Source organism: Alteribacter salitolerans, assembly GCF_016901055.1.
Classification (GTDB): domain Bacteria; phylum Bacillota; class Bacilli; order Bacillales; family Salisediminibacteriaceae; genus Alteribacter; species Alteribacter keqinensis.
The window spans coordinates 1-55061 of sequence record NZ_JAFEUX010000013.1 but is presented as its reverse complement, the minus strand read 5'-3'; the positions used below and the strand labels follow the sequence as shown (position 1 = coordinate 55061).

At 47.4% G+C, this 55061-nt stretch carries 67 protein-coding genes (1 of these 67 running past the window's edge); 22 read left to right on the top strand and 45 right to left on the bottom strand.

Annotated elements, in window-relative coordinates:
* On the bottom strand, window positions 1–941 hold the 5' portion of the coding sequence (locus JSY36_RS18635) for an ABC transporter ATP-binding protein (protein ID WP_205167528.1). The gene continues 70 nt to the left of window position 1, outside the view; 941 of the gene's 1011 nt are visible here — the first part of the coding sequence; the start codon lies at window positions 939–941; its stop codon lies off the left edge, out of view.
* Window positions 942–1740: 799 nt separating this feature from the next.
* On the opposite strand from JSY36_RS18635, the gene JSY36_RS18630 reads away from it, so the two are divergent.
* Window positions 1741–3027 carry a glutamate-1-semialdehyde 2,1-aminomutase gene (locus JSY36_RS18630; RefSeq protein WP_205167527.1) on the top strand — a complete coding sequence of 429 codons (1287 nt, stop codon included), beginning with the start codon at window positions 1741–1743 and terminating at the stop codon, window positions 3025–3027.
* 228 nt (window positions 3028–3255) lie between these two features.
* Window positions 3256–4335: an FUSC family protein gene (locus tag JSY36_RS18625; RefSeq protein ID WP_122901322.1), complete on the top strand. Its 1080-nt coding sequence runs from the start codon at window positions 3256–3258 to the stop codon at window positions 4333–4335.
* A 52-nt stretch (window positions 4336–4387) separates the two neighbouring features.
* Here JSY36_RS18625 and JSY36_RS18620 read toward each other — a convergent pair whose 3' ends face one another.
* The 5 genes from JSY36_RS18620 to fabL all read right to left on the bottom strand — a co-directional run bounded on the left by JSY36_RS18620 (window position 4388) and on the right by fabL (window position 8901).
* A complete protein-coding gene (locus JSY36_RS18620) occupies window positions 4388–6130 on the bottom strand; it encodes an ABC transporter ATP-binding protein (protein ID WP_122901319.1) in 1743 nt (580 codons plus the stop codon).
* Window positions 6131–6358: 228 nt separating this feature from the next.
* Window positions 6359–6886: a nucleoside tri-diphosphate phosphatase gene (gene ntdP, locus JSY36_RS18615; RefSeq protein WP_122901317.1), complete on the bottom strand. Its 528-nt coding sequence runs from the start codon at window positions 6884–6886 to the stop codon at window positions 6359–6361.
* A gap of 76 nt (window positions 6887–6962) precedes the next feature.
* Window positions 6963–7421, bottom strand: a complete 459-nt coding sequence (locus JSY36_RS18610) for a DUF3939 domain-containing protein (protein WP_205167526.1) — start codon at window positions 7419–7421, stop codon at window positions 6963–6965.
* A 413-nt stretch (window positions 7422–7834) separates the two neighbouring features.
* Window positions 7835–8056: a gamma-type small acid-soluble spore protein gene (locus JSY36_RS18605; RefSeq protein ID WP_122901313.1), complete on the bottom strand. Its 222-nt coding sequence runs from the start codon at window positions 8054–8056 to the stop codon at window positions 7835–7837.
* 92 nt (window positions 8057–8148) lie between these two features.
* On the bottom strand, window positions 8149–8901 hold the full coding sequence (gene fabL, locus JSY36_RS18600; protein WP_205167525.1) for an enoyl-[acyl-carrier-protein] reductase FabL: 753 nt from the start codon (window positions 8899–8901) through the stop codon (window positions 8149–8151).
* Window positions 8902–9036: 135 nt separating this feature from the next.
* On the opposite strand from fabL, the gene JSY36_RS18595 reads away from it, so the two are divergent.
* Complete coding sequence (locus tag JSY36_RS18595) at window positions 9037–9258, top strand: cytosolic protein (protein WP_122901309.1); 222 nt, start codon at window positions 9037–9039, stop codon at window positions 9256–9258.
* A gap of 434 nt (window positions 9259–9692) precedes the next feature.
* Window positions 9693–10658, top strand: coding sequence for an NADPH:quinone reductase (locus tag JSY36_RS18590; protein ID WP_122901307.1), 966 nt, complete (start codon window positions 9693–9695; stop codon window positions 10656–10658).
* Between the two features lie 318 nt (window positions 10659–10976).
* Here the strand turns inward: JSY36_RS18590 and JSY36_RS18585 are convergent, their stop codons facing one another.
* From JSY36_RS18585 to JSY36_RS18575, 3 genes are read right to left on the bottom strand one after another with little or no spacing between them, the layout of a single operon-like run.
* The gene (locus JSY36_RS18585) at window positions 10977–11510 is read right to left on the bottom strand and encodes a chromate transporter (protein ID WP_122901305.1); all 534 of its coding nucleotides are present in this window, start codon (window positions 11508–11510) and stop codon (window positions 10977–10979) included.
* Window positions 11507–12049, bottom strand: a complete 543-nt coding sequence (locus JSY36_RS18580; RefSeq protein ID WP_122901303.1) for a chromate transporter — start codon at window positions 12047–12049, stop codon at window positions 11507–11509. Before JSY36_RS18580 ends, JSY36_RS18585 begins: the two co-directional genes overlap by 4 nt.
* 15 nt (window positions 12050–12064) lie before the next feature.
* Entirely contained in the window at window positions 12065–13678 is a 1614-nt protein-coding gene (locus tag JSY36_RS18575; RefSeq protein WP_205167524.1) for a gamma-glutamyltransferase family protein, read from the bottom strand.
* A 149-nt stretch (window positions 13679–13827) separates the two neighbouring features.
* On the opposite strand from JSY36_RS18575, the gene JSY36_RS18570 reads away from it, so the two are divergent.
* On the top strand, window positions 13828–13989 hold the full coding sequence (locus JSY36_RS18570; RefSeq protein ID WP_122901299.1) for a DUF1540 domain-containing protein: 162 nt from the start codon (window positions 13828–13830) through the stop codon (window positions 13987–13989).
* Window positions 13990–14277: 288 nt separating this feature from the next.
* Here the strand turns inward: JSY36_RS18570 and JSY36_RS18565 are convergent, their stop codons facing one another.
* Both JSY36_RS18565 and mutY read right to left on the bottom strand, forming a co-directional pair.
* Window positions 14278–15039, bottom strand: a complete 762-nt coding sequence (locus tag JSY36_RS18565) for an SDR family NAD(P)-dependent oxidoreductase (RefSeq protein WP_205167523.1) — start codon at window positions 15037–15039, stop codon at window positions 14278–14280.
* On the bottom strand, window positions 15040–16119 hold the full coding sequence (gene mutY / locus JSY36_RS18560) for an A/G-specific adenine glycosylase (protein ID WP_205167522.1): 1080 nt from the start codon (window positions 16117–16119) through the stop codon (window positions 15040–15042). It lies immediately after the preceding gene.
* A gap of 439 nt (window positions 16120–16558) precedes the next feature.
* Between mutY and JSY36_RS18555 the strand changes: the two genes are divergently transcribed.
* Window positions 16559–16852: a hypothetical protein gene (locus JSY36_RS18555; protein WP_205167521.1), complete on the top strand. Its 294-nt coding sequence runs from the start codon at window positions 16559–16561 to the stop codon at window positions 16850–16852.
* Between the two features lie 189 nt (window positions 16853–17041).
* Here the strand turns inward: JSY36_RS18555 and JSY36_RS18550 are convergent, their stop codons facing one another.
* Window positions 17042–17356, bottom strand: a complete 315-nt coding sequence (locus JSY36_RS18550) for a hypothetical protein (RefSeq protein WP_205167520.1) — start codon at window positions 17354–17356, stop codon at window positions 17042–17044.
* 161 nt (window positions 17357–17517) lie between these two features.
* Here JSY36_RS18550 and JSY36_RS18545 point away from each other — a divergent pair, with 161 nt between their 5' ends.
* On the top strand, window positions 17518–18501 hold the full coding sequence (locus JSY36_RS18545; protein WP_205167519.1) for a metal-dependent hydrolase: 984 nt from the start codon (window positions 17518–17520) through the stop codon (window positions 18499–18501).
* A gap of 198 nt (window positions 18502–18699) precedes the next feature.
* Here the strand turns inward: JSY36_RS18545 and JSY36_RS18540 are convergent, their stop codons facing one another.
* Window positions 18700–18981, bottom strand: coding sequence for a YfhJ family protein (locus JSY36_RS18540; RefSeq protein WP_122901444.1), 282 nt, complete (start codon window positions 18979–18981; stop codon window positions 18700–18702).
* Window positions 18982–19076: 95 nt separating this feature from the next.
* On the opposite strand from JSY36_RS18540, the gene sspK reads away from it, so the two are divergent.
* Entirely contained in the window at window positions 19077–19223 is a 147-nt protein-coding gene (gene sspK / locus JSY36_RS20555; protein WP_122901284.1) for a small acid-soluble spore protein K, read from the top strand.
* A gap of 63 nt (window positions 19224–19286) precedes the next feature.
* Complete coding sequence (locus tag JSY36_RS18530; protein ID WP_122901442.1) at window positions 19287–19427, top strand: YpzG family protein; 141 nt, start codon at window positions 19287–19289, stop codon at window positions 19425–19427.
* A 123-nt stretch (window positions 19428–19550) separates the two neighbouring features.
* On the opposite strand, the gene JSY36_RS18525 is transcribed toward JSY36_RS18530, so the two are convergent.
* The 3 genes from JSY36_RS18525 to recX form a co-directional block, all read right to left on the bottom strand.
* Window positions 19551–19862 (bottom strand): YfhH family protein, encoded by a 312-nt coding sequence (locus tag JSY36_RS18525; protein WP_205167517.1) that lies wholly within the window; start codon window positions 19860–19862, stop codon window positions 19551–19553.
* 108 nt (window positions 19863–19970) lie between these two features.
* Window positions 19971–21638, bottom strand: coding sequence for an L-lactate permease (locus tag JSY36_RS18520; RefSeq protein WP_205167516.1), 1668 nt, complete (start codon window positions 21636–21638; stop codon window positions 19971–19973).
* A 232-nt stretch (window positions 21639–21870) separates the two neighbouring features.
* Window positions 21871–22689: a recombination regulator RecX gene (gene recX, locus JSY36_RS18515; RefSeq protein WP_205167515.1), complete on the bottom strand. Its 819-nt coding sequence runs from the start codon at window positions 22687–22689 to the stop codon at window positions 21871–21873.
* Window positions 22690–22796: 107 nt separating this feature from the next.
* On the opposite strand from recX, the gene JSY36_RS18510 reads away from it, so the two are divergent.
* The 5 genes from JSY36_RS18510 to JSY36_RS18490 all read left to right on the top strand — a co-directional run bounded on the left by JSY36_RS18510 (window position 22797) and on the right by JSY36_RS18490 (window position 25427).
* Window positions 22797–23702 carry a TIGR01777 family oxidoreductase gene (locus tag JSY36_RS18510; protein WP_122901276.1) on the top strand — a complete coding sequence of 302 codons (906 nt, stop codon included), beginning with the start codon at window positions 22797–22799 and terminating at the stop codon, window positions 23700–23702.
* Window positions 23703–23781: 79 nt separating this feature from the next.
* A complete protein-coding gene (locus JSY36_RS18505; RefSeq protein ID WP_122901274.1) occupies window positions 23782–23907 on the top strand; it encodes a YfhE family protein in 126 nt (41 codons plus the stop codon).
* Between the two features lie 30 nt (window positions 23908–23937).
* Window positions 23938–24126, top strand: a complete 189-nt coding sequence (locus tag JSY36_RS18500) for a YfhD family protein (protein ID WP_122901272.1) — start codon at window positions 23938–23940, stop codon at window positions 24124–24126.
* A 163-nt stretch (window positions 24127–24289) separates the two neighbouring features.
* A complete protein-coding gene (locus JSY36_RS18495; RefSeq protein ID WP_419466052.1) occupies window positions 24290–24466 on the top strand; it encodes a PLDc N-terminal domain-containing protein in 177 nt (58 codons plus the stop codon).
* An 85-nt stretch (window positions 24467–24551) separates the two neighbouring features.
* A complete protein-coding gene (locus JSY36_RS18490) occupies window positions 24552–25427 on the top strand; it encodes a hypothetical protein (RefSeq protein ID WP_205167514.1) in 876 nt (291 codons plus the stop codon).
* 189 nt (window positions 25428–25616) lie between these two features.
* Here JSY36_RS18490 and treR read toward each other — a convergent pair whose 3' ends face one another.
* The 5 genes from treR to JSY36_RS18465 all read right to left on the bottom strand — a co-directional run bounded on the left by treR (window position 25617) and on the right by JSY36_RS18465 (window position 31528).
* On the bottom strand, window positions 25617–26333 hold the full coding sequence (gene treR / locus JSY36_RS18485; protein WP_205167513.1) for a trehalose operon repressor: 717 nt from the start codon (window positions 26331–26333) through the stop codon (window positions 25617–25619).
* Between the two features lie 79 nt (window positions 26334–26412).
* Window positions 26413–28095 (bottom strand): alpha,alpha-phosphotrehalase, encoded by a 1683-nt coding sequence (gene treC / locus JSY36_RS18480; protein WP_205167512.1) that lies wholly within the window; start codon window positions 28093–28095, stop codon window positions 26413–26415.
* A 242-nt stretch (window positions 28096–28337) separates the two neighbouring features.
* Window positions 28338–29096, bottom strand: coding sequence for a FixH family protein (locus JSY36_RS18475; RefSeq protein WP_122901264.1), 759 nt, complete (start codon window positions 29094–29096; stop codon window positions 28338–28340).
* 138 nt (window positions 29097–29234) lie between these two features.
* On the bottom strand, window positions 29235–30635 hold the full coding sequence (rlmD, locus tag JSY36_RS18470) for a 23S rRNA (uracil(1939)-C(5))-methyltransferase RlmD (protein WP_122901262.1): 1401 nt from the start codon (window positions 30633–30635) through the stop codon (window positions 29235–29237).
* A gap of 17 nt (window positions 30636–30652) precedes the next feature.
* Window positions 30653–31528 carry a DNA-3-methyladenine glycosylase family protein gene (locus JSY36_RS18465; RefSeq protein ID WP_205167511.1) on the bottom strand — a complete coding sequence of 292 codons (876 nt, stop codon included), beginning with the start codon at window positions 31526–31528 and terminating at the stop codon, window positions 30653–30655.
* A 129-nt stretch (window positions 31529–31657) separates the two neighbouring features.
* On the opposite strand from JSY36_RS18465, the gene JSY36_RS18460 reads away from it, so the two are divergent.
* Window positions 31658–32023 carry a GAF domain-containing protein gene (locus JSY36_RS18460; RefSeq protein WP_122901260.1) on the top strand — a complete coding sequence of 122 codons (366 nt, stop codon included), beginning with the start codon at window positions 31658–31660 and terminating at the stop codon, window positions 32021–32023.
* Window positions 32024–32199: 176 nt separating this feature from the next.
* Here JSY36_RS18460 and pdaA read toward each other — a convergent pair whose 3' ends face one another.
* Entirely contained in the window at window positions 32200–33003 is an 804-nt protein-coding gene (gene pdaA, locus JSY36_RS18455) for a delta-lactam-biosynthetic de-N-acetylase (protein WP_205167510.1), read from the bottom strand.
* Window positions 33004–33205: 202 nt separating this feature from the next.
* Window positions 33206–34726 carry a fumarate hydratase gene (locus JSY36_RS18450; RefSeq protein WP_236785162.1) on the bottom strand — a complete coding sequence of 507 codons (1521 nt, stop codon included), beginning with the start codon at window positions 34724–34726 and terminating at the stop codon, window positions 33206–33208.
* Window positions 34727–34908: 182 nt separating this feature from the next.
* On the opposite strand from JSY36_RS18450, the gene JSY36_RS18445 reads away from it, so the two are divergent.
* Together JSY36_RS18445 and fosB are read left to right on the top strand one after the other, a co-directional pair.
* On the top strand, window positions 34909–35457 hold the full coding sequence (locus JSY36_RS18445) for an AAA family ATPase (protein WP_205167508.1): 549 nt from the start codon (window positions 34909–34911) through the stop codon (window positions 35455–35457).
* Window positions 35454–35867 carry a metallothiol transferase FosB gene (gene fosB / locus JSY36_RS18440; RefSeq protein WP_205167507.1) on the top strand — a complete coding sequence of 138 codons (414 nt, stop codon included), beginning with the start codon at window positions 35454–35456 and terminating at the stop codon, window positions 35865–35867. Before JSY36_RS18445 ends, fosB begins: the two co-directional genes overlap by 4 nt.
* Window positions 35868–35910: 43 nt before the next feature.
* On the opposite strand, the gene JSY36_RS18435 is transcribed toward fosB, so the two are convergent.
* The 3 genes from JSY36_RS18435 to JSY36_RS18425 form a co-directional block, all read right to left on the bottom strand.
* The gene (locus JSY36_RS18435) at window positions 35911–36579 is read right to left on the bottom strand and encodes a ribonuclease H family protein (RefSeq protein ID WP_205167506.1); all 669 of its coding nucleotides are present in this window, start codon (window positions 36577–36579) and stop codon (window positions 35911–35913) included.
* 292 nt (window positions 36580–36871) lie between these two features.
* Window positions 36872–37336 (bottom strand): hypothetical protein, encoded by a 465-nt coding sequence (locus tag JSY36_RS18430; protein WP_205167505.1) that lies wholly within the window; start codon window positions 37334–37336, stop codon window positions 36872–36874.
* Window positions 37337–37361: 25 nt separating this feature from the next.
* Window positions 37362–37601, bottom strand: coding sequence for a hypothetical protein (locus tag JSY36_RS18425; protein ID WP_205167504.1), 240 nt, complete (start codon window positions 37599–37601; stop codon window positions 37362–37364).
* A 466-nt stretch (window positions 37602–38067) separates the two neighbouring features.
* On the opposite strand from JSY36_RS18425, the gene JSY36_RS18420 reads away from it, so the two are divergent.
* Complete coding sequence (locus JSY36_RS18420) at window positions 38068–38913, top strand: STAS domain-containing protein (protein ID WP_205167503.1); 846 nt, start codon at window positions 38068–38070, stop codon at window positions 38911–38913.
* A 290-nt stretch (window positions 38914–39203) separates the two neighbouring features.
* On the opposite strand, the gene JSY36_RS18415 is transcribed toward JSY36_RS18420, so the two are convergent.
* Window positions 39204–39644, bottom strand: a complete 441-nt coding sequence (locus JSY36_RS18415) for a hypothetical protein (protein ID WP_205167502.1) — start codon at window positions 39642–39644, stop codon at window positions 39204–39206.
* A gap of 195 nt (window positions 39645–39839) precedes the next feature.
* Here JSY36_RS18415 and JSY36_RS18410 point away from each other — a divergent pair, with 195 nt between their 5' ends.
* A complete protein-coding gene (locus JSY36_RS18410) occupies window positions 39840–40142 on the top strand; it encodes a YrhK family protein (protein WP_205167501.1) in 303 nt (100 codons plus the stop codon).
* Between the two features lie 208 nt (window positions 40143–40350).
* Here JSY36_RS18410 and JSY36_RS18405 read toward each other — a convergent pair whose 3' ends face one another.
* From JSY36_RS18405 to JSY36_RS18370, 8 genes are all read right to left on the bottom strand, one after another.
* Window positions 40351–41496, bottom strand: a complete 1146-nt coding sequence (locus JSY36_RS18405; RefSeq protein WP_205167500.1) for an ABC transporter permease subunit — start codon at window positions 41494–41496, stop codon at window positions 40351–40353.
* Window positions 41489–42367: an ABC transporter ATP-binding protein gene (locus JSY36_RS18400; RefSeq protein WP_205167499.1), complete on the bottom strand. Its 879-nt coding sequence runs from the start codon at window positions 42365–42367 to the stop codon at window positions 41489–41491. Before JSY36_RS18400 ends, JSY36_RS18405 begins: the two co-directional genes overlap by 8 nt.
* Window positions 42351–43169, bottom strand: coding sequence for a hypothetical protein (locus tag JSY36_RS18395; protein WP_205167498.1), 819 nt, complete (start codon window positions 43167–43169; stop codon window positions 42351–42353). Before JSY36_RS18395 ends, JSY36_RS18400 begins: the two co-directional genes overlap by 17 nt.
* On the bottom strand, window positions 43147–43716 hold the full coding sequence (locus tag JSY36_RS18390; protein WP_336511537.1) for an RNA polymerase sigma factor: 570 nt from the start codon (window positions 43714–43716) through the stop codon (window positions 43147–43149). Before JSY36_RS18390 ends, JSY36_RS18395 begins: the two co-directional genes overlap by 23 nt.
* Before the next feature lie 317 nt (window positions 43717–44033).
* Window positions 44034–44915, bottom strand: a complete 882-nt coding sequence (locus JSY36_RS18385) for an aminoglycoside 6-adenylyltransferase (RefSeq protein WP_205167497.1) — start codon at window positions 44913–44915, stop codon at window positions 44034–44036.
* 12 nt (window positions 44916–44927) lie between these two features.
* A complete protein-coding gene (locus tag JSY36_RS18380; protein ID WP_236785153.1) occupies window positions 44928–45740 on the bottom strand; it encodes a class I SAM-dependent methyltransferase in 813 nt (270 codons plus the stop codon).
* Between the two features lie 111 nt (window positions 45741–45851).
* Complete coding sequence (locus tag JSY36_RS18375) at window positions 45852–46007, bottom strand: hypothetical protein (RefSeq protein WP_205167495.1); 156 nt, start codon at window positions 46005–46007, stop codon at window positions 45852–45854.
* A gap of 115 nt (window positions 46008–46122) precedes the next feature.
* Window positions 46123–46500, bottom strand: coding sequence for a hypothetical protein (locus tag JSY36_RS18370; RefSeq protein WP_205167494.1), 378 nt, complete (start codon window positions 46498–46500; stop codon window positions 46123–46125).
* 184 nt (window positions 46501–46684) lie between these two features.
* Between JSY36_RS18370 and JSY36_RS18365 the strand changes: the two genes are divergently transcribed.
* The gene (locus JSY36_RS18365) at window positions 46685–47092 is read left to right on the top strand and encodes a DUF5391 family protein (protein WP_205167493.1); all 408 of its coding nucleotides are present in this window, start codon (window positions 46685–46687) and stop codon (window positions 47090–47092) included.
* A 239-nt stretch (window positions 47093–47331) separates the two neighbouring features.
* On the opposite strand, the gene JSY36_RS18360 is transcribed toward JSY36_RS18365, so the two are convergent.
* Window positions 47332–47832: a hypothetical protein gene (locus JSY36_RS18360; protein WP_205167492.1), complete on the bottom strand. Its 501-nt coding sequence runs from the start codon at window positions 47830–47832 to the stop codon at window positions 47332–47334.
* Window positions 47833–47947: 115 nt separating this feature from the next.
* Between JSY36_RS18360 and JSY36_RS18355 the strand changes: the two genes are divergently transcribed.
* Window positions 47948–48250, top strand: a complete 303-nt coding sequence (locus JSY36_RS18355) for a hypothetical protein (protein ID WP_205167491.1) — start codon at window positions 47948–47950, stop codon at window positions 48248–48250.
* 116 nt (window positions 48251–48366) lie between these two features.
* On the opposite strand, the gene JSY36_RS20950 is transcribed toward JSY36_RS18355, so the two are convergent.
* The 9 genes from JSY36_RS20950 to JSY36_RS18310 form a co-directional block, all read right to left on the bottom strand.
* Window positions 48367–48669, bottom strand: a complete 303-nt coding sequence (locus JSY36_RS20950; protein ID WP_205167490.1) for a DUF3267 domain-containing protein — start codon at window positions 48667–48669, stop codon at window positions 48367–48369.
* The gene (locus tag JSY36_RS18345; RefSeq protein WP_205167489.1) at window positions 48663–48929 is read right to left on the bottom strand and encodes a hypothetical protein; all 267 of its coding nucleotides are present in this window, start codon (window positions 48927–48929) and stop codon (window positions 48663–48665) included. Before JSY36_RS18345 ends, JSY36_RS20950 begins: the two co-directional genes overlap by 7 nt.
* A gap of 23 nt (window positions 48930–48952) precedes the next feature.
* Window positions 48953–49135: a hypothetical protein gene (locus JSY36_RS18340; RefSeq protein WP_205167488.1), complete on the bottom strand. Its 183-nt coding sequence runs from the start codon at window positions 49133–49135 to the stop codon at window positions 48953–48955.
* A 98-nt stretch (window positions 49136–49233) separates the two neighbouring features.
* Window positions 49234–50031, bottom strand: coding sequence for a serine hydrolase (locus JSY36_RS18335; RefSeq protein ID WP_205167487.1), 798 nt, complete (start codon window positions 50029–50031; stop codon window positions 49234–49236).
* A 92-nt stretch (window positions 50032–50123) separates the two neighbouring features.
* Window positions 50124–50528, bottom strand: coding sequence for a hypothetical protein (locus tag JSY36_RS18330; protein ID WP_205167486.1), 405 nt, complete (start codon window positions 50526–50528; stop codon window positions 50124–50126).
* Between the two features lie 120 nt (window positions 50529–50648).
* Complete coding sequence (locus JSY36_RS18325; RefSeq protein ID WP_205167485.1) at window positions 50649–51137, bottom strand: hypothetical protein; 489 nt, start codon at window positions 51135–51137, stop codon at window positions 50649–50651.
* A gap of 440 nt (window positions 51138–51577) precedes the next feature.
* On the bottom strand, window positions 51578–52996 hold the full coding sequence (gene hemG, locus JSY36_RS18320; RefSeq protein WP_205167484.1) for a protoporphyrinogen oxidase: 1419 nt from the start codon (window positions 52994–52996) through the stop codon (window positions 51578–51580).
* A gap of 189 nt (window positions 52997–53185) precedes the next feature.
* Window positions 53186–53824, bottom strand: coding sequence for a histidine phosphatase family protein (locus JSY36_RS18315; protein ID WP_205167483.1), 639 nt, complete (start codon window positions 53822–53824; stop codon window positions 53186–53188).
* Complete coding sequence (locus tag JSY36_RS18310; RefSeq protein WP_026690909.1) at window positions 53821–54012, bottom strand: SE1561 family protein; 192 nt, start codon at window positions 54010–54012, stop codon at window positions 53821–53823. Before JSY36_RS18310 ends, JSY36_RS18315 begins: the two co-directional genes overlap by 4 nt.
* A gap of 131 nt (window positions 54013–54143) precedes the next feature.
* Between JSY36_RS18310 and JSY36_RS18305 the strand changes: the two genes are divergently transcribed.
* The gene (locus tag JSY36_RS18305) at window positions 54144–54689 is read left to right on the top strand and encodes an MFS transporter (RefSeq protein WP_336511535.1); all 546 of its coding nucleotides are present in this window, start codon (window positions 54144–54146) and stop codon (window positions 54687–54689) included.
* Window positions 54690–55061: the final 372 nt, after the last annotated feature.

The following is a 55061-nucleotide window of genomic DNA, read 5'->3' as shown; positions in this document are numbered from 1 at the left end:
ACATCACTGATGGAATAGTGGCTCATGACGGTGGCCATCAGCTGGGAGACCATGTCATCGTCTCCGTCCACCGTTGCCTGCCAGCCCCTGATTTTATCCCCTGCCCGCCACTTGACCGGAAAATGTGCGGTTAATTCTTCAAGGGCCTCTTTTTCCACCGGCTTTTGAAACTCGAACTGAACCTGCTTGCCTTCGACCCAGTTCTGCTGCAGTTTATCCAGGGCTCCATCGTAGATGATCTTTCCTTCATCCAACAGAACAACACGGTCACAAAGAGCTTCTATGTCACTTAAATCGTGAGTCGTTAAAAGAATCGTCGTTTTGTATTTGCGGTTGATCTCTTTTAAGAACTCGCGAATCTTCATTTTTACCAGAACGTCCAGACCGATTGTGGGCTCATCCAGGAAAAGCAGAGGCGGATTGTGAATGAGTGCGGCTGCCAATTCACAGCGCATTCGCTGACCGAGACTGAGCTTTCGCACCGGCTTATCAAGAAGCGGTTCGATCTCGAGTGTTTCAATGACTTCTTTCATATGTGTATCGTAGTGCTCGTCAGACAGACGATATACTTTTTTCAGCAGGCGGAACGATTCCTGAACCGCGATATCCCACCAGAGCTGGGAGCGCTGGCCGAATACAACACCGATTGTGCGGACAAATGCCTCCCGCTGCTTGTGGGGATCCATTCCGTTTACCCTGACTGTTCCTGCGGTCGGGGTTAAAATGCCGGTGAGCATTTTGATCGTGGTGGATTTACCGGCTCCGTTTTCACCGATGTAGGCGACCATCTCACCCTGCTTTACATTCAGTGATATATCGTCAACGGCGTTTAAAATCGTATAGTTTCTCGTAAGCAAGTCGCGAAAAGCGCCTGCAAGGCCTTTTCTGCTTGAGTACGATTTAAATTGTTTTCGTAACCCGTGAACTTCAATGACGTTCATGAGGTTTCCTCCTCTCGTAACAACCTTACCAGTTTACCGAATGGGAGGTGTTCCTTCAAGATAGTTGCTTTAATAATGTTTTCAAATCAACTGTTTTTGCTTCCTCTTCATTACAAAGTGCATTTTGATGAAGCCGGAGTGCCCTTCGCTTTCCGTGGTGGTACCGATCATTCTACCAATTTTGTGGGATTATCAGCTTCTCATTGATGATCTAAGCTTCGTTGAACGGAGACGAGCCTCCTCAGGGCTTTGCCCCTGCGGGGTCTCGTCTATCTCGCACTTCCGCAGGAGTGTCACGTATTCCGTTCAACGAAGCACAATAGGTTGAGAATCAGAGTATAAATTAAACCAAAGTTAACCTGCCTTAGTCTTAAAGTGTGAAAAGAGTTTGGGTGTGTTTTTCGTAAAGATTGTTGGTTTTGCTTTAGCGATCTGTTGTCAAAAAACAACTGGTGACATTCACCACAACCTCTTGTATAAAAGCGTTGATTGGAGCGAATGCGCGACACTCCTGCGGGAAAAGCGAGTTCCGGGGAGACCCCGCAAGCGCATAGCGCTGAGGAGGCTCCCGAACCGCCCGCGGAAAGGGAGCGCAATGAGCGTAAATCAACATCTGACTTCTAAAGAAGTTTATTTTTTTCAGTGCCCGTCTTTAACTTGAAAAAGCTTGCCGGCACTACTCATCTTCTTTTTTCAGTACTTTAAAGTAAACAGCTACAATTTTCACGAAAGCAGCTTTGTATTTTTACTCTGTGCTACAATGAAACGGACCTGAGTTTTAGAGGAGGATTTATTCAATATGAAGTTTACGGAGTCAGAAAAACATAATGAAGTTGCCCAGGAGCATATTCTTGGGGGCGTTAATAGTCCATCACGTTCGTTTAAGGCTGTAGGCGGAGGCTCTCCTGTATTTATGGAGCGTGCTAAAGGTGCTTACTTCTGGGACGTGGACGGAAACCAATACATCGATTATCTGGCGGCTTACGGACCGATTATTACCGGCCATGCACATCCCCATATTACAGAAGCGATCAAGGGGGCGGCGGAAGACGGAGTTTTGTACGGCACACCTACCCGCTATGAAAACCAGTTTGCTGCTATGCTGAAAGAAGCTATGCCTTCTCTGGAAAAAGTACGTTTTGTGAACTCCGGGACAGAAGCCGTTATGACTACAATCCGCGTGGCCCGTGCCTACACAGGGCGGGATAAAATTATCAAGTTTGCCGGCTGTTACCATGGTCACTCCGACCTTGTTTTAGTCGCTGCCGGATCAGGGCCTGCCACACTTGGAAGCCCGGACAGTGCCGGTGTGACAAAAGCCATTGCCAAAGAAGTGATTACCGTTCCGTTTAACGACATCGAGAGTTACAAGCAGGCTCTTGATCACTGGGGTGATGAAGTGGCTGCGGTTCTCGTTGAACCGATTGTGGGTAACTTCGGGATCGTTGAACCGGCTCCGGGATTTTTGGAAGCGGTGAACGAACTCACTCACGATGCCGGTGCCCTCGTTATTTACGACGAGGTAATAACAGCGTTTCGGTTCAAGTACGGCGGCGCCCAGAATTACTGCGGTGTGGAGCCGGACATGACAGCACTGGGTAAAATTATCGGCGGAGGTCTACCGATCGGTGCCTACGGGGGACGCCAGGACATTATGGAAACAGTCGCCCCACTTGGACCTGCGTACCAGGCGGGAACGATGGCCGGTAACCCCGCTTCGATCCGTGCCGGAATTGCCTGCCTTGAAGTGCTTAAAGAACCAGGCGTGTATGAAAAAATGGACGAGCTCGGCGGTATGCTTGAAGAAGGGATCCGCAGGCACGCAAAGACACACGGCGTACCGATAACATTGAACCGTCTCAAAGGGGCACTTACGGTGTACTTCGGGGTTGATGGTGTGGCAAATTACGATGAAGCCGAAAACAGTGACGGTGAGATGTTTGCACGCTTCTTTAAACTCATGCTCGAACAGGGCGTGAATCTTGCCCCGTCAAAGTATGAAGCGTGGTTCCTGACAACGGAACATACAAAAGATGATGTAGAGAAGACGCTGGAAGCGGTTGAAGCTGCATTTTCCAAGCTGTAAGCATACAATCCTGATTTCCAAATGAAATGATACAAAAATCTCTCCACCCTTCAATCCTTTACGGTTGAAGGGTGTTTGCGTTTACAAGGACGGTTACGTGGAACACTACATGTAAAAAGTAACTTGATTGAATTGGAAATCAGGTGTATAGTACGTTCGATAACCATTTTTTTATGAAATAAACGTGTTTGAATAACACGGTTTTAGAAGAAAGGAACATGTTACGTTATGAGGCTAGGAGCCCGTATTTTAAAAACCGGTCTGGCAGTTGTAATGGCCCTTTATATTGCGGCCTGGCTCGGGTTTGATACCCCCGTTTATGCTGCATTGGCAGCGGTGTTTGCTGTTCAGCCGTCGGTTTACAGAAGCTTTATGACCATTCTCGACCAGCTTCAGGCAAATGTCATCAGTGCTGTGCTCGCCGTTGTGTTCGTCTTGTCATTCGGACACGAACCTTTTGTGGTCGGTGTGGTCGTGGTCCTGATCATTGCCATTAACCTGAAGCTCGGGAAAGAAGCGATTATCCCCCTTGCTGTTGTGACAGCGATCATTATTATGGAAGCACCGTCAGAGGACTTTATTTCATTTGCATCATCTCGCTTCCTGTTGATCATGATCGGGGTGGCGTCATCGTTTGTTGTGAACCTCATCTTCCTTCCGCCGAAGCATGAGAACCATCTTTTTCACAAAATTACGGATGCCAATGAGCAGATTATTCAGTGGATCCGGCTGATGACGCGTCACGAAGCGGAGTACCATACGCTCAAGCAGGATTTGAAGAAACTGAAAGACACCATGATCAAAATGGATAATATCTTTCTTTTATATAAAGATGAGCGTACGTATTTTAAAAAGAATGAGTATCCGCGGATGCGAAAAGTGGTCCTGTTCAGGCAGATGCTGTATTCGACGAAGAAGTGTCTTGATATTCTGCGGAGTCTGAGCAAGCACGAAAACAGCATGCAGCAGATGCCTGATGAGCTTCAGGATCTCGTCCGGGTTCAGCTCGACTACCTCACGAACTATCACGAGCGGATCATGCTTAAATATATGGGGAAAGTAAGGCCCCACACGACAGAGGACTTGTACGAAGAAGTGGATGTGGGCAAGCGCCAGCTCACTGATGTCTTTTTCAGTCTTCATGAGGATAAAGAAATTGAACGCAGTGAATGGATTCACTTCTTCCCGGTTGTGGCTCTCATTGTAGAATACAGTGAGGAGCTTGAGCACCTGGATCGTCTTGTTGCCAGCTTCTTCAAGTATCACAAGGACGAAAATGAAGTAAAAGTACTGGAACGAAGAGATTAAAAAAAAGCAGCCCGCCATCATTGACGGGCTGCTTTTTCTGTTGGAGATCTGGTTAATCCAAATGCTGTACCTGGAACAGCTTGTGATACGAGCCTTGTCTGGCCATCAGTTCGGCGTGGCTTCCCTGCTCGACGAGACGCCCGTTTTCGATCAGGAAAATCCGGTCCGCATGGGTAATTGTAGACAGGCGGTGTGCCACGATAAAGGTGGTCCGGTCTTTTGCCAGTTCGAAAAGGGACTGCTGAATGAGCTGCTCGCTTTCAAGATCCAGTGCCGAGGTGGCTTCATCAAACACAAGTATCTCTGGGCTCTTCAGGAAGACGCGGGCAATGGCGATGCGCTGTTTCTGACCGCCGGAGAGCTTCACGCCCCTTTCACCGATGCTGGTATCGTAGCCGTCCGGGAGCTGTTCGATAAATTCGTGGGCGTTCGCTGCCCGGGCTGCTTCGTATACTTCTTCATCGCTCGCCTCGGGACGCCCCATGAGTATATTAAATTTCACTGATTCACTGAAGATAATGTTGTCCTGAAGTACCATGCCGATTCTGTCACGGAGGGTTCGCACCTTATAGTCACGAACATCTTTGCCGTCGATCAGAATCCGGCCGTCGCTTACATCGTAAAACCGAGGAATCAAACTCATAATTGTACTTTTTCCGCCACCGCTCATTCCCACAAAGGCGATCGTTTCGCCGCTCTTCACGTGAAAATGAAGATCCTTAAGAACAAACTCTTCGTTTTCATAGCCAAAGAATACGTGGTCGAATGTCACATCACCCTTTGGATTTTTCATGGCCACTGCGTCTTTTTTGTCTTCAATGTCGTACGATTCATCGGCGAGTTCAAACATCCGGTCCATGGACGCGATGGACTGGGTGAGTGTGGTGGATGAATTGACGAGACGGCGAAGCGGGTTGTAAAGGCGGTCCATGTAGGCCACAAAGGCCACCATTGTCCCCACGGTTACGGATCCTTGAATCACCAGGGTTCCTGCCACTGCAATAACGAGGATCGGTGCCACATCCGTAAGCGTGTTGATCACCGCAAAGGTCTTGGCGTTCCACCGTGTGTGATCGAGTGCTTTTTCCAGGAAGTTCTCATTCCGGGTGTCAAATTGCTTTTCCTCGTGATTTTCAAGGGCAAAGCTTCGAATCACGTTCATGCCCTGAAGCCTTTCGTGTAAATGGCCCTGCACTTCTGCAAGTGCCTGAGAGCGGTCCCGGGTAAGGGTTCTGAGCCGTGTGTAGAAAAACTTGATCGATAAGCCGTAAAACGGCAGCAACAGCACTGCTACAAGGGTGAGTAACGGATCCATCGTAAGCATGATGATGATTGCCACAATAATCGTAAACATATCCAGCCAGATGTTCATCATCCCTGTAATGATAAAGTTCTTCGTCTGCTCCACATCATGGATCACCCTGGAGATGACTTCCCCCGATTTGTTGTTTGAATAAAACCTGAGACTGAGCTTCTGCAGGTGGGTAAACAGCTGGTTTCGTATGTCGTAAAGAATCCTGCTCCCCGTCCACTGGGCGAAATACTGCCGGTAGTACTCCACGGGCGGGCGGAGGAAAATAAAGATAAAAAGAACAATTCCCATCAGCCAGTACAGCTGGTTCAGCTGCTCCCCCGTTGTAAGATCCGTTGCTCCGACGATGTCATCGATGACCACTTTCATAAGAAACGGGATGATTAACGGGATCCCGAATTTCAGCATCCCGATGAGTACAGTGATGATGATTTGTTTCCAGTATGGTTTAACGAACTGCATATACCGTTTAATACTGTCCATTTGTTTTCACTTCCTGTCTGATCAACGGTGAATGTTTATTGTTAGTGTTTGTTTTTGCAGTTGCATTCAGCCTGTAGAAAGTGGAGGCATTTTTCCGTAATGTGTGTATTATTTTCCGGAAAAGCGGCTTTATTTTCCGCAATGTGGATGTTATTTTCCTTAAGGCAGAAAAAGAAAGACCGGCTGATTAATGAGCCGGTATCTTTGGTTCCATATTTGTTTTATGAATTAGCGGTGCTGAAGGAAACGCTCGTACCAGTATTCGATAAATCCTGGCTCAAACGGTCCTTTGCGCTGGCTGATCCACTGGACAAGTTCATCTACGCTTCTGCGCAGGATCGCATCAACTTCCTTCGGGTAGTTCATGCGCTGGCTGTGCAGGGCGTATTCATCTTCATCAAGAAGCTTGTAGGTCATGTCGGGAAAGACTTTAATATCCAGATCATAGTCAATATACTTCAGTGCTTCTTCATCATACGTAAAAGGGGTCCCTAAATTACAGTAATAATAGATCCCGTCGTTTCTTATCATTCCGATCGCATTAAACCAATGATGCGCAGTGAAATAACAAATTGCAGGTTCTCGTGTACGCCACTGACGTCCGTCAGATTCTTTTACCATAATTCGGTCGTTACCGCCGATAATTTCGTGGGATGTCCCTTTTAGAACAATGGTTTCTTCCCAGATGCGATGAATATGGCCATTATGTTTATAGCTGTGGACCTCTATGTTGCTGCCGGTCATGGGAAAACTCAATGTTCTACTCCTTTCTTCTGTGGTGAACATTAAACAGGACAGGCTCCCTTCGCGTTAATATTCATGCACGATTTCCTTATTTTTCGGGTACTCTGTGTGTGACCATCCGGTCCTGTGGGTGAAGGTAGAGCTGGAATGGTGGTTCGTCTTTCATGTAGTTTCTGATTTTTAAGTAGTTGACTTTCCGTGTGGAATCACCTGGTGTCACGGGTTCTTCGTCTTTTTCCAGGAAGTACTGGTCACAGGCGACCTGACAGAGATCGATCCATTTCGGATAGTCGGCTTCTTCAAAAATCTCAAAGGTTTCTTTAGACATGTAAAAGGGCCGGTCGGGTTTACAGTTCAGTTGTTCGATAAGGACGTCACTGTCTACTTCGTGGTTGTCTTTTACTATGGTACGTAATGAAACGTCGGGGTTCAACTGTTTTGCATACTGATTTATGGCGCTTCGCATTTCTTCGATGGTGACGGGTTTTGTTTCTACGTTTGGTTTCTTCTTACGATTGTTGCCACCTTTTTTCCTTTTGAACCACATATGCGCCCTCCTCACCCATTGCTTGTACACTTTTGCCTTATCTTTCCTCTATTTTTCTTATTATACTATTGATTCAGTCAATTTTAAATGTATATTGGCTGGGATTCTGGTTTTTGTTTAGGTTGGTGTGGTTGGTAGATGCTGAGACGGGGGTTGGAATTTGTTTTCTTGAAGATCTGGAATTCTTAATATAAGCTTTTTTTCTAATAGACTTGTGACGATATAATTCATGTCCGGTGCTATCGGCAGGCGTTTGCCTGCCTTGTTGTGCCGGCGCACAACCAACATAATAAAAAGTGAAACACCTTGCAAGCGAGCTTGCGGTGATTTCGCTTTTTTATTATGTTTCGTACCTCTTATATAAAAAACGCGCCGTTTCGCTTGGAAACGGCGCGCCAGGATTCAGCTTACAGTTATTGTTGCTGACGTCCTTGTTGTTGTTGCTGTTGTTGTGCAGATGCTTGTCCTTTACGCTGAGCAGAAGCTTGGTTCTGCTGGCGTACTTGTTGAGCATCAGTTTCGCTCGCGAACTCCTGGTTGTGCTGGTTCTGAGCGTTTTGCTGTTGTACTTTTTGAGCGTTTGTTTTTGCAGCTTGCTGTTGAGCTTGCTGCTGTTGTTGGTTTTGCTTACGCATGAGTATCACCTCCACGTACATTATGATGTCCCGCGGGGTTGTTTTTATCCTCAAAAATTGGTGGTTTTTTAATTTTGGTAAGAAGTGTTGAGTTATGTGAGCAGTGAAATGCCGCCGTCAACAATGATTGTCTGGCCGCAGATCATTTTCGCCTCGTCTCCAAGAAGGAAAACAGCGGCGTCAGCAAGATCGTCGGGTTCCACGATCCGGCCGGCTGGTGTCCGGTCTTTGGCATCCTGAAGCAGTTCATCGCGGTTCGGGAAATGTGTAAGAGCGTCGGTATCCACAGCTCCACCTGACACAGCATTGACGCGGATGCCTTTAGGGGCAAGCTCAACGGCTAAATAACGGGTAAGGGCTTCTACCGCCGCTTTTGATACGCCTACCGTAGTGTAGTTTTTTAAATAACGTTCGGCCCCTAAAGAACTCATGCTGACGATGGCTCCGCCGCCGTTTTTTTCCATACGCTTTGCAGCTTCCTGAGAACAGAACAGCATGCCTTTGTTGTTGATGTTCATCGTCCAGTCCCAGTGGGATTCTTCAAGTTCCATGATCGGGCGTAAAACGCCTGATGCGGCGTTGTTAACAAGAATGTCCAGGCGGCCAAAATGCTCATCGATTGCTTCGAACATTTCAGCAACTTTATCCTGCTTGGCAATGTTTGCTTTTACCGTTAACACGTCCGCTCCGAGTTCGCGCAGTTCGTCTGCCGTTTCTTCTGCTTTTTTCCGGCTGCGGGCGTAGTTGATGACAATGTTGTATCCTTTTTGGGCTAATTTTGTGGCAATCCGCTTTCCGATTCCGCGGCTGCTTCCTGTAATGAGAGCAACTTTCTTTTCATTCATCGATTATTTCCTCCTATTGACTTACGAAGAGCTTTTCTCCAAATTTACACTTCATTATATCGCATATGAAGGCTTTGGACTAGAAACACTAAGAACCGGCGTATTGTACGCCAAGTTTAAAGGGGGCTTTTCATCATGTATGTAGGGCGCGATATGACTGAGCTGTCAATGATGGGAAAACAGGATTGGACTGACAAGGAACTGGCTTTTTTTCATCAAAACTTGCAGCAGATCTCTCCTTACCTGAATTCAGAAGGGCTTACGATTCACCGGGAGATTGTAAAGGAAATCATGAACCGCGGTGGTATGGAGAAAGAAGCCGACTGGACGAGCGGCAGCCGTGTTCATTATGATTGACCGTTTCATCTCTTAAAAATCAGGCGTTCCGCTGTGCGGGGGTCTGGTTTTTTTAGTAATTCGATTTTATGAAAAATGTGTTCCAGAGAGACCTCAACTATTTATTAAAAAGTTGAGGTTGGGAGATGCAACCGGAGTATCCTTCACTTTCCGCGGTGCCCCGGTGAGCCTCCTCACTTCGTTTGCGTCGTCTCTCCCAGCCCGTACTCGTGCTAGAAGTCTTCTTCTCGTCTAAGTTATAATTTACCTCTAATTCAACGCAAATGCGGAGTTTGAACGGAAGACTGTTAAAGGATTGCAACTCTTTTTAAAGGTAACAATCGACATTCACCTTTTAACTCCTTCTAAAATGGGGAACCGGGGTGATATAAGGTGACGCAGTGCCTGGCTTTTTATAAAATAGAAGGTAGAAACTTTTGAAGGAGAGTGAGCACATGAAAGCAGTGGCATATCACGAATACGGCGGAGCTGACGTTTTGCAGGTTGTGGAGCTTGAGAAGCCGGAAGTCGGTGAAAATGATGTTCTTGTACAAATCGGAGGAAGTGGCCTTAACCCGGTGGATACATATTTCCGAAAGGGGATCCGTCCTGTTCCCCACTTCCCTGCTGTTCCTCATTTCGACCTCGGAGGTATGGTTGTGGAAGCTGGCAGTAAGGTGACAAATGTGAAGAACGGCGACCGGGTATGGGCGACAAACGTTATGGGCGGTACGGCAAAAGAGTACGCTTCAGTGCCATCTGAAAAGCTGTTTAAGCTGCCTGAACATGTGACGGAAGCTGAAGGTGCAGCTGTGGCGATGGCTTTTATGACGGCGCACTTAAGCCTTTTTCACCGAGCAGGGTTAACATCTGGTGAGACGGTCCTTGTATACGGCGGTTCTGGAGCTGTGGGACACGCGGCGATTCAACTGGCCAAACAGGCTGGAGCGACAGTCATTGCAACGGCAGGATCGAATGAAAAAGCTGAAATCTGCCATGATGCAGGGGCGGATGATGTGATTCTTTACAAAGAAGAAAAGGTCGTCGCAAAAGTGGAAGACCTGACTGGTGACATGGGTGTTGACATGATTCTTGATATGAGTCTCAGTGAAAACATAAAGAATGACCTTGCTATGATTAAAGTAGGCGGACGTATTGTGACGATCGGCTCTCCTGTGAACAACACACCTGAACTTCCTTGGCGGGAACTGAACCAGAAACACGCGTCTCTTATGGGGGTGCTTCTCTTTACGGCACCTCCGGAACAACTCCGAAAAGCGGGTGAAGAGATTGCTTCTCTTCTTGAGGATCAGAAAGTGAAGCCGCATTTGGCCAAGACGTTCCCTTTTGAAGAAGCGACGGAAGCCCATCAGTCACTTGAAGATAAAGTATATAACGGAAATATTGTGCTTGTGCCGTAAATTTTTTAACCCAAAGGAAAGCTGTTAAAGGCTGACTTGAATATTGGTACGACTTTTTAAGAGTGAATGACCTCCAGAAATAAATAAGCCTACTTTAGATGGGGAGGGAATGTACAACACTCCTGTGGAAGTGGGGGCCTTGGCAAGACCCCGCAGTGCGAAGGAGGCTTGCCGGCACCTCCGTGGAAAGGGAGTAAATTCCCTCCCCATCGACCTCATACAAAAAACGATGCTGCTCCCAAAGGTATTTTACCCTTGGAAGCAGCATCGTTTTGTTTGCCCACAAGTATTGAACTGCAATAAATAAGAAACTCTCTGTCAGGGTGCCAGAAACACGGCGCCGTAAATAAGTGAACCGAGAATCACGAACGCCGGGTGTACCTTCAAGCGTTCCAGAAGTAAAAAGCTGATCACGACCAGAAACCCTGTCTGGATCATACCGTTGTCAACGTAGGAGGTGGCGAAAAAACGGTAGGCCATGATGCCTAGAAGGACGGCGATGGTCGGTCTCACAATCATCGACAGGAGCTTTACTTTCGGAGAATCCTTGAACTTGTAAAGGAGACCGAGTAAAGCAATCATGAGGATCAATGAAGGGGCTACCGTGGCAAAAACCCCGACTGCTGCGCCCAGCACGCCTCCTTCAACATAGCCGATGTACCCGGCCATCTTTGTGGCTATCGGACCGGGAAGGGCATTGCCAAGGGCCAGAACTTCACCAAACTCCTCCACCCCCATCCAGTTGTAGCGATGGACCACTTCGTATTCAATGAGCGGAATGGTCGCCGGACCGCCACCGTAGCCGACAATCCCGGGGATAAAGAAAGCGAGAAAGATCTCCCAGTAAATCATGAGCGTCTGCCTCCCTTCCTTAGAAAGACAAACACTAACAGCCCGGCGATCACAAAGGCCGGATGAATGCCTGCCAGACTAATCAAAACGACACTTAACACGATGAGCCCAAGACTGTACCACGTACCAAGCCCTTCTTTTGACTTGGTGAAAAACTGCCACGTAAGGACGGCCAGCATCACGCCTACCACCGGCATAACACCGTTGGTCATCCCCTGTACCCAGCCATACTCCCGAAAGGATTCCAGAGAGACGAGTAGTACGATCATAAGAACGATCGTAGGGACAATGGATGCTAAAAGGGCGTTGAACAGCCCGGTTACTCCTGCCACACGATAGCCGATATAGCCGGCCATTTTCGTTGCTATCGGACCGGGAAGTGTATTGCCGATGGCCAGTATGTCGGCAAACTCGTCGCTGTCCATCCATTTATACTTTTCCACTACTTCTTTATGAATGAGAGGAATGGATGCCGGGCCCCCGCCGTAGCCGAGCATCCCTACTCTGAAAAAGGCTGAAAACAACTGTTGCTGCGTCACGAACGTTCCCTCACTTTAATAAGCAGATATGCTTCCGTCTGTTCTTGATTCTGTTCCGCCTGCAAGGACGCCTGTTTTCGGATCGCGCCAGATAATCTGGCCGCGGCCGAATCCTCCGCTGTTATGGGCTACTTGAATGTCATGGCCTCTTCTTGACAGCTGGCGTGCTACCGGTGCGCCGAAGCTTTGTTCAAACATGACTGTTTTGTCCTTCGTCCACTGCCACCGGGGCGCGTCCAGGGCGGCCTGGGGGTTTAATCCGAAGTCCACCGTGTTCATGACCACCTGCATATGCCCCTGTGGCTGCATGAAGCCTCCCATGACACCGAACGGGCCGACAGCTTCGTCATCTTTTGTTAAAAAACCCGGAATGATGGTGTGAAACGTGCGCTTACCTGGCTTCAGGGCATTTTCATGTTCAGGGTCAAGGCTGAAATTATGGCCCCTGTTTTGAAGGGCAATGCCTGTTTCAGGAACGACGACGCCTGAGCCAAAGCCCATATAGTTACTCTGGATAAAGGACACCATGTTTCCTTCACCATCAGCAGTGGCTAAGTAAACCGTGCCCCCTTTTGGCGGCTCTCCGGCTGACGGGTACATAGCATGTTCGCCAATCAGTTCCCTGCGCTCACGGCCGTATTCTTCGCTTAACAGAGCACCGGTGGAAACACTCATGTGTCCTTCTTCAGTGACATATTTGTTTCCGTCTGCGAAGGCGAGCTTCATCGCTTCAATCTGGCGGTGGAGGGTGCTTTCGTCATCACGGCCGGCAAACTCATCGTCTTTTAGCATGTTTAAAGCCATGAGGGCGATAATTCCCTGTCCGTTCGGTGGGATTTCCCAAACATCATATCCCTTATAGTTGACGGAGATTGGCTTTACCCATTCAGGTTTAAACGAAGCGAGATCTTCCTTGCGCAAAAATCCGCCATGCTCCCTTGAGAAGCGGTCCATTTTATCCGCAAGCTCCCCTTGGTAAAAGGCTTCTGCATTTGTTTTGCCGATGAGTTCGAGGGTGCGGGCGTGTTCTTCTGACTTCCACACTTCACCCGCTTTTGGTGCGCGGCCTTCTGGTGCAAAGATTGTAAACCAGTGTGCGTACTCTTCGCCGTCGAGTTTTTCTCGGAAGGCGTGCTCGGCTTTTTCCCAGTAAAAGGCGAGAGTCGGGCTTAGGGGGTAGCCTTCACGGGCGTATTTCACAGCAGGTGCGAGGACGTCCATGAGGGGCAACTTGCCGAACTTTTCCGATAATTCGGCCCACGCTGCCGGAGCTCCGGGGACCGTTACGGGAGTGAGGCCGAAAGTCGGGATTTCGTTGTGGCCTTTCTTTTTCACTTCTTCAATGGAAGCGGTAGCCGGTGCGGGACCGCTTGCGTTCAGGCCGTGGAGTTCCCCTTTTGTCCAGACGAGGGCGAATGCGTCTCCGCCGATGCCGTTGGATGTGGGTTCGACCACGGTGAGACAGGCGGCTGTGGCAATTGCAGCGTCGATGGCATTGCCGCCTTTTTTCAGGATGTCGAGGCCTGCCTGGGATGCGAGGGGCTGGGATGTGGCAACCATGCCGTTTCGTGCGTATGTAACCATTCGTTGTGAAGGATAAGGGTAGTGCTGACTGTCGAAATTAACCATTAAGTAAGCTCCTCTCGAGACTTTGTTTTTTTCATCCTATCATATTTCGTGTTCCGAATAAATTGAAAGTTTGAGGTGATTACTGGCAATGATGAACCGGTATTACCTTGAAAAAATCAGCCACCCTATAAGGGAGGGGGTGAATACGGATGGCACAGGATGTATTATGTGAGGTAAACAACTGCGTACACAATATGGAAGGGCAGCGTTGCGGTGCTTCTGAGATTTTTGTGGTCAGCCACAAAGGGAAAAGTGCTTCCCGACAGGAAGAGACGGATTGTAAGACGTTTGAGCCTACTGATTTGGGATAGTGATTACCGCCACAAGAGGTTGTTCACCTTTTGTGGCGTTTTTTATGTTTGATATGAATTCTTCAGCCCGGGAAAAGGCAGTTTTTGATCTCCGATCTATGCTTTTAAAATACCAAAAACCTTGGTTCGTTTCCCCTTTAAACAGGTTCAGTGTGCATTTAAAGCATACATTTAAACAGGTTAGCACCCAATTTAAACAGGTTAACACCCACTTTAAACAGGTTAGCCTCTACTCCCAAGGTTTCACCGGCATTCTCGCCCTGCTTTCCTTTCCTTCACGTTCTCAGTCTAGAAATTGGAACGGCTTTGGCCCCCGTCTACGTTGATGGTGGCGCCCACTACCCAGCTGGCGCGTTCGGATGCGAGAAACACCGCAACATCTGCCACCTCTTCCACTCTTCCGAAACGGCCGGCGGGGATTTCGTCTTCTACAAATTTGTTGATTTTCTCGGGGTTCTCGTCGAGTCTCTTCTGCCAGTTGCCTGTTGGGTGAAGGATTGATCCCGGGGCTACGCTATTCACCCGGATCCCGTCTTTGATGACTTCATCAGCAAGAGATTTTGTAAAGCTGATCATCGCTGATTTTGCACTGTTGTACGTCGGCTTGCCGCCTGATTCACGGCCAAAAATAGATGAAATGTTTACGATGGCACCCTCGCCTTTTTCCCGCATATTCGTCACCGCAAGCTGGCTGAAGTGCACAGCAGACATGTAATTGAGTTCAAAAGCTTCACGGAACTGGTCGAGTGACGTCTCCATTGTTTTACCGCCGCTGCTTCCACCAACGTTGTTTACAAGAACGTCAATGCTGCCGAAATCGCTAAGAAACTGGTCAAAAACACGGTGCCGTTCGCTCTGGTCGGTCAAATCTGCGGAATAAACGTGTACGTCTCCTCCGAGCTCTCCTTTGGCTTCGTGCAGCGCATCCTCTGAGCGGGCCACGATGCCAACCCGCGCCCCTTCTTTTAAAAATGAAGCTGCAATTCCTTTTCCTATTCCTTTTGAACCGCCTGTGATCAATACGCTTTTTCCTTTAAGTCCTAAATCCATTTATTTCTCCTCCTTAATGACGTAATCAATGATTTTCTGATGGGACACCGGGAACGGATAGGTGTCCACTTCTTCTTTGTTTACCCATTTAAGAGTGCCGCAAAGCGCCGCATCTTCTTCAATTTTCCCCGTAAACACATCGATTTCCCAGACGATATGGGAGAAGACATGTCTGACGTGCTGGACATTCTCAATGGTTTGTGGCTCCTGAAGACCCCGCTCGTATAAATAACGGCGAAGCTCTTCCCCCGTCCGGGAATCATCCTCGCAGTTTGGAAACTGCCACAGCTTTGCCAGAAGGCCGGTATCGGGCCGTTTCTCAATGAGCACCTGGCCCTTTTCATTTTCAAGAACAACGGCTTTCATAGCTTTTGCCTTGGGCGGTTTCTTTTTTGCTTTAACCGGCAGAAGATCCTGGACCCCTTCGGCTCTTGCGCTGCAGTGCTCCTGAACCGGGCAGATGAGGCACGACGGGGAGCGTGGCGTACAGATGAGCGCCCCGAGTTCCATAAGTGCCTGGTTAAAATCAGACGGGTTTGTATGTATGACAAGGCTTTCGACAATGTCTTCAAACCGCTTACGGGTCGTCACTTTACCGATGTCATCATAAATCGTAAGAAGGCGGGACATGACCCGCATGACATTGCCGTCCACTGCCGCTTCCGGCTTGTTATAGGCGATACTCGTGATGGCACCGGCTGTGTAGGGGCCGACTCCTTTCAGTTTGAGGATTTCTTTTTTCGTATCGGGCACAACGCCGCCATAGTCCTCGGTAACTTCCTTGACCGCCTGCTGGAGGTTTCGCGCTCTCGAGTAATACCCCAGACCTTCCCATGCCTTAAGAACCGTCTCTTCTTCGGCTTCAGCAAGGGCTTTCGGGGTCGGGAAAAGGGATATAAACCGGTTAAAGTACGGAATAACCGTGTCGACCCGTGTCTGCTGAAGCATTATTTCAGATACCCATATTTTATAAGGGTCCTGGTCTTCACGCCACGGCAGGTCTCGTTTGTTTTTTCTGAACCAGTCTGTGAGATCGTTGCAGAAGGCCTCGATGTTAAATTCGTTTAATTGTTTGTCCATCTGTGTCGGTGACTCCTTTTACATTTTAGCTATGCTGCAAATACATTTGACACTATCGTACTGATGATTTCAGCTTCGTGGAACGGAATACGCTCCCTTTCCGCGGACTCGCGCCGAGCCTCATCAGGGCTTTGCCCGAAGGCACTGGAAAAGTTCGCTCTTTAACTTTTCCCAGTGCCTTCTAAGCAATGAGCGGAACGGTTGCATGTTTTAAAAGCCTGTTATGAATGGGTTTCTCGTAACAGGCGAGCAACCGGTTGGAGCCATTGCCACTTGAATAAAGGCACTGAAAAAGTTGGTTTATACTTTTTCAGTGGTGTCTCTCGCCCTTGCGGGGTCTCTTCTGTCTCGCATTTCTGCAGGAGTGTCATATTCCGTTCAACTCCGCATTTGCGTTGTGAAAATCAAGGAATTAGTTAATTCATAAGGAAAAGAACGCATGATTATTTCTGTGTTAAAGATCAATGTTTATTATAAACGCTGTTTCCACATAATTGTTTCTAATTTTACTTCCTTTAAAGAACAGAAAATGAAGATGAAGCCTGCGTGCCCTTCGCTTTCCGTGGCGGTGCCGGCAAGCCTCCTCAAGCTGAAGCTCTGCGGGGTCTTGCCTGGCCCCCACTGCCACAGGAGTCTCAGACCCTTCGGCTTCATTATCTTTTCAGTAAAAGCAACAATTTTTACGAAAACAGAAATTAAAAGTGTTGATTACAGCGAATGCAGGGAGCAATGAGCGCTTACATTTTGAAAGAGCTGCGAGTTGCTTCGACGCACATCTCTACGTACCGTTTCTGGTAGAGGAAGAAGCAGGCATAAACCTCTTAGAGGCTCACCGGCGCCTCCGCGGAAAGGGAGTGCAATGAGCGTAAATCAAAACCTGAGTTTAGCAGAGCCTTATCATAAAGCAGCATTCTGTTTGTATCTAATCTGCCTGCTTTTGGATAAAGGCCCAGCAGTGAACTTTTCTTATGCCGCCTTCAACGACGTGATCGAGCTTTGAAAAAAGCGGGTGTTCGTTTGTACACCGGAGTTTTTTCAGCGCATGATAATGGCTCATCGTAGGCATGGTGAACATCTCAACGTACAGCGTTTTCTGGTCAGCTGCTTCGTACCAGTCCACGTCTTTGGCGCCATACTCGGAAAGAGCCGGCAGCACGTCTTTCATAAGTTCTTCGTATTCTTCAAGACGGTCTTCTTTGACTTTGTATTCAAGAAAAATCTGCAACTTTCGATTCATCTCTTATTCTCCTTTTGAAAAGCCTCTTTTTCGGGTATGACTATTAAAAGATAATGTGTAATTTTTATTAAAAAACCGTAAAATGCCGTTACTCATGTGGCGATTTCGATATAGTTTAGTGTAACAGCAAATCGTAAATGATTCATCAAGGAGGTACACAGATGGACACTGGAACTCACGTCGTGATGGGCATCGCCCTAGGGGGACTTGCCACACTGGATCCGGTAGTGTCACAAAACCCTGCTATGATGCAGGCCGTGATGATCGGTGCTGTCGTTGGCTCCCAGGCTCCCGACTTCGATACTGTACTCAAACTGAAAAACAACGCTTCCTACATCCGCCATCACCGCGGTGTCACCCATTCTGTTCCGTTCTGGTTCATCTGGCCGACGCTTATTACAATCGTTCTGGCTCTGATGATCCCCGGCGTCTCACTCATTCATTTATGGCTCTGGACGTTTCTCGCCGTGTTTATTCACGTATTCGTCGATATTTTCAATGCTTATGGAACAAAGGCTCTGTCGCCGTTCAAGCCGAAATGGATGGCTCTTGGTATTATCAATATTTTTGATCCGTTCATTTTTTCCGCTCACATCGTGGCCATTCTTTTCTGGCGTTACGGGTTTGACCCGGGCTGGACCTTTCTCATCATGTTCGGCGTAATTGCTCTTTATTACGTGTGGCGTGTGAGCGAACAGCGGAAAGTGAGGAAGGAACTTGAGGTGCTGCATCCTGATGCGACGCACATTTTCACCTCCCCTACCTTCCGCTGGAGCCAGTGGCATATCGTTGTCCGGACTGAGAAAAAACTGTATGTTGCTCAGATGAAAAACGGCACTGTAAATTACTTTGAGACCTACCCCTTTGAGCCGATTCCCGATCATCCGGTAATCAACTCGGCACGAAAGGATAAAAACCTTGCCGCTTTCCTTTCCTTTTCGCCGACATACCGCTGGGAAGTGCACCGTGAAAAAAGCGGCTATACCGTGAAATTTATTGACCTTCGTTACCGAACGAAAGGGTACTATCCATTTATTGCGATTGTGAAAATGGATGAAGACCACAACATATTAAGTTCCTACACGGGGTGGATTTACAACACCAATACGCTGCAGCGGAAGTTGGAGGTTGCGGCGGAGGGGTAGATTGTTTTTTGATCAATACCTTTAAGCAAAAAGCTTTGTTAAACTCAGGTGTTGATTTACGCTCATTGTACTTTCCGCGGGGGCGCCGCGCATTCGCTGCAATCAACATTTTTATAAATTAACAATCCTCTTTAACACAGCCCAGCAAAAAAGAGGAAGGCCGTCGATCTGACGGCCTTCCTCTTTTTGTGTATTTTATTAGTGCAATATCTGCTGATTGCCTGTGGAGCGTTCTTCGAAGTGCTGTTTAAATTTAGGGTTGGACAGCATGACTTCGTGAAGTATGCTGCCGTACTGGTTAATCCATTGCAGCAGAATCATTTCCGTTACTTCTTTTCCTCTGTATTCGCGCCCAGCCTTTGCGTACGTTGATTCGAAGTCTTCCCATAACAGTTCGATCCACGTACGTGCTTCAACAGCTGTCATTTGATCATTTTTTTCCAGTAATCGGTTTGTGAGACGCTCAAAATAGTCTTTCATAAATCCGATTCCTCCTTTTACATTTTTTCCAAAGGATGAATGAAAAAGCTGCTCCATACACTATAGTTGCCCCGTCAAAAAAGGAGGTTCATTCCTTGAGAAATAAAGCAAAAGGTTTCCCAAACCGCATGCGGTTTTCCAAAGAGCGCCGAACGGATGATGAGCACCAGTCGAAACGGGCAAATGGTGAGATTAATGATCACCCTGCCGCGAGAATGCGTTCATCGAACCAAGAGCAGTAAAAGCTCCGCAGCATAAGCATTCATTGGGAGGTGCCCGCAGTGGCCAAAGGAACAACGAGACAATTGTTTGGATTAAATAATTACAGTGATCCGTTTCAATCCCCTCGTGCCAATCCTAAACACGCTTTTCATCAAGTGAATGGTGAGTCGCAGCAAAGTCAGCATAATCAGATCCTCGAGGTTCAGACGAGGAAACGAAGCTAACCTGAGACATCCATTAATGAACCGGGAGAGAGGCATTACGCCTTTCTCTTCTTTTTCATATCCGGATAAAAAGTTACCTCAAAATGCTGGCGCAGCCATTTATACGAATATAACACAGAATGATTACTGTTTTTTTCCGAGAAGCGAAATTGGTACTGCTTCTTCTTCCTTGCCGCCATCGCGGTATCCCCATGCAAAGACACCGTTCATGTACGTAATTTCAAATGTGCTTTCTTCATCTGTAAAGACGTACGTTTCCCCCGGCTTAAAGTCATCGGGCTTCATGAGATATGCTTTTGCCATGGCCATTTTACGTTCATGGACAGCATATTCATTTACCATCCCCATCTGTTCTGCTTTTTGGGCTTTTTCCTTCAACGCTGCAATTTCATTTCGTAATTCGAATTCAGTCATTTGGCTGTATCTTCGTTCCAATTTCACAACGTCCTTTACAATCTGTTTATGTCTCATTATATGGGATTAAAGTACAAAAGAAAAGGCTTGTGCACTTTTTAAACAGATTAAATACAAAAGTGATACAGGCTATACGAGAAGAAGAATGATAAAGCCTATGATTCCTGCAAACCCAGCGTAATAAAGCATGGGCAGGAGCGTCATACGGATAATTGTCCCTTCTTTACCTACAAGTCCGGCGACTGATGCCGCTGCCACAACGTTCAGGACACAAATCATGTTTCCTGCGTTCGACCCGAGAATCTGCAAGGCTAAAACCCGTGCAGGCGAGAGGCCGATTTGGTCTGCAACGCTGAACTGAAACAGGGAAAACATCATGTTGCTGAAGGTGGCACTGCCTGAAATGAACGACCCGAGCGCTCCGATAAACGGTGCCACGAGCGGCCAGCCGCCTCCGATGGCAGCGGATGCTGTGGCAGCAAGCTCCATAGGCATGCTGTCAAGACCTGCATCGTTAATGCCGGAATTGATAAAGATCCGGACCATGGGAACCGCGGTAAAAAGAGTAATGGCCGTTCCCGTGAGTGCTTTTCCTGACCGGGTGAAGGCTGTCTGAAGTTCTTTTATGTTCATGTTAAAGATAAAGAGCGTGGACAGGACCACGATAATGAAAACAAATCCCGGCAGATAGAAAGGCTGAAGACTCTCGCTGATTCCTGTGCCGAGGATGTCTGGCCAGGTGATTGTGATGCCCTGGAGCCATGCTTTAAAAGGCAGGACATCCAGCCTTGTGAGGACAAGAAGAAAGCCGACCAATAGGTATGGAATCCATGCTTTCAAAAGGCTGGGTCTCTTTCTGGGTGACTGGTCGTCTGCAAGCAGCGTTCCGATCCAGTGGGGAAGCCAGTCTTTCCTCTCCGGGAAGTCCCATGTTTCTTTTGGCACGAGAAAGCCTTTTTTCGCAGCCGGAATTACAATGGCAAGACCAATGAGTCCGCCGAAAATAGCAGGAAACTCAGGTCCGAGGAACGTTGCGACAATCAGAGCGGGCACGGTAAAGCTGAGCCCTGCAAACAGGGCGAATTTCCAAACCTTGAGTCCTTCTTTCCATGAGCGGTTTTCACCAAAAAAGCGGGTCATGAGCATGACCAGAATGAGAGGCATCAGTGTACCTGTGAAGATGTCCACCTGCATGACATAAGTGGCCACCTGCTGAATAAACGCATCCATCCCTTCTGCCGCTTCGATATAAGGAGCAGCGGTTGCGGAGATTTGTCCCCCTTCGTAGAGCCCCTGCTCCACCCCCACGACAATGGGCGTTCCAACGGCACCGAAAGAGACGGGGCTGCTGTCTGCAATGAGAGCCAGAGCGACTGCTGCAAGGGGTGGAAAGCCGAGTACCACAAGGAGCGGGGCACCAATGGCCGCCGGTGTACCAAATCCCGCAGCTCCTTCTATGAATGCGCCGAACAGCCAGGCAATGATAATCAGCTGAATGCGGCGGTCTTTACTGATTTTCATAAAACTGCGGCGAATCGTATCGATGGCGCCGGTAATTTTGAGTGTGTTAAGAAGAAGGATCGCCCCGAAGACAATGTAAAGAATGGACAGACCGATCATGAGCCCTTCAAAAGTCGATGCCGCGATAACCCGGATGGGAACCTGCCAGTAGAAAAAGGCAAGAAGTGCGGTAGCTGTGAGGCTGATCGACATAGCCTTCACAGCAGAGACTTTCAGGACAACGAGAAGAATCATAACGCTAAGTACTGGTGTTAAGGCAACAATCGTCTGAAGCATAAAAAATCCTCTCCCTTTAAGGGGTCTGACGTAGTATATCTTAATTATACCACGTGTTTGCTCAGTATTTCACAAGATATTTTGTCGAAAGTTGGAAAGTTTATGGCGGTTTAAATCATTATCCTGACAAATTCTCTTTTATCCTGAACAATTGCCTGTGTATCCTTACAAATTCGCTTTTTTCCTAAAAAATCCTCTGTTTACCCTGAAAACGGCAAAAAGCGGGCGGGGGCTACTCCTCCCCCGCCTTCCAGTCTTCGAGCCAGCGGTCGATTTTGTCAAAGGGGAATCCTTTGCCGTAAAGGTGCTGCTTGATGCGGCGTTCCTTTTCCCAGCTGTCATACTTCTTGTATTTCCGGACGGCTTTCTCGGCGTGCTTTTGAAGGGCTTCCCGCTCTATGGCTTCGTGCTCGCCGGTGAAGTCGAGCTCTTTCAGGACTTCGCCGGCAACAGTGCTGGAGAAGCCTTTTTGAATCAGAAACTGGGTGAGTTTCTGCTTTATTTTTTGGATGGAGTCTGATTTGTAGGTCCGCTGTTTTTTTTTCGCCAGCTCATAGGCCTGGTCGTACTGTTCGGCGTAGGTGTACTGCTTGAGGGCGTGGTCGATGTGTTTGTCGGCGACGCCTTTTTCCTTCAGCTCCATTTTGATTTTCATGGGGCCTTTTTTCTGGGTGTTTTTTTTTGTCCGTACGTAGGCGTCTGCAAAGCTTTGGTCATCAAGCAGGTTCATGCCGATCAGCCTCTCCAGGATTTCATCCTTTTCTTCATCGGTTATTTCCTGATCACGGAGATAGTCGTTCATTTCTTTGACGGTGCGCATGCGGAAAGAAAGGTAGTAAAGGGCCCGGTTGTAGGCTTTACTCTTTTCTTCGTCTTTTTTGATAACGGTGATTTGTCCGTCGTTTAGTTCAAGTCCTTTTTGAATGCCGTGCTTGACGAGGACGTCTTCGTTTACGGTAAAGGCGTACTGTTCTTTTCCGTCTTGCTGAAGATAAATATGATAGCGGTCCTTGCGTTTTTTGTGCAGGGTAATTTTGGATACAACTGCCAACGTTCTCACCTCTTCTTTCATCGTACCACAGAAAGGGCAATGTTTAGACACCTTGGGATCAAGGAATTATGATAACACTAAGACATTAACAGGGAGGATACGAAACCATGAAAGTAGCGATTGCAGGTGGATCCGGATTTATCGGTACGGCACTTACAGAGCGGCTCACCTCGGAGGGGCATTCTGTTTTTATATTGACGAGAGATAAAAGCAATAAGTCTGAAAAGGCCGGTGTGAGATTTGTTGAATGGTTAAAGGACGGGACCACTCCTGAAGAGGAGCTGGACGGAATCGATGCTTTTGTGAACCTTGCCGGTGAAAATTTAAACAGCGGCCGCTGGACCGATGAAAAAAAGAAACAGATTATGGACAGCAGAATTGAAGCGACTCGGGCTGTAATGGACGTGATCAGGAAGCTGGAACTAAAGCCTGAAGTACTCGTCAATGCATCTGCCGTCGGTTATTACGGTACTTCGTTTACGGAGACGTTTACGGAGGAGCATAAAGAAAGCGGCGATGATTTTTTAGCCGAGGTAGTGAAGCGCTGGGAAGAAGAAGCAAGTCATGCCCAGAAGGAAAATGTCCGTGTGGCCTACATGAGGTTCGGGGTCGTTCTGGATGACGAGGAAGGTGCGCTGCAGAAGATGCTGACGCCGTTTAAGCTCTTTGCCGGCGGTCCGCTCGGGACAGGAAAGCAGTGGATGAGCTGGGTCCATATTGATGATGTGGTCGGTTCGATTGTTTACGCCATCGAGCACAGGGAGATTTCCGGCCCGGTTAATGTGACAGCGCCGAACCCGGTGCAGATGAAGGAGTTCGGCAAAACGCTGGCAGATGTTCTCGACCGTCCGTACTGGCTTCCGGCTCCGAGTATTGCCCTGAAAACGATTCTCGGGGATATGAGCGTCCTTGTTCTTGAAGGGCAGAAGGTTTTGCCCGACAAGCTGGAGAAGCATGACTATCCGTTTGAGTACCGTGAGCTCAAGCCGGCGCTTCAGGATCTTCTTGTGTAGATCTGGTAAATCCATCATATTTGTGTATATTCTGGTGCTCGTTCGTTCACACTAACGAGTGAACGCGAGGTGATTGCAGATGGAGAGCAAGAAGCGCCAGGCAAAAGAGGAGCGCAGCACCATGAGTAAAGCACAGCGAATGGCTTTTACGAGTGAGTTTAAAGCTGCGGACCGAGCTGCCATGCGAGACCGCACCCCAAGGTAACACCCTGACATCCAGAGGAGGTATACACAAATGAACCAGGACCAGCAACAGCGTGATAAGAAGAAGCAGCAGGCAGAAATGGAAGAGATGGCCCGTCAGTCACAGGACAATGAGATCGTGGAATATTCCGAGGAGATCGCTGATGCCGAGGATAAAGAAGCGATGGAACGCGCGGCCGAGGCCGACCAGAGAAACCGCGCCAATACAGATAACGTGTAGAGAAAAAGGAGATGATTCATGCTATGAGTCATCTTCTTTTTTTTTGCCATCCCTATCCTTTATGAGCAATTAGATGTACAATGAAGATAGACATTGTTTAGCAGGAGGTTGAATCTTTGTGTCATATCAACAATTCCAGCTGACAGATTTATCATTCTTTCTCATCCCCATCCTTGTTATCCTCTTCATCTTTTTACTTAATATCATTACAAGCATCTGGGCGTACAGAGATGCCCTGAGAAACGGCAACAGTAAAGAGTACAGTTTGCTTGTATTAATCGCCACACTATTCTTTCCGATTCTGGGATTGATCGTATATTTAGTAATCCGAAGAGATTAAGTGAATACGCAGCGTTCAGGAACACCTTATACACCGATACTCCCCCGGCAAATGCCCGGATAAACGAAAGGAAAGGTGAGCCTATATGAAAAACCTGCCACCAAGCTATTTAGGAAAGAAAGTGTTTATTGACGGACCGGATGCAAAATTTTATGTGGTCCGCTACGAAGAACACGTAGGAAAAAAGAAAACTCACTGCTTACTATTCGACCAGGATACTCCGGTGATTTTTGCCGTCTTGTCCGATGAGGGCGCATTCCTTGACTCCTTTTACCTCTCCAAAAAGTCCAACCAGGCATCCACAAATGCAGTTGAAACCTATGAAGAGATTGTTCAGCGAAAAAAACAGTACCGCGTGACGCAGGACGACCTCCGGGATGCTCTGAAGCCCGAGTCCGAAGCAAAAATGAAAAACGAAAACATCATGAAGCATCTCGTTGATGAGCATTTGGAAGACATCAAGAATCAATGGCCTTCCCGATTACTCACGCTTCAAAAGACAGATGGGAAAAGTGAAGAATCTCTGATTAACGAAGCCTTGTCTGAAGCGATTCGCCAGGCAAATGCCAACAAATCATTCGACTTTCTCGTCTCCCACCGTTATGATCACTTTGTACCGCAGCTTGGGTTTGTTATGGAAAAGTACCCTAACCTCCTTCCCCAAGTGACGGATTACTACCTTGAATACAATGAAACGAAAATTGTGAAACAGCTTCTTATTAATACGTGTGAGAGTGTCTCTCTTGACGATACGCCGCTGATTGAGAGCGTCCTGACTCTGGCAAGAAAGATTGATCACATTCACTACTCGAGTGTATTGAAGCTTGTATTGAGTATCCTCTTCAAGCGGGTCAAACAGGACCGTAAATCGAGTCCGAAGGCGTGGCTCAATGACACGGTGCACGACAAAGCGATCCGCCACTCGATTGTAGCAGCGCTTAAGAGTAAAAAAACAGGATGATCTTGTAGTTAGGGCAGCCCGGGATTGCGGGCTGCTTTTTGTTTTGGGTTGACGCGGGGGAGTGGCTTTGGCATTGTTCATCACTTTGGGCGGGTTGTTCATCGACCTTTTGTTCACCACTTGCTCTATTAATATACTTAAAAAGAGCGTCTGAGGAGAAGCTTTTCACTCTCCTGAGACGCTCTTTTTTTATCCGTGTGTCCGTCTTGCAAAGTCCACGAATCGGAATTTGTCCGGGCGGTGGCGGGATTCGGTGTACTGAAAGAGGCTTGCATCATCGAAGTACACGTAGTTTTTTACCACAACAATGTTGGAGAAGCCTTCGAGATCGAGAAGCTCCCTGTCCTCCTCGGTCGGCTCCACAACAGTGATTTCTTTTTTGGCGAAGCTGATCGTCATGTTGAGATCGCTTTCAATATATTCGTAAATGGAATTGGCACAGATTTCTGCGGTCAGGTGGTCGATATAGACTTTACTGAAAAAGTCTTTATCTAAAATTACGTTTTCACCGTCGATTTCCCGGACACGGTGAACCTCCCATACCTTGGCATCCTCTTTTACTTTGAGCTGTTCCTGTATGTATGAGTCAGGTTTGATCAGATCTAGTTTCTTCACGTAAGTCTTATTATTGCTGCCGATTTTTTTGGCCAGTTCTTTAAAGCTCACAAGTCCGCTGATGGGAAAATCAAACTTACGTGCGTCAAGAACAATCGAGCCTTTCCCTTGTACTTTTTGAATAAAGCCATTCTGGGCAAGCATGTTCAGAGCCTTGCGGATGGTTTCACGGCTGGTATTATACTTCTCCATAAGGTCGTGTTCCGACGGGAGCTTGGACTGCGGGGAGAAGGTTCCCTCCTGGATTTTGTCTGCTATGTCATGGTAAATCTTCATAAATTTATTCTGCATTGTCATCACCGCTTTAAGAAAGTAGCCAAAAAGTCCGGCGGGATTCCGCCGGAACTTTTTGGAATTTAAGTTAAGTGTATCACGCTTTTTTCAAATGATAAACGACAGACTCGTATGGTCTGAGGGTAACAGAGGATGGATCGCTGCCGGAGTCGTCGTAATTTGAGAGAAGGACTTCCGACTCGCAGCCATCCACGTTAACCGGGGATTCAAACGTTGCTTCTTCCTCGTAGAAGTTGTTTACCACAAGAAGGCGTTCGTCTCCGTGTTCACGTACATAGGCAAAAAGCTGCTTATCATTTTCCATAAGTAGCTTGTAGCTTCCGTGGGTGATGATGTCATGGGTTTTACGCAGCTCAATCAGCTTGCGGTAGTGGTGGTATACGCTGTCCGGGTTTGCTGCTGCGTCTTTTGCGTTGATCCGCTTGTAGTTTTCCGGAATACCGATCCACGGTGTGCCTGTGGTGAATCCTGCGTTTTCGCTGTCATCCCACTGCACCGGTGTACGGGAGTTGTCACGGGATTTCTGCTTGATCGCAGCCATAAGTTCGTCCTCGCTCATGCCCTCTTTTCGTTTTAAATCATAAATATTCAGGGATTCTACATCGCGGTATTCGTCGATGCTGTCAAAATTCGGATTGGTCATGCCGAACTCCTCGCCTTGATAAATATAAGGCGTTCCCTGCATCATGTGTACCGTTGTGGCAAGCATTTTTGCCGATTCGCTGTGGTACTTACCGTCATTACCGAAGCGGCTGACAACACGGGGCTGGTCGTGGTTGCACCAGAACAGGGCGTTCCAGCCGCCGCCTTCGTGCATCGCTTCCTGCCATTCGGAGAGAATCTGCTTCAGCTGAATGAAGTCAAAGTCCGCAGCGGTCCACTTTTCTCCGTTCGGGTAGTCCACTTTTAAATGGTGGAAGTTGAATGTCATGCTGAGCTCGTTGCGGTCAGGGCGTGTGTATTTGATACAGTTGTCAATCGTCGTGGAACTCATTTCCCCGACGGTGAGAACGTCGTATTTTGAGAATACTTCCTTGTTCATTTCCTGCATAAACTCGTGGACGCGGGGACCGTCTGTGTAAAATTTCCGGCCATCCCCAGGAGCTACCGAGCCGTCATCGTTCGGGAATGACTGGTCTTTTGAAATGAGGTTGATGACATCGAGGCGGAAGCCGTCCACGCCTTTATCAAACCAGTAGCGCATCATGTCGTACACTTTTTCCCGGACTTCTTCGTTTTCCCAGTTTAGGTCTGCCTGGGTGACGTCAAACAGGTGCAGGTAGTACTGCCCTGTTTTTTCATCGTACTTCCACGCGTTGCCGCCGAATTTTGACTGCCAGTTCGTCGGCTCGGCTCCGTCCACCGGGTCTTTCCAGATGTAGAAGTCGCGGTACTCGTTATCCTTTGATTCAGCGGACTGTTTAAACCAGGCGTGCTCGGTGGATGTGTGGTTGACCACAATATCCATGATGATTTTTAAGTCCCGTTTATGTGCTTCAGCTAAGAGGCGGTCAAAGTCTTCCATCGTGCCGTACTCTTCATGGATGCTGAAATAGTCGCTAATGTCGTAGCCGTTGTCTTTTTGTGGTGACTTATAGATCGGCGTGAGCCAGATCACGTCCACTCCTAGGTCTTTTAAGTAGTCCAGCTTTTCAATGATTCCTTCCAAATCACCGACACCGTTACCCATCGTGTCGTTAAAACTCTTCGGATAAATTTGGTAAACGACGGATTTTCTCCACCATTCATTTTTAGGCATAATCTATGCACTCCTCCATCAAGTCGGTCTCTTACATGTTCCCCAAATGAGCGCCATTTGAAACCGTGTTCAAACAGGACTCACCGCATTGGAATTCAATTGAATTATAACTTGTATATACAAGAAGTTCAACCTCTTTCCGTATGTGAACTCCAGATCAGAGGGTCTGACCCTTTGTGAATAGGTTCACATTTTCTGTCTTAGGGAACGAAAAATAAAGCCATCCCCGGCGGGGGATAGCTTTATTGTTTCGGCTGGGGTTCGAAGACTTCGAGTTTGTCCTCGATATGGGCGTCGAGTTCTTCCGTTTCGTCGTGGAAGTGAATCATGATGTGATACTTTCCGCTCGTTTCAAACGTGTGTTCCAGTTCGTAGGTGCCCGGCTCAACTTCCCTTGTTTTCAGGGTATCGGGCTCTTCTCCGTTCTGCCAGAGGTCAAACAGCACCTCTCCGTTCGTCCACGGCTCGTCCTCCCAGTTTACCTGTACTGTTAACATGGCGGGTTCTCCTGCATAGAGTTCATCGTTTGCTCCGAAGAAGGCGATGAGCTCTTCAGGAACTTCTGCCTCATTATTTCCCTGGTTACCGGAGCGGATCAAAAAGTCTCCTACGATCAATTCGCTCAACATTACAGACTGACGGTCTCTTGCCGTGACCCTGGGCTGGATGTAAAAAAGGTTTTCTTCATCAAAGGTAAAGCTGCTTGCATAGATCCCACCGCCCTCGTGCTCGGCTTCAAGTTCGGTGCTTTCATAGCTTCTGCCGTGGGGCCAGATCTCAAACATCACCTCATCTGCATCGTCTACCTCTTCCCCGGCCTGCTTTACCTCTACGCGCAGCGTTGTCTCTTCGTTTGGCTGAATGTCGTCATCAAACAGCATTCTCACGTTAATCCGCTCGCCGGTGCCTGCGGATTCCGGTTCCTCGATGAGCGGATCGTCACTGCATGCAGCAAGCACAAAAAGAAGTACGCCTGCCAGCACTATCCTTATATTGTTCATTTTGATCGCCCTCCGTACAAACAAGCTTCTAGTTCCATTTTACCCTATATTGATACTTTGGACACAGATAACTTTAGTTCCTTGCTATGTAAAGGAAAAGGAAAAGACACCCTGGGTTGCAAGGTGCCCTTTTTTCTTTTACTTCTGTAAAACAAACCTCGCGACACATTCCACCTGTGCGGTTTGGGGGAACATGTCCACCGGCTGGAGGGAGTCGAGCTTATAGCCTGATTGGACTAGCTCGTTTGTGTTTTTCGCCAGGGTGGATGGGTTACAGGATACATACACGAGACGTTTCGGCTTCACGCGGCCGATGGTGTTCAAGAGGCTTTCGTCAAGCCCGCTTCGTGGTGGATCGACGACAAGAACATCGGGTTTCCAGCCTTCTTTTGCCCAACGCGGAAGGACATCTTCTGCTTTTCCTGTTTCAAATTCTGCGTGGTCAAAGCCGAGCTGTTCGGCATTGATTCGGGCGTCATCAATGGACGCCTGCGTCACGTCCACCCCCCGCAGCTCCTTCGCTCCGTCAGCGAGCCAGAGTCCGATCGTTCCGACTCCGCAGTAGGCATCTGCCACTTTCTCCTGTCCGGTAAGCCGGGCTGCTTCTTTTGCCAGGTCATAAAGCTTCCGGGTCTGGATCGGATTGAGCTGGAAGAACGCCTGAGCCGACAGATTAAAATTCAGTTCTCCCAGAGTTTCGCGGATTTTTTCCTTCCCGTCAAGGACACGGGTTTCGTCTCCGAAAATGACGGACGTTTTCCGTGAGTTTACGTTTTGAACGATGGACTTAATAAACGGCAGGCGCTGGTTGACGCGCTGGACGATTAAGTCTGCTTTAGGCAGGTCTCTCGTTGCGGTGACAAGCACGAGCTGGACTTCTCCCGTTTCAAAACCGACACGGGTGACGATGGTGCGGACGATTCCTTTTCGCTTTCTTTCGTTGTAGGCCGGGATGTTCAGTTCTTCGAGAATCTTCTTAACCGTACGGGTGACTTCATCGGTTTTCGGATGCTGTACGATACATTTTTCGATATCGATCAGGTGGTGGCTTTCGGTCTGGAAAAGGCCGGTAATCAGGCTGTCATCGGCGTTCCCCACCTGCATCTGGCTTTTGTTCCGGTAGCGCCATGGGTCTTCCATGCCAACTGTGTCGCCAAATGAAAGCTTATCGAGGTTAATTTTTGTATAGCGCTCAAACGCCTGGCGGACAATGTCCTTTTTCTCCTGAAGCTGCCCTTCGTACGTAAGGTGCTGAAGCTGGCAGCCGCCACAGCGGTCGTAGTACACGCACGGGGCTTCTGTCCGCTGATCCGATGGCTTTCGGATTTTACGGATTTTCCCTTCGGCAAACTTTCGGTGAACTTTTGTGACTTCGCACACAATTTCTTCCCCGGGCAATGCGCCGCGGACGAAGACGACCTGGCGTTTAAAATAGCCGACTCCTTCTCCGTCAATGCCGAGACGTTTTATGGTAAGGGGGAAACGCTGTCCCACCTTCATGTTTAATTCCGTTTGTTTTTTGTTGTACTGCTTTTGCATCTACAAAATTCCTCCGTTCAGACGATGCCGTTCTCCAGGCTGTTCCACAAATACAGTGTCACGTAGCTCCGGTACGGCTTCCAGTCTGCTGATTTTTTCTCCATCCAGTCGAGGGACGGTTTTTGGTCTAAATGATAAAACTGTTTTAATGCGTTTTGGACACCGATGTCCTGTGCCGGAAACAGATCCATTCTTCCGAGCCCGAACATCATGAAATTCTCTGATGTCCAGCGGCCAATGCCACGAAGGGCGGTCAGCTTTTCGACGATCCGTTCTTCTGATTCCGGACGAAGACCATCCAGGTCGAGGTGGCCCGCTGCGATTTTCTCTGATGTCTGGATAACGTACTCCGCTTTTCTTCCGCTGAATTGCAGTTCCCTTAACTGTTGAACGTCCAGGCCGCTTACGGTCTCGGGGTCCGGGTAAAACCAGGCGCCCTCTTTTTGAGTGCCGTAGGTTTTGACGAATCGTTCGGTCAGGGTCGTGGCAAATGCCATGTTCAGCTGCTGGTGGATGATCGTTTTCATGAGGCAGCCGTAGAGCTGGAAGTCGGTGATGAACGGGACGCCTTCGCTTTGTTTCATGAGCGGGTAAAGATCGGTGTTTTCGTAGTGTCCGGTCATGCGCTTTAAAGGCACGTCGAAGTGCATGATTTCATAAACCCTCGTTAGTATAGCATCTTTGTCCCCGTTTGCGTCGGCGGTGAGGTGAAAAGTTGGTTTTTCTGTAGTGCCGGTTGCCCTGAGGGTCACGACGACAGGTTTTCCTTTTATCAGTATAGGCATTTTCAGCGTTCTTTTTTCACGGTCGAGGCTGTTGAGGGGGTCGAATGCCAATCGTTTCAACGACTGGTCAAAATTGTAAGGTCCTTCAAGCTGAACGGTTGTATCCATTGGCGCACCGCCTTTCGTTACTCCTTTCATCATACCATAACGGCCGGTCTTCCTTAACTTGCCACCCCGGTTTTGGGGCTATGTTTGATACACTCGGGATTGAGATAAAAAAAGAGGGAGAGATTACAAGTGTCTATTGCAACAGATGTAGCATCACTCGAGATCATGGCTGATATTTACAAAAAGAAAAGCCTGAACGACATTTTGAAAAAGACGGTGGACTGCCTTGTGGAGAATGTTCCGTACATCGACTGGGCAGGTGTTTATTTCGTAGAAGGAGAGGGCGATGCGCGCCTGATGGCTTCCAGTGACGAAGAACGTGACTTGAGCTGGGAATCGAATGCGGAGCTGAAATTTCCTATTGAGGACGCGAACAAGAACGTTCTTGGAGTGCTGATTGTCCGCAGTAAAGAAGCGATTGCTTTTGATGTGACGGACGTGGCGACGTTGGAAGAGATTGCTTCCGGTCTGGCGGAAATCGGATTTTCAAACTGAGCATGATGAACGGTGAGAGGTTGTTTTAAAGGGGCAAAAGTAGATTGGGCAATGGCTCCGCGCCACTGCTCGCCCAAACACGCGAAAGCCATTCGTGCAGGGTTTTCAAAAGAGGGCAACGGCTTCGCTCATTGCTTCAGAGGGCGGCTCATCAGTCTGATGAGCCGCCCTCTTTTTTAATCTGCTTTAAACGGGGTTACCTGGTTTTGGGAGGCGTGGTCATCAAGGCTTTTGAATTCGTACCCCTGGGCACGGAGGTCGTCGATGACTTTCGGCAGGGCCTCGGCGTTGTCGCTGGATACGGAGTGAAGGAGCATGATGGCTCCCGGATGGATGCGGCGCATGATCGAGTCATAGGCGTATTTCCAGCCTTTTTGTCTGTTCACTTCCCAGTCCACGTAGGCAAACGACCAGAAGACGTTTGTGTAGCCGAGCTGCTGTGAAAGGGCGAGTGAGCGTTCGCTGAAGGTCCCTCTCGGTGGTCTCAGGTACTGCATCCGGCTGTCCCCCGTAACTTCGGTGTAAAGGTCTTTGAGGTTTTCCAGTTCTCGTTTCACCCGGGCGTCGTCTACTTCCGGAAGGCTCGGATGATGATACGAATGGTTTCCGACGATGTGACCTTCTTTGAGCATGCGCTGGATGAGCTCCCGTTCTGTGTTCAGGTAGTGGCCGGTAACGAAAAAGGTGGCCGGCACTTCTTTTTCCTTCAGGACGTCGAGCACCTTTTTGGTGTACCCGTTTTCGTACCCGTTATCAAAGGTGAGGTAGATTTCTTTTTTGGACGTGTCTCCGATATAAAAGCCGCCGTATTTTTCGAGGAGCGCTTCATAATGAGGCTCGGTGGATGGCGGTTCGTTGTTTTCTTTTGGCTTGAAGTTCCAGTGGTGGACCTGTGTACTGTAGGCGTGTGCAGTTGTGGCGATGGCGGTTGTGAGAAGGATTGCCGTCACCGTTGCCGTGAGCGCTCTTTTTAGGTTCATTGAAGAACCGCCTCCTTTTCTGCGGATGGTTTTTGGGTAGTTTTTGTTATGAAAGAGGGTTTTATGTATGGGGGGGCGGGATGGTGTTTTTGGATGTGGGGCAGCTAATTTGGTTGATTGGGGGCTAATCTGTTTAAACAACCTCCCAACCTGTTCAAACGCAAAAACCGGCCGCGCTTGAGCACGCGGCCGGTCTGTTTTTTTAATATACTCTTTCTTTATACTGGCTGAGGCGCTCCAGTGATGTTTTTTCCACATCTCTGTGAAGACTGTTTCCGTGGGCGTCCATCGTAACGATGGCGCGGAAGCCTTCAACGCGGAGGTGCCACATGGCTTCAGGAATTCCGAATTCCATGAGGTCCACCCCTTCTACGCCTTTGATACAGTCTGCATAGTACTGGGCGGCTCCGCCGATGGCGTTTAAGTATACGCCGCCGTGTTCTTCCAGTGCTTTTAATGTTTTCGGACCCATTCCGCCTTTTCCGATGACAGCGCGGATACCGAACTTTTTCATGATGTCTCCCTGGTACGGCTCTTCACGGATACTCGTTGTCGGGCCGGCTGCTTTCACGTGCCAGTTGCCGTCACCGTCTTTTAACATAACTGGACCACAGTGATAAATGACCTGGCCGTTCAAATCAATCGGTGCGTCGTGCTCCATCAGGTGGTGGTGAATCGCATCCCGTCCTGTGTGCATCATACCGTTGATGACAACGACATCGCCGACTTTAAGATCTCTAATCTGCTCTTCTGTAATAGGTGCTTCGAGAACTACTTCACGGGGAGCTTCTTCAATCGGATCCTCTGAAGTCGCAGCTACTTCTTCTTCTGCGAACGTCACTTTGTCTCCGTCTTTATAGAGCCAGCTCTGGATCGCACCGTTTTCTGCGTCGAGAGTCACACCGAGACGGCGGAACGCCCAGCAGTTGTACGCAACAGATACGAAAAAGCTTGCAGGCAGACGGTTGCCTGCACCGACTTTACAGCCGAGAAGGGTCGCTTCCCCGCCAAAGCCCATTGTGCCGATTCCGAGCGTATTTGCTTTCTCGAGCACGTAGTCCTCCAAATGGGCAAGGTTTTCATTCGGATTTACGTCATCCACTTTACGGAATAGCTGCTCTTTAGCAAGGGCGTAGCTTGAGATGCGGTCTCCGCCGATGCCGACGCCGATAAAGCCGGCGCTGCAGCCTTGTCCCTGTGCCTGGTAGACAGAGTGAAGGATACATTTACGGATGCCGTCAAGGTCACGACCAGCGCGGCCGAGTCCTTCAATTTCCGCTGGAAGGCTGTACTGAATGTTTTTATTTTCACATCCCCCGCCTTTCATAATGAGGCGGACGTCAATCTCGTCTTTTTCCCACTGGGTGAAGTGGATAATCGGTGTACCTTCGCCGATGTTGTCCCCGCTGTTTTCACCCGTAAGTGAGTCTACGGAGTTCGGACGCAGCTTTCCATCGGCTGTGGCCTGCCTTACAGCCTCATGGATCTGCTTTTTCATTTCAATCTGGTCGGCGCCGACAGGGACTTTTGCTTCAAACGTCAGCATCCCTGTGTCCTGGCAAATTGGCAGGACGTGGTCGTCTGCCATACCGATGTTTTGTGTAATGGTTGCTAACGACAGTGCGGCTCTTGTCCCGGCATTCTCTTTTTGTTTTGCTCGGTCAATCGCCCGTCTTACGTCGTGTGGTAAGTTTGTTGATGTTTCAACAATCAGGTTGTACATGCTTTCTTTGAATTCCTTCACAGTCAACACTCCTCGTCCGCTGATAAAAATTCCAGATGTTTATTCAAACCCGATTATACTATGAAACCCTTTTCAATTGGCGGATTTTGTGGAGAAAAATCAGAAAGATTGAGAGAACGGTGGTATATTATGGTATATAAATTGTTGAAGGAGCCTTGACGATGGACAAAGAAAAGCAGGATTGTGCCGCTGATGGTGAACAGCGGATAATTGATTATGGAAAAATTCATATTATCGGGTCCGTGGGAAGCGGGAAAACGACACTTGCAAAAAAGCTGGCAAAAAAGACAGGGATTCCACATTTTGAGCTGGATAATGTGGTCTGGGAGCGGCATCCGTCCGGGGACCGGAGACGCTCAGAAGCGGAACGAATCAAACGGCTCGGGGAAATTGTGCAGGGAGACCGGTGGATCGTGGAAGGTGTACATAATGAACTGTGGGTGGATGAAAGTTTTGAGCGGGCTGATGTGATTCTTTTTCTGGATCCTCCGTATCGGGTCCGGACGTATCGTATCGTCAAGCGATACATGAGGCAGAAGCTAGGTTTGGAAACGTCTCATTATAAACCTGCGTTTGCCGTTTTTCGCAGCATGTTTAAGTGGAACCGGCATTTTGAAAATAAGGGAAAGCCTCATTTTTTTCAGCGGTACGGGACGTATGAACAGAAGATCCGGATTATTAAAGGACATCTTAAAGGAGGTTTCAAATGACGATTAAAGGACTGAATCATTTTTTATTTTCTGTATCGGACTTGGACGAGTCGATTTCATTTTACGAAAACGTGTTTGACGGGAATCTTCTTGTGAGGGGAAATAAGACGGCGTATTTTGATGTGGGTGGCATGTGGTTGGCCCTGAATGAGGAGGCGGATGTACCAAGGAATGAGACCTACACCCATATCGCCTTTTCCATCGAAGAAGATGATTTTGATTTCATGCTGGCAAAACTGAAGAAGCTGGGGGTAAATATCCTTCCGGGACGCAGGAGAGATGAACGAGACAAAAGGTCGGTCTACTTTACCGATCCAGACGGTCATAAGTTCGAGTTCCATACGGGAACCCTCAGGGACAGACTGGATTATTACAGGGAGTCAAAGAACCATATGACTTTTTATGAGTAAAAGGTGCCCCCTTACACTTTTGGGGAGACCTTCTCATTACTTTTTACTTCGACTTTCCATCCAGCTCGATCTTACTCCTCACTGCCACTCCGTTTAACGCCTGGGATGCGAGGTGATCGGCTTCCTGGTTCTTTTTACGGGAGACCACTTCGTAGGCCGGATCGATGCCCAGTTTCTTTAATTTATCCTCAATCCGGTCAGCCCAGCTGTTCAGGGCTTTTTCCATTGTGGGCCACTCGCCGCTGAGCTGATTAATGACCACTTGGGAATCTCCCGTAAAGGTAACGGGTAAATGGTGGGCGCCGAGCTCTTCCAGCTCTTGGACAGCCAGGTCGAGAGCCGCGTATTCCGCTTCGTTATTCGAATCCAGAGCCTCCATTTTTGCATTTTTCCTTAAACGGAAAGATTTCCCGTTCTGCTCATAATAGATCGCACAGCCAAGACCGGATACTTTTGTCTGTAGATCGAATCCGCCGTCAAAATAAACCGTAATGTGATGGGGCTCTGTTTCAATTTCTGCAACGAGTTTCTTGAGCTGTTTTAATGTCCACGTCTGTTCCCGGTGGTCTACAAACGTAATGTTCTTAAGGCGTCCGGTCCGTTCGAGATCTCCTGCAATGGCAATCGCTTCTTCTACACGCATATCTGCGGAGCTGAAGGTGGTTTCCAGTCCCTTTGGGGTTTTGTATGTGATATCAAGCCTTACGTCCATTTTTGTTCCTCCCGTTTGTCAGCTATCCGTAGTGTATGTGAACCGTGGACATTTAACGCTGTCCTGAAAATAAAACCTTTGGGCCTCGCGCCTATTCAGCAATAATCTCAGCTTTATTGAATGGAAGATGCTCCCCTTCCGCGGACTCGCGCCGTGCATTCCTTGGGGTTTGCCGAAATATCTGCAATGCTCTGTTAACACTTAAAAATCAAAAAGTGTCACAAGCGGTGATTTTTTTGAGGAGATCTTCTTTTTATCCGGTCAGTTCTCCTGTTAAAGAAAACTAGATGAATCATCGACTCTCCACCTCCTCCAGGTCTTCCCTTGCCCATCTAGTCACTTTCGGTTCACATTCACTTAATACTTCTATCTGATCATTGGCTGTATAGTAACTATGGTGTTCAACCCTATCAATGCTAAGAACTTGCTGATTTAAGGGTGCCGTTTCATTAAACCACTTTAAATACTTTGAATGGATCATTTTTGAAAAAGGGTATTCCTTAACGACCTCATGGCTTTCACCATCAATGTAGGGAATTCCCGAATGGTCTGTTCCTGAATCAGGAACAAACCTGAAAGACCAGACAGGACTGTGACCGAGACCGCAATTTTCATAAGTGAATTGATATTCATACTCTTCATCAAAGCACGAAATGACTAAATTAAACCCTTCTCCGTTATAAGATAAATTCCTCAGGACAAGCATTCCCTTGCACTCTGTTAACTTCCAGACTTTTAGTCTTTGTTCCTGGCTCAAAAACTCACTTCCTCTCTGAATTGATTTATTCTTTTTTCTCTGCTTTTTCATTGGCGAAAACAATCATGGCAAGCCCGCCTGCCATACCCATCACCAGTCCGATTAACACGGCGTCCAGCATGTCATCCATTAGAGGCATGCCTGTATACAGGTTTTGATGCCCCGGTAAAGAACCGATCCCATCATCCCTCCGGCTGTCATCAGAAAAATCGTTTCTTCTTTTTTCATTGCTTTTCGCCTCTCGTAAAACACGTTTAGCAAGCACCTGTTCTTTTACTTCTCCGGCTTAAAATGTTCCTTTGAAGGGGCACGCCGCCCATACTAACTGTTGTTTCATAAAACTGATATGGTTCTACGTCTGCAATAAACCTGCGGCAACCATCCGACGTTACATCACTCCCCCACGTTTAAGCTCTATATGTATGGCGTTTCTATGTTCCTTAAAGTCCGTATAGCGGTCTTCGAAATCAATCACAATATGGCCTTTACGGTACCCCGGCAACCAGTTGAAGAAATACAATAACCTGCAGCCCCGATCAGTCCGAGTACAACTACAAGTACCTCGATCCTCTCCCGTCCTATTGATGTATAACCTGTCTATGGCGGGACCAGGAGAAGGTTTCACTACACCTCAAAGAATCATGTATTTTAAGAAATCATCAATCGACATCCCTGTATTTTTAAGGTAATATCAAAATTAGAGAATAAATTGGTAATAGCGGGAGGCCATCATGCACAGAAATAATAATTTGTATCAGTTTTTAATGGACAATGCAGACAGGATCACTGATGAATGGTATGAATTGGCCAGTAAAAACAGTTCAGACGGTGTATACGCATCAAGTGATCCTGACATTATCCAGAACATTAAACGACAAAACAATGAGTTTCATAAGCGGTTTTTTTCGGTGTTTATTCAAAGTGAATCTGCCTTTTTGGAAGAGATCGAAGAATGGGTTCATGAGATCGCGCAGGACGAAGAGCACCATAACACCCCCCTGCACTTGATTCTGGGAGAGTTTAACCGGACACATGAACAGTACGGGAAAATCATTGAAGAATTTGTAGAAACTGTTGAAAATGACCACAGTATTCACGAGATTATCAGATGGTACCGTGTTCTTGACCGCATGTTCAGTGAAATTACTGTCTGGTTTGTCGAAGAGCATACCAACTATTCTAAAAAAAGAATAGAAGCACAGCAGGAACTGATTAGTAAATTAAGCTCCCCGGTCATTACCTTAAATGAAGAGGTTGCCCTCCTTCCTATCGTAGGTGACATCGATTCTGCCAGATCCAAAATCATTATGGAAAAAACACTTGAACGCTGTTCGACACAGGGTGTCAATTACCTGCTCATGGACCTGTCGGGGGTAGTAACAATTGATCAAAACGTGGCTGAAGAGCTGATGAACCTGATCGACGCCCTCCAGCTGATCGGCGTTTCAACGACCCTGTCAGGAATGAGACCTGAAATGGCCCAGGCCACTGTAAAGCTCGGCCTGTCTTTCGGTCATGTGTCCATCAAGCCGACTCTCGCAGAAGCGATACGGTTCAGAGAATTCCCATTGAAATAACGAGAGCTCCCCTGATTATTGGGGGAGCTTTTTTGTGATGCCTGTTTTGTCGTGCCTGTCACTCCCCTAATTTCGATGCTTATTTTTATAAAATCATACATCGCATAAACAAGCAGACATACAAAGCCTGCAAATGGAAGCATGGAAGTAAACACACACGGTCCCCGTTTCTCTCTTTTGTCATATTTTAGCACGTATGACAAAACACCGGCATCGTTCTTTTCCACAAAAAAACCAGAGCTTAGGAGAACCGCCCTGGTTATACTTTATTCACATCCGTCATGTCCCCATTACTCCGGCGCTTTTCCGTCCAGATAATACGGTGCACCGCTTACGTCATTGTCCTTTGAAACCGGATAGGACCAGCCGCCGATCACTTCTCCCCCAATAATCATGACGGTTGCCTTTGTTTTCCCCATGCCAAACGCGTTGTCCAGTGGATGCTCCTGAACCGTGAAGGTAATGGTAATGATCCTTTGACCATAGAAAGATTCAGCTTCACGTTCCTGAACCACCCAGATCTCTTCATGAGGCTGAGCCCGCTGTTTGGAAGCCAGGTCTTCCTCTGTAACCGTGTATGTCCCTTCTTGATCCATTGACAGGACCTTGAATCCCATTCCTTCAAGATGTGTTTGTGCAATGAGAGCATTGTCACTGAGAAGAGCCTGGCTGCTGCAGCCTGAGACAAACAGGATGAGTAGAGCTGCTGCTATTGTTGCGATGCGGATCATTGTCATTCCTCCTTTTGAGGTGCCTGTCACTCCCCGAATCCTCAGGTCTTTTCCCTATGCTTTTTTTTTGCAATAAAGTACTTTGGGTACGACAAATTTTGGGTGGTGACAGGCACCATTTGACGTTTTGGACGTTTTTAATACGCTTTGTTGTGGTAGGTACTAGAGTGAGAGTTTTTTAAAGGAGGGTAACCGATGAAGCCTGAGATTTCACATAAAAAAGACTTCTTAGACGTCAAAGCAGGCCGTTTCCGGTTGTATTTCAGAAAAAGATATCGGCTCATCACCACGGTGAACGATCTTCTGATCGGTCTTTTCTTTGTTACAGGAAGTATATTGAACTTCTTTTCATCTGCAGAAGTTTTTGGTATGGTTCTGTACCTGTGCGGAAGTCTCCTGCTTGGAAGCCGGCCTGTGCTAAGGATTATGCATGATGCGGAGCTCCGTAACGAAATGAAAGAGTCGAGTAACTATAATCCTGCGAAAAAGCAGGAGTAGCCGTCCTCATGGATTCAGGAGTGGGATCATTCCTGAATCCATGGCAAGACCGATAGCAAACCCTTCCCTCTATCATTTCTTCTTTTATATAAGTAAACCTTCCCGCTTGGAATATTAATAGATTTTCATAGAATTTATTCGGGGAAATTTAAAATTTATCCGGTGTTTTCCACCATTTAACCGGTCTTTTTTACCCCAGCCCACCCGATCACCCGGCCACCTGTTCACGCTTGTGACTCCAGTAAAGAAGAACGGTGACCCCAACCGTAATTAATGCAGATAAACAGATGAGAATAGTATGGTACAATACCGGAATGCCAAACACGTTGTATGCCTCAAACGTTTGAAACAGGCGCTCTGTGCGTATCAGTTCCATATAGCTGAATGCAGTGACGTACTCCATCATCCCGTGCTCCAGCCCCAGCTGCCTGATCACATAAGGCGCCGCCAGAACACAGCCACTGATAAAAAATGCGACCATGGCATTTCTCGTAAGCTGGGAGCATACAAGAACCAGCACACCGAAAACGAGACTTCCGAAGAATTGAACGGTCAAAGTGGCACCCCAAAATTCAAGAACGTTCCAAGCAAACGGGGACTGACCATAAGGACTCCACCAGGCAAACATGGACGGCCACAGGCTCTGGATCGGAGCGTCCCACCCTCCCAGACCGCCAAATTTGACTACATGGATAACGGTATTTACCACATGCAGGGAAACAAAAATCGTTGCAATATACGTGATTCCGGCCAGAAGCTTTGCAGTAACCAGTTTCTTTCTTCCATGCTTCGTTGCCAAAAGTAAGCCAGCCATTCTTTTCCCATGCTCGTCTGCGAAAACGGGAGAAAGCCCCACCAGAATAAGAACAGCGAGCAGTATGACACTGAAAAAAGGTTCAAGAAAATCAAACATCCCCCGCCACCCTTCAACAATGAAAAAACCATGGGCTTCTCCTACTTTTTCGTACATCTCCTGCTCTTTTGAAGTGACACGCCAGGCATATGATGAAGGAGTAAGCTCCTCTTTCTTCATCTGCAGATCGGCTTTTCGTTCTTTCATTGTTTCTTTATTTCCCCAAGCACTTGCGATTGAAAAATGCACGTTGCCTTCAATAGGATGGAGGTTGTCAGGACTCTCTCCACTGTCCTGCATGACCATCTCTTCCCTGACGATGTCATTCATTTCTTCCGTTACCGGTCCTCCCCAACGCTCAATCAGTTCCTCATGACTCTCATCGAAGACCGGTTCCGGAGGTATAGATTGTTCTCCCCACAGAAGGAGGCCTGTAATGAGGGCAAACACGAGATAGATGCTTGGCTTTGAGAAGATTTTAAAACATTCATGCTTATACACCGGCATCCGCCTCCTCACCAAAGAAATGAACATACACATCTTCCAAAGTGGGTTCTGTATTTCCAGCACGGACATGGGGTTTTTCTTCACTTATGATTCGAAGTGTATTGCCCGCGGCCGTCCGCATTATATTGCTCACCTGATAACGAGCCTGAATCACCTTGGCTTCTTTTTCATCCACAACCGTACGCCACACTTTCCCGGTCATTTCTTCAAGAAGTACCTCTACCGGACTCTGTCTCACCAGCGCTCCCTCTTTCATGAGCAGTACCTCTTTGGCAACCGACTCGATATCAGACACAATATGGGTGGAAAGGAGCACAATTCTGTCCTGGGAAATTTCAGAAAGAAGGTTCCGGAAGCGGATCCGTTCTTTTGGGTCGAGCCCCGCTGTCGGTTCGTCAACAATGAGCACCTTCGGATCGTTGAGGAGCGCCTGAGCAATGCCGAGCCTTCGTTTCATTCCCCCTGAGAACCGGCCGGCTTTTCGTTTCCTGTCACCTTGAAGGTTCACAAGGGTCAGCAGTTCATCAATTTTTTCCTCAGCTTCTTTTTTCCCAAGCCCTTTCAGGCTGGCAAAATAACGGAGAAACCGCTCGGCGGTGAAGTTTTTGTACACACCGAATTCCTGAGGCATGTAGCCCAATACATCACGGTAAGCGTCATCAAGGGTCGCAATGTCCCTGCCGTCGAGGAGAATCCTCCCGGAGGTTGGCCTTAATATCGAGGTCATCATCCGCATGAGCGTGGATTTCCCGGAACCGTTTGGACCGAGGAGGGCATACACACCTTCTTGAAGATCTGCTGAAAAATGATCTACTGCTTTTTTATCTTTGTATGTTTTTGAGACACGGTCAACGGTCAGATTCAATGTACTCTTCCTCCTCAAACGTAGAAAACCTTTTTGCCAGTTGTTTTGCCTGCATTAAAAACAAACCCACTCCTGTTACAAGTACAGCCCCCTGAAGGAACAGACTTCCGTGAACATACTTCTCAATCCAGGTATAGTTGCTTGCAAGAGCCACCATTGTGACAAACCAGATCGAGATGATCGTGATTGGAGCGTTTCTCCCTCTCAGGCGGGATAATACCGCTAATGAGACAGCCGCAAAAATCGTAAACGCTGTTAATGATACGAGAATCATCTCCCACAGTGAAACACGGGCATTCACTGGGACAAAACCGATGATCAGCACGCCATTTAACAGGACATTGTAAGCACCGATAATGAACAACCGCGAAAGTATGACTTCATGTGAGGAATGCCTGCAGCTCATCTCCATTTCCAGCATCCCTTGTTCACGTCCTTTCACAACCTCGGAAACACCTATGATAAAAGGCAGAGATCCGAGTACAATAAACATTGTCAAAGGTGCATCGGTAGAAACCGTCGTCATGGCGTACCCAAACACAAAAAGGAGAACACTCAGCACCCAGTAGGCCGGGCTGATGAGAGATACTTCTGCTGCCGACCGCTTTACAAGCGCGCGCAGACGCTCCATGGACCGGACACGGCCCTTTTGGGGAACATACTGGCGGAGCGTACTGATGGTGGCATCGATCTGTTCTTCGTCCGGATACTTAACAAGAAACTGGTCGAGCTCTTCCTTCAATTCCTTATCGTCCAAATGCCACATGCCGTCCGTTTCATTATCCTTCACGTCTCTCCTCATCTCGGTTCCCTCCTTGTAACAATGCCTTTAACTTCCCCACACCCTGTTTGAGTCTTGATTTCACTGTTGCTTCTTTTGAATCTGTAATCGTAGCGATCTCTTTAATTTTCATCTCGTGATAGTATTTTAGAATGATTGCTTCCCGTTGCATTTCCGGGAGCTCTTTGATCGCAGTCTTCACCTTTTCGCTGTCTTCTTTTTTGCTGAGCATGTCCCAGACGTTTTGTTTGTGATCATGAATGAGCGGGTTAAGCTCGTTTTCCCGGTTCTGCTGCTTGTATGGCCGGCTTCTGAAGTAATCCCGGCAGTGATTCACCGCAATTCGTGACAGCCAGTGGGTAAACTTCCCGTCATTCTTGTACTGGTCCAGGGCTTTCATCATTTTCACGAACACGTCCTGGGTCAGGTCGTAAGCAAGATGATGATCACCAATTTTGCGGTATATGTAGGCAAACACTGTTTTGTAATGCTTCTTGACGAGCACTTCCATGGCCGCCTGACTGCCGTCTTTTATTTCTTTAATGAGTTCTTCATCTGTAGGCATCATTTTGCTGCGGCGCCCTGCCACTCCCGGGGTATTGTCGACATAAAAGCGGGCACCTCTTTCACCACCTCTACTAATAGTAACGAATTTTATTTGGAAATGGTTTTATGAATTTGGAAAAAAGAGTAGATTTGGATAAAAAAAGAGCCCGGGCTTCTGGCTCGGGCTTGGAGGTGAGGAGAGGATTCATGATAAACCGGACAAATTCATGATATTCTTCTACGGATTCATGATAAATTGCCAGAATTCATGATAAACTCCTGCGGATTAAAGAAAGATCTAATAAATTTATGTTAAACCACCGTCCCCGCTCACTCCGGTCAGAATATGCCCTTCGCATCCCGGGGCAGTTCCCGCACACGCTCCAGATACACGGTCATATTCCGGTCGTCCTCCTCCGGATATTCATAGGACAAGTTCTCTGCGACCTCTCTTGCAAGCGTCCGGAACAATTCGCATGCGGCGAACACCGCTTCCCACGATTCCTCCACACCAGGCCCTGCATACGTCTTTTTATACAGATCCCAATAATGCTCCGGAAGGTACGTCTTAAAGTACTTTCCCATCTTCCCCGGCGACATGACGAAATCTTGTTGCATGCTGATCCACCAGGAAACGATCTGATCCAGCGGCCTTCGTACCACCTGCTCAAACATCCCTTTCGCGTAGGGAAGTTCATCACGCCACAGCCCTTTCCCGACGTTTTGCATGCACCACCAGAACTCATTGCATGCACCATCGAATCTCGCTTTTTCAGGCCGCGTCACATGATAATCAACGTCCGTCGACTCTGGAATGGCAGGCAGAACAGCATCTTTATCCAAAAGCGGTATCGTAAGTGAATCCTGACCATACTCTTCTCTCATGACCTCTTCTGTCTGAATGTGAAGATCAATCCGGTTCCCGTCCTTAAACAGCATCAGATAGCAGTAGGAACGGTTCAGGTTCACATCCATGCCGAGCAGCTTGTCATTTTTGTCCGGCTCCTGAATCATAAGCAGGTCACCAAACACAGAGATCCATTCTTCATCCTGGATAAAGCTCATTGTCTCTGTCACCACATAAACAATATCGTAATCCTGGAAAGTATCTTTCGGCACATTGGGATTTGTACGCGACCCGTTCATATAAACCGCCCGGATCCGTTCGTCCTCTTTTGCCACAGTTAAAATCACATCCAGCATTTCCTGTTCCTTACGCAAGTATCGTCCCTCCTAGTCTTCCCTTCCTCCGGTGCCACCCTTTTTTATAGCCAGCTTAAGTTTTAACGTGATTGTTTCTTTAAAAACACCGGACGGGTCAATCATCATAAGGGCCTCTCTCATATGCCCTTCAAATGCTTCCACTTTTTCTCCTAAAAATGCTTTTCTCCCATAAGACGTGGAATACAGGTAGCCGATAATAACATCCACGGTCCAGCTGACCTGAAAGGGAGGCAGCTCGTGAACCTCCAGGGTAAACCGCGAGTCTTCGATTACTTCTTCATGACTCACCTCTGGATGGGAATACGTCGTCTTCCCTGCACGCCTGTTACTGCCGTACCATTCTTCAACCACGTCATTGACCGTCCCCTTCCACAAAGGACGGCTTTTGGGCGGGGCTTCATCAATGATGATCACCCCGCCTCCCGGGGAAACCTTCGGGTACAGCGAATCCAGCAAAGCACGACGGTCCATCCAGTGAAAGGCTTTTGCGATGATAACAAGCCTGAACGATGAAGGAGCGGTCTTAACAAACGTTTCCGCATCACTGTGAATCCACTCCGCATTGTCCACTCTGTTCTCTTTACTTAGGCGGCTCGCTTCATCAATCATTTCCTCCTCTGTATCGATCCCGGTTATCGTTTCAAACCAATCGGAGAACCGGCATGCAAGCTGACCGGGACCACACCCGGCATCAAGCATCCGGCCGGTACCATCAAGACCAAAGCGCTTCACAGCAAAACGGACGAGCGAGGCCGGATACAAAGGACGGCAGCGGGAATAGTAGCTTGCTGTTCCTTTAAACAAAGTGCTTCCATATTCCATCACACAGATCCTCCTCTGATCATTCTTCTTTGACCATTTTAACATCTTTTTTCCATTCTCTTGCGATAAAAAATACCAGCAACTTTCCACAATGTATGCGGTATCCTGTTGCTAAATGTGATTGTAATAGTTCTCTTCAATTCCAGCTTTTTGTTCACTCACTTTTTCATTGAGTAGAGCTTCTTTCGTACGTGCGCTCCATCTCTTGCAGCACACCTCCACCTGTCTTATACCGAACCATCTGAGCAACCGGCTGTTTCTTATCATATCGTATCCTCCTCATGTAACTGTCTCTCTTACATAAAGAATATGCGCTGACAGCTTCCGCTTCCCCGGAGCACCGGTTGAACTTTTCTAAGACTGCAGGTGGAGTTTTTACCGGTTAAAACAGCAGTTCCCCTTTGAAAAACGGTACGGTCACTATGTATAAAGCTCCGGCAAAACCAACCCAGAAAGAAATGGACCTGATCCTTTTACGGTAAAATTCATTGCTTTTTACGAAAACAAATTTGGCAGCCAGCGAATACACCGCAAACAAGAGAAACGATACAGCGAACCAGGTCACCCATGTGTTACCTAGAAACATGATTTCAAAGCCTTCGTAAATGTCCCTCAGTACCAGGAGTGTGACAACAAGTCCGAGTGCCAGGAATATGAATGCTTCTGTGTACCTGATCATCTCCTTTTTCCACAAGACCATTTTGATCACCACCTTTACTAGAACAAATGCAGTAAACCGAGCTTCGCGATTCCACTGCAAATGTAACCTTCCTCCTGTTTGTTCTTATCACCTGAAAAAACAGCAAAGTCAGTCGAATACTTTCATTATCCAATACAAGTTCGGTTACGACTAAAAGAGCCTTGCGTTTCATATAAAAGTAAAAGTTTTACAGATCATGCTATAGTAAAATCAATTCAAGGATTTGGAAGGAGTTTCGTTACTTATGAATAAACAAAGACTAATCTGGCTTACCCTGCTTTCGGCTTGCTGCTTTGTCTGCTTCATGATCGCCGCTTCGTTATCCCCACTCAGCAGCACAGGACCCAATGCAAACGAGTACGGCTCTCCGGGTATGTGGGCAGCTGTCTTTTTCGTTGCTGTTCTTTACACAGTCCCTCTTGCTTTATACACGCTCGGCATCGGCTGGATGAAAAAAGTGATGACTGTGTTATGTATCGGAGGCATTTTGACATTAGCGGTTGCCAGTATCGTTATTGCTGGATACAGCTTCTTTTTCGTTACCTTTTCGTCACCAATGATCTGGACACTGATCTTTTCGTTAATGACGGTTTTCGTGAATGCTGTATGGTTAACTACCGCATTCCGTCCTGTGCATTTGGCACCTTCATAAAAACAACCGTTATTCCCTGCCTCCTTTTTTATATGACTTAAATGTTGTAACCTCTGTAGTAATCTCTGGTATTGTTCGGACAAAATGTCCGTTCGGCCTGAGAAATGGATTCTTGAAGCTTCAAAATATTAATGCCGTAAGTAGTACCCCCTTTTATCTCTGCAAGTACCGAGCGCTATATAATCGCTCCCTTCCCACGGTTATCAGTGGGCTTCTCTAAAAAACACTGCGGTCTATCCTTAACCTGTTTTCGATTCGAAATATTTTACAAATGATTCAACATTTCTTAAATTGACCCCATAATCAATCAAAGTAAAACGATAAGACGGTTTACTCTCTATCCAAACCTTCGTTGTTATTTCCGATAAAGCTTCAGCCTTACATTCCAGCTTCTCACCAAATGAATAGACCGACGTTTCTTTCTCCCCTCGAATCACGCCTTCCTCTTCATTTACGTATGTGAGCTTTGTTTCTTCCATCACAGATAAAGCCTCTTTACATAAGGAGAATGTTTCTTTATAAGGCATCGAAATAACCATTTCTCTTCTTTGCTTAAGTCTTCCGTCCGCCTTTCTTACGTCTTTATGCATTAAAATATTCATTGATCCCAGAAAAACAGCCATTATACCGCCAAAGGAAAGGCCGGTTATGAGTGCGATTTGAACAGAAAAAAAGTAATAGTACATGCCTGCTCCAAAAAAAACAGACATTATCACAAACACGAGAAACATTCGTATCATAATATCCCCTCTCTTTCTTAATTACTCGTTCCAATTCTACTAATCTACCTCTTTTCAAGAAACCGTTTTATTCTACTTAACTAATGGGAAGAGGTTTGTAAGGAGGGGATTGACCATGAATCCGTATGCGAAGTTCTTAGGGGTAAAAAAAGAAAAGGACCGGCACACGGGATTCCGGCTTCTTGATTATTTTTGCTATGCCGCTTTTATCCTGCTTCTGGCAGCCATTAACACCCCGTTTACCTTGTTCCCCGAAGAGGTTTATTATGTGCCTGCTGTTTTTCTCCTCTTCACTCTTTACCTGGGTGGAAAGACCATTGAAGGCTTTGTGGATGGCCTGCTCCGAGTTGTGTTTATTTTTGGCATGCCTGCTGCGATATCGCTCGTAACAACCATCGTGTTGTTCCTTGCAGTCTGACAGCTCTTTTTTCATTCAACCGGCAGTAACATTCAGCGGGATCCCGGGCTTCTTATCCCCAGGGGACGTAAACCTTACATCCGATTTTTTCCGGATGGTCTTTTACATAACACTTTTTAGAGCACCTTCTTATTTCTTTTACAATCATCAAGTCCCCGAGGGATGCGAGTGTCATAAACACCCCGATGAGAAAAAGAAACGGACTGCCGGTAAAAAAAAGCATATGTAAGAGGAACCACCCCGAGAATAACAGGAAGAAAAACGGCCATCCGGTAATGATTAATTCGAAGCGGTACCCTGCAGTGAGCATAGGGCATAAACTGCTTCCAAATTATGCCGAACTTCACATCCCTCCACGACGCTTTCCCGATATAAACATACCCTGCCGCGTGCAGAAACTCGTGAACAACGATCAACACAATAAATGCAACACCCAGAGGGAATAATATTTCAAATCCGAACCTTCAACTCCCCAAATGAGGGAGAAGAGAACAAAAAAGAAGAAGTAGCATCCAACGCCCCAAAGGAAGGCGTATTTTTTTACTTTTTTGGGGCTGATGGTCCGGTCCTCTATCACGTAATCCTCATTATTCACCTGCATCATCCTCCACCTGCTTTCCCCGGAAAAATGAGCACCGACGAATGCCAGCGTTGCAGCACCGCCAATAATGATTCTCATGGAAACTTCCTAAGTGTGAACGTTTATTTGCGCTCCTCATCATCCAGATCCCTATCCAGAAACGATTCTTCCTCTTCTTTGATCCCGTGCTTTTCTTCTAAATACCTGCCTATATTTGAGCGGTTAATGCCTTTTCGAACTTCAATGACCAGGAACAGAATAAGCATGAATACGGAGAAATAGAAGATGGTAAATAAAATATCCATAGTTCCCTCCTGGAATTTGCCGTGCTCAAAGCCTATCGAACATCCGGAGATTTACCATTTCAGTCTCCAAAGGGGAGAAGACGAAACTCCCAATCTATTTAAATGTACCCGGAAAGATAATTATACACAGCTTTTCCTACTTTTCTTATGTACTCCTGTCCCTCAATGTTTGTTTCCAGTTTAACCGTCATCATTGTCACATAAGCCGTTTTCCCATTGAGACAAATCATTCCTCCGTTATGTTCCATGCCGATGTCATCTCCGGTTTTATGGGCAACACGCACGGTTGGAGGCAGTCCGTCGGAGAACAAGTACGGAAGCTTATGATTAATCTGCTGCCCGGTCAGACTTGAGAGAATAAATTCCCTGTTTTCTTCAGTGAGGTTTTTTCCCTGATTGATTGCCATTAAAATGCGGTTGAAATCCCGTGCTGACATAATGTTGTTTAAGGGCTGGGTGTTCGGGTCCGTGTGAATGATTTTTCGTTTGATCCAAGACGAATCGCACCCTGCAGAAACCATCGTTTTTTGAATATAAGGGATGCCAATCCGGTCAATAATGACATTGGTCGCCGTGTTGTCAGAGACCGTAATCATAAGGGAGAGGAGCTGCCGGTTCGTAATCCGGACCTCCCCCGGCATATGGAAAAGCACACCGGTTCCTCCTATTTTCTGTTCCGCTGAAACGATTGTTTCTTCGTCCAATTCAAATGTCCCTTCCTGACTCTTAAGCACCGCTGCGTACACACACGGCACTTTGATCAGACTTGCTGCGATCAGGGGAGTCTCCGAGCCGTATCCGATCTCCCCTTCCTCTGTGTGGATGTGAAGGGAAACGTCCCCGTTTACTTTTTTACTAAGGGTTTGAACGGTGTGGCCAAGTGTCTCAAAATCCAAGTGATTTCTCTCCTTTATTATGCAGCATTTATTACGACCACACACTTTCGAAAAAGAACCTGATCCCTGCGTCGGGCATCGGCTTACTGGATTTATTCAGCCGTCACCAGCAGTTCTTTGACATGATTGATATCATAATCGCCCCTGATAATATGAGTCGACTGGCTCGAAGGGGTTGTACGGTCGGCAACTTCAAGGTAACCGTCCTCATAAAACGTGAGTGTTGCTACAGGTACGGAAGACGACCGGAGTAGCTGCACATTGACATTTTCACGGGGATGGACATACGTGCTTCCTGGCTTTCTTAAGCTGATTTCACCCAGGGACTCAAGCACTTCATTGATCTTTTCTTCCTCTTCAATAACGGTTTCTTCAACCACGTGGTAATGGTCATTATAATGAGTAATGCTGATCGTACTTACATGATCCCGCTCCAAATCATCAAGGACCGCCTGCTGGACGGAGGTGAGTGTACTGATATAAAACCCGCCAGCCACAGCGGCGGCAGTGAGACTGAAACCTATGAGAACCAGATATGTTTTCTTAATGAAAATCCCTCCCGTACAATGAACGAATCTACCCTACTTTATACCCTCTCAGCTTAAAATAAATCTGCATTACCGGTGAGGAATGGACCACTTTACTTCGTGATGATTTTCCCCTGCTTTTTCACCATCATAAAGCAGGTTCATGATCTCACCCGGACCGGTATAGATAAATAATGACGTCTCCACTTTCTCACCCAGCTGGAGTTCCCCGATAAACACGTCAAAAGGAAACAAATCAAGGTCCATTCGGGCGAGATGCTCTCTGCCTGTGACCTCATCATCCACAAGAATCGCAAACCTCCCATAGTAAAAGTCCCGATCGATGATGACTGGTGTCTCCGAACGGTTTGCCGCTTCAAACTCAATGATTGCAACCTGTCCAAACTCGGTTACTTCGAACTTCTCGATTTGATTATCGTAGGTTCCATTCTGAAAGGTTAACGGTGTGACATGAACCGATGATTGGTCGGCCGTTTCTCCCCAGGCAAGCTCAGAATTCTCTGAACCGGTGCAGCCGATCATAAGTAAAAAGAAGAATAGTGTTAGCATGTTTTTCAAAATGGCTCCCCCTCTGCTCTCACTGTTTTACGGCTGAAAAGGGTGAGAGGTTTCGCTTTTTTTAGAAGATGCTGGTAAAAAAGGGCCAGGTGGTGCACCACAGAAAAACGCCGGTCCCTAAATGGATCCGGCGTTCGGAGTTGCTCTATTCATTTTTCGAATAAAGTCCTATGGTTTCGACAAAATCTGGGTGGTGACAGGCACCAACCATCAAGATGCAGGGTTTTTGATCCGGTTCGGCTGATCGGCAATGTCTGCGAGTAAATAACTGTTGCCGTCCTTAAAGCACGGGGCCAGGTATTTCTCCAGGATATCGATAGAATCTTCGGTTTTAATGAGGTAAACCGAATCGTGGATACGTTTGATGTCATAAAGCTTCCCGGGCCGCTCCCGTATGCATTCTTTTTCCTGATTATGAAGCGCGTTGTCGTATATAGATTTTACTGACCATCATCTTCGCCCCTATCCATTTGCCGTGTCAGGTCCGCCACCGTTTCAGCCGTATCTTTCCCGTTTTGAATACACGCCCCGATGCCGACGCCGTAATAGGAGCATCCGGCAAGGATCACATTCGGATACAGTGACGCCATCTTGGCTTCCAGCGCCGCTACTGATTCCGTATGCTTCTTATGATAGTTCGGCATGAGGTTATCCCAGTTTGTGACTTCCACTGTGGTCGGCGCTTCCTGAATGCCGAGGCTTTTCTCAATGTCTTTACGGGCAAACGCGGCAAAGGTCTCATCATCCATTTTTTTAAGCTCCGGGTAGGACAAGTTTGTGCTTTTATAAAACAGCCTCACAAGTAGTTTCCCGTCCCTGGAGGTGTGGGCCCATTTTTTGCTCGTCCATGTGCACGCATCACAGTGGATGTCGTTTTCACCCGAAACGATAAAACCCGTACCGTCAGCCGGCAGTCTGTCTGCCGGGATGTCATAGCCGAGGTAGACGGTTTTGATTGAAGAGTTCTTTAACTCGTTAAAATTCACATCCACTTCAGGGCTTCCGAGGAGGCGCTGGGTCACGTCATGAGGAGTACTTAAAACAACCCCGTCAACGGTGAGCTCATTGCTGTTTGACAATTCCAGCCTGTACATTCCGTTTTCTTTATCAATCTTGGACACGTGGACACCTTTAAGGATCTTGTGATCACCGAGCTTCTCTTCCATCCGGTCAATGATGGTGGAAAGCCCACCCTTAAACGAAAGGAACTTCCTGCTCGATCCGGCCTTAAACTGTTCTTTATGGGCTTCCAGTCCTTTTATGATGGAACCGTACTTTTCCTTATACTCGATTAAAAAAGGCAGTGTTGCGCCTACTGTGAGCTTATCGAGCGTTCCTGAAAAGACTCCGGATAACACCGGCGCAATCTGTTTTTCCACCAGCTCTCCGCCTAAAAAGAACGTAAGGAAGTCCCCCACAGAGCTTTCCTTTGTAAACCCTTCGTTTGGCGTTTCAAGGTCTTTTAAAGCGGCCTTTTTTCCCGCTTCAGATACGAGGGTACTTTCATACAACGATTCCACACTCGTTGGAATGCCGAAAATCGTATCCACAGGGATCGGAAAAAGCGTATTGTCTGTGTAAATGAATGAAACACCCGAGGAGTTGTAAACAACGTCGTCCTTTAACCCCAGGTCTTCAATCAGCGGCATTACACTTTCGTGCCGGGCCACGATGGAGTCTGCCCCTGTTTCCATAATAAAGCCGTCACGCTCGACTGTATGTATTTTCCCGCCGAGGTGATCGTTCGCTTCGATCATCACAAGCTCTGTGTCCGTCCCACGTTCTTTCATTTTCCTATTTAAATAGTACATGGCTGTGAGGCCTGTCATGCCTCCGCCGATAATCGCAATCTTCTTCATCGTCATCACACCTACACTGATTTGTCTACCTTCACTTTACCATAACCAAGCTGTGGAAAAAATGAACATACCAAGGACATTTGCGGTCACTCAGACAAAAAAATACCGGATTCCAAGGAAGGAACCGGTATTCAAACATCTATAAAAGTCCTATGAATTCGACAAAATCCGGGTGTTGACAGGCACCATTTAGTACAGCACCGTTGTGGTTTTCAGGTCCTTCTCCCGCTCAAGATGATTGGTCCGGTTCACAAAGTGAAACTTTACCTGCTCATCCGAGCGCCACTCGACCTTTGTAATCCCCGTGTTTCCGATCATAAACGGACGTGTCAGCTCCTGCCACTTCGGTCCGGCAATTAAATACATAAGGAAAATACTAATAAATCCGCCGTGAGACACAATCACAACTTTCTTGTTGTCGTACCCTGCACGAAGTTGTTCAAGAACATATTCGCAGCGAGCAGTAATTTCTTCGACTGTTTCTGAGCCTTCAATACCCGATGTCAAAAGAGATTTTGTTTCAAGATCGGGAAAAGCGGCTTTCATTTCCGCCCGGGTCTTTCCTTCAAGGGGACCGAGCCCAACTTCCCGCACTTTGTCCCAGGTGTGAACCTCAAGTGGGTGGTGCTTGGCGATCGCTTCTGCCGTCTTTTTTGCCCGCCCCAAATCACTTGTGAAAATAGCGTCGAGGTGTTCAACTTGAAATGCCTCTCCTGTAAGGGCCGCCTGTTCTTTTCCCAGGTCGGATAAAGGGAACTCTGCGTGCCCTTGAATGATGCCCTTCAGGTTGGCTTCAGACTGTCCGTGCCGGACCAGATAAAGGATCATTGGCCGTCCCAGCTCTTACGGTATTGTTTTGCCTTGTTTTCAAGTTCATCAAGCATTTCAATAATGCGGTCGATATCTTCAACGCCCGCTTCTTCCGGGTCAATGCCATCAAGCATCGTCATGAGAAGCTCAATACGCTGGTGAAGATATTTCATTTGTTCCTGCCTGTCATTAATTGCTCCGCCCATAAATTACGGATCTCCTTTCGAATAAAAACCGTAGTTCTAACAGTAGTTAATTGTAACAAAGGCAGAACAGAAAACTCAATACTCCACGCTGTTTTTCGACAAATTTCTATTCATTCGTTAACCTGCCTTCATTGGCAATCTGCAATATTTCCATATTGGTCAGTTGTGTAGGTTTCTTCTTTATTCCAATACTGACGAAGCATTTCTTTAAGAAACACATTCTCATGACGATTTTAATTATCGACATTGTTGTTCGGATTGCTTTCTTCATGTCTGGTTACTCAAACACCATGGTTGTTATGGCATTTCTGACGGTGACGATGGTTCTGTATACAGCAACCGGCCCGCTGATCTCCACGATGCTTGCTGAAACAATTGAATTTACCGAGCTTAGAACCGGTCAGCGTTCTGAAGCTGTGACGTTCTCCGGACAGACATTCACGGGGAAATTATCCGTGGCCATCGCAGGTGGTGCAACAGGGGTCATCTTAACCATTATCAACTATGTGCCGAATCAGGCCCAAAGCCCCGCTACGTTACAAGGTCTGTTCTTTGTGATCGCCTTACTTCCTGCAGTCGGGTCCCTTATCCGTCTGATCATCATGTACTTCTACAGATTCACGGAAGACAAGTACAAAAACGTAGTTGCAGAGATTCATGCCAAAAAAGAAAACTGATTTTTCTTCTAAGGAGCCTGGGACAGAAGTGTTTTAGTCAACGAGAATCCGAACGAATAATATGCGGTGCAAAAAATCGCTCCTGAAATATACTTCGCTTTCCGCGGGAAGCGGGTTACCCTTCTCCAACATACCTGCTTCTTCCTCTGCCAGCTAACCTTTGCAGCTGTCTGCGTCGAAGCAACTCGTCGCATTGTCATGAAGTAAATCGTCACTGTGGGGGCTCACCTTTGCTTTTTATCCCGCAGGAGCATTCCTGTTAGTAGGTGAAGTGGCCTCTTGCACAAAAAAAGGTCCTCCGTTATGATGCAGGTTGCGAACCCAATACACCAAGAGGAGGACCTTTTGATGCATCATAATCGAAATTACAAA

Excerpts from the sequence above, each read along its gene's own strand:
- JSY36_RS18630 (WP_205167527.1), top strand. The coding sequence starts at position 1,741 with ATGAAGTTTACGGAGTCAGAAAAACATAATGAAGTTGCCCAGGAGCAT.
- JSY36_RS18625 (WP_122901322.1), top strand. The coding sequence starts at position 3,256 with ATGAGGCTAGGAGCCCGTATTTTAAAAACCGGTCTGGCAGTTGTAATG.
- JSY36_RS18620 (WP_122901319.1), bottom strand. The coding sequence starts at position 6,130 with ATGGACAGTATTAAACGGTATATGCAGTTCGTTAAACCATACTGGAAA.
- JSY36_RS18610 (WP_205167526.1), bottom strand. The coding sequence starts at position 7,421 with ATGTGGTTCAAAAGGAAAAAAGGTGGCAACAATCGTAAGAAGAAACCA.
- JSY36_RS18605 (WP_122901313.1), bottom strand. The coding sequence starts at position 8,056 with ATGCGTAAGCAAAACCAACAACAGCAGCAAGCTCAACAGCAAGCTGCA.
- fabL (WP_205167525.1), bottom strand. The coding sequence starts at position 8,901 with ATGAATGAAAAGAAAGTTGCTCTCATTACAGGAAGCAGCCGCGGAATC.
- JSY36_RS18595 (WP_122901309.1), top strand. The coding sequence starts at position 9,037 with ATGTATGTAGGGCGCGATATGACTGAGCTGTCAATGATGGGAAAACAG.
- JSY36_RS18590 (WP_122901307.1), top strand. The coding sequence starts at position 9,693 with ATGAAAGCAGTGGCATATCACGAATACGGCGGAGCTGACGTTTTGCAG.
- JSY36_RS18585 (WP_122901305.1), bottom strand. The coding sequence starts at position 11,510 with ATGATTTACTGGGAGATCTTTCTCGCTTTCTTTATCCCCGGGATTGTC.
- JSY36_RS18575 (WP_205167524.1), bottom strand. The coding sequence starts at position 13,678 with ATGGTTAATTTCGACAGTCAGCACTACCCTTATCCTTCACAACGAATG.
- JSY36_RS18570 (WP_122901299.1), top strand. The coding sequence starts at position 13,828 with ATGGCACAGGATGTATTATGTGAGGTAAACAACTGCGTACACAATATG.
- JSY36_RS18565 (WP_205167523.1), bottom strand. The coding sequence starts at position 15,039 with ATGGATTTAGGACTTAAAGGAAAAAGCGTATTGATCACAGGCGGTTCA.
- mutY (WP_205167522.1), bottom strand. The coding sequence starts at position 16,119 with ATGGACAAACAATTAAACGAATTTAACATCGAGGCCTTCTGCAACGAT.
- JSY36_RS18555 (WP_205167521.1), top strand. The coding sequence starts at position 16,559 with ATGATTATTTCTGTGTTAAAGATCAATGTTTATTATAAACGCTGTTTC.
- JSY36_RS18550 (WP_205167520.1), bottom strand. The coding sequence starts at position 17,356 with ATGAATCGAAAGTTGCAGATTTTTCTTGAATACAAAGTCAAAGAAGAC.
- JSY36_RS18545 (WP_205167519.1), top strand. The coding sequence starts at position 17,518 with ATGGACACTGGAACTCACGTCGTGATGGGCATCGCCCTAGGGGGACTT.
- JSY36_RS18540 (WP_122901444.1), bottom strand. The coding sequence starts at position 18,981 with ATGAAAGACTATTTTGAGCGTCTCACAAACCGATTACTGGAAAAAAAT.
- JSY36_RS18520 (WP_205167516.1), bottom strand. The coding sequence starts at position 21,638 with ATGCTTCAGACGATTGTTGCCTTAACACCAGTACTTAGCGTTATGATT.
- JSY36_RS18510 (WP_122901276.1), top strand. The coding sequence starts at position 22,797 with ATGAAAGTAGCGATTGCAGGTGGATCCGGATTTATCGGTACGGCACTT.
- JSY36_RS18505 (WP_122901274.1), top strand. The coding sequence starts at position 23,782 with ATGGAGAGCAAGAAGCGCCAGGCAAAAGAGGAGCGCAGCACCATGAGT.
- JSY36_RS18500 (WP_122901272.1), top strand. The coding sequence starts at position 23,938 with ATGAACCAGGACCAGCAACAGCGTGATAAGAAGAAGCAGCAGGCAGAA.
- JSY36_RS18490 (WP_205167514.1), top strand. The coding sequence starts at position 24,552 with ATGAAAAACCTGCCACCAAGCTATTTAGGAAAGAAAGTGTTTATTGAC.
- treR (WP_205167513.1), bottom strand. The coding sequence starts at position 26,333 with ATGCAGAATAAATTTATGAAGATTTACCATGACATAGCAGACAAAATC.
- treC (WP_205167512.1), bottom strand. The coding sequence starts at position 28,095 with ATGCCTAAAAATGAATGGTGGAGAAAATCCGTCGTTTACCAAATTTAT.
- JSY36_RS18475 (WP_122901264.1), bottom strand. The coding sequence starts at position 29,096 with ATGAACAATATAAGGATAGTGCTGGCAGGCGTACTTCTTTTTGTGCTT.
- rlmD (WP_122901262.1), bottom strand. The coding sequence starts at position 30,635 with ATGCAAAAGCAGTACAACAAAAAACAAACGGAATTAAACATGAAGGTG.
- JSY36_RS18465 (WP_205167511.1), bottom strand. The coding sequence starts at position 31,528 with ATGGATACAACCGTTCAGCTTGAAGGACCTTACAATTTTGACCAGTCG.
- pdaA (WP_205167510.1), bottom strand. The coding sequence starts at position 33,003 with ATGAACCTAAAAAGAGCGCTCACGGCAACGGTGACGGCAATCCTTCTC.
- JSY36_RS18450 (WP_236785162.1), bottom strand. The coding sequence starts at position 34,726 with ATGTACAACCTGATTGTTGAAACATCAACAAACTTACCACACGACGTA.
- JSY36_RS18445 (WP_205167508.1), top strand. The coding sequence starts at position 34,909 with ATGGACAAAGAAAAGCAGGATTGTGCCGCTGATGGTGAACAGCGGATA.
- fosB (WP_205167507.1), top strand. The coding sequence starts at position 35,454 with ATGACGATTAAAGGACTGAATCATTTTTTATTTTCTGTATCGGACTTG.
- JSY36_RS18435 (WP_205167506.1), bottom strand. The coding sequence starts at position 36,579 with ATGGACGTAAGGCTTGATATCACATACAAAACCCCAAAGGGACTGGAA.
- JSY36_RS18420 (WP_205167503.1), top strand. The coding sequence starts at position 38,068 with ATGCACAGAAATAATAATTTGTATCAGTTTTTAATGGACAATGCAGAC.
- JSY36_RS18415 (WP_205167502.1), bottom strand. The coding sequence starts at position 39,644 with ATGATCCGCATCGCAACAATAGCAGCAGCTCTACTCATCCTGTTTGTC.
- JSY36_RS18410 (WP_205167501.1), top strand. The coding sequence starts at position 39,840 with ATGAAGCCTGAGATTTCACATAAAAAAGACTTCTTAGACGTCAAAGCA.
- JSY36_RS18395 (WP_205167498.1), bottom strand. The coding sequence starts at position 43,169 with ATGAGGAGAGACGTGAAGGATAATGAAACGGACGGCATGTGGCATTTG.
- JSY36_RS18390 (WP_336511537.1), bottom strand. The coding sequence starts at position 43,716 with ATGATGCCTACAGATGAAGAACTCATTAAAGAAATAAAAGACGGCAGT.
- JSY36_RS18380 (WP_236785153.1), bottom strand. The coding sequence starts at position 45,740 with ATGGAATATGGAAGCACTTTGTTTAAAGGAACAGCAAGCTACTATTCC.
- JSY36_RS18375 (WP_205167495.1), bottom strand. The coding sequence starts at position 46,007 with ATGATAAGAAACAGCCGGTTGCTCAGATGGTTCGGTATAAGACAGGTG.
- JSY36_RS18365 (WP_205167493.1), top strand. The coding sequence starts at position 46,685 with ATGAATAAACAAAGACTAATCTGGCTTACCCTGCTTTCGGCTTGCTGC.
- JSY36_RS18360 (WP_205167492.1), bottom strand. The coding sequence starts at position 47,832 with ATGATACGAATGTTTCTCGTGTTTGTGATAATGTCTGTTTTTTTTGGA.
- JSY36_RS18355 (WP_205167491.1), top strand. The coding sequence starts at position 47,948 with ATGAATCCGTATGCGAAGTTCTTAGGGGTAAAAAAAGAAAAGGACCGG.
- JSY36_RS18345 (WP_205167489.1), bottom strand. The coding sequence starts at position 48,929 with ATGAGAATCATTATTGGCGGTGCTGCAACGCTGGCATTCGTCGGTGCT.
- JSY36_RS18340 (WP_205167488.1), bottom strand. The coding sequence starts at position 49,135 with ATGGATATTTTATTTACCATCTTCTATTTCTCCGTATTCATGCTTATT.
- hemG (WP_205167484.1), bottom strand. The coding sequence starts at position 52,996 with ATGAAGAAGATTGCGATTATCGGCGGAGGCATGACAGGCCTCACAGCC.
- JSY36_RS18315 (WP_205167483.1), bottom strand. The coding sequence starts at position 53,824 with ATGATCCTTTATCTGGTCCGGCACGGACAGTCTGAAGCCAACCTGAAG.
- JSY36_RS18310 (WP_026690909.1), bottom strand. The coding sequence starts at position 54,012 with ATGGGCGGAGCAATTAATGACAGGCAGGAACAAATGAAATATCTTCAC.